Consider the following 54,069-nt stretch of genomic DNA (forward strand, 5'->3'; position numbering starts at 1 on the left):
TGAAGAAGTCGAAATCGTCGGCATTCGTCCGACGTCGAAGACGACGGTTACCGGCGTTGAAATGTTCCGCAAGCTGCTCGACCAGGGCCAGGCTGGCGATAACATCGGTGCTCTGGTTCGCGGCGTTACCCGTGACGGCGTTGAGCGTGGCCAGATCCTGTGCAAGCCGGGTTCGGTCAAGCCGCACAAGAAGTTCATGGCAGAAGCCTACATCCTGACGAAGGAAGAAGGCGGCCGTCATACGCCGTTCTTCACGAACTACCGTCCGCAGTTCTACTTCCGTACGACTGACGTTACCGGTATCGTTTCGCTTCCAGAAGGCACGGAAATGGTTATGCCTGGCGACAACGTGACTGTTGAAGTCGAGCTGATCGTTCCGATCGCGATGGAAGAAAAGCTGCGCTTCGCTATCCGCGAAGGCGGCCGTACCGTCGGCGCCGGCATCGTCGCTTCTATCGTCGAGTAATTTCACGACGTTGAAATTCAGACCGGCGGCGGTGTTACCCACACCGCCGCCGGGCTTTTAGTAAAAAAGCCTGGCGGCGTTGCATTTTTAGTGCTTGAAAAATTCGGTGAAAGCGCGTAAACGCGCATTCACACTCACCCGCTGGATTCGCAAGCAATTGCGGAGCGCGGTGTTTTAGCAATACAGACTACTGAAATGATTGGGGTGCGACGCGCATCCCTCTCGATTTTTGAAAATCTGCGGCGCCACGATCAATAGAAGTTCATGTGTTTCCGCGTGCGGAAACGAATAACAAAGAACAAGGACAAGACGAATGAACGGCCAGAATATCCGTATCCGCCTCAAGGCGTTCGATCACCGGATCCTCGATGCCTCTACCCGTGAAATCGTGTCGACCGCAAAGCGCACCGGCGCCAGCGTTCGCGGCCCGGTTCCGCTCCCCACCCGCATCGAAAAGTTTACCGTCAACCGCTCTCCTCACGTTGATAAGAAGAGCCGTGAACAGTTCGAAATGCGGACGCACAAGCGTCTTCTCGATATCGTTGACCCCACCCCGCAGACCGTCGATGCTCTGATGAAGCTTGACCTGGCTGCCGGCGTTGACGTTGAAATCAAGCTCTAAGACTGGCCTGACCTCATCCAAGTGAGGGCCATATAACAAGGAAGGTACGTGGAGAAATCCAACGGCTTCCAATCCGGAGACCGGAAACATCGTGAGATGTCGAAGGGCACTCCTTAACAAAGGCCAAAAAGGGTTTTCCCTTCAAGGCTCGCAAGAGGATGAACCAATGCGTTCAGGTGTGATTGCACAGAAAGTGGGTATGACCCGCGTCTACAACGACGCTGGTGAACATATTCCAGTAACAGTATTGCGGATGGATAACGTACAAGTCGTTTCCCAGCGCACGGAAGACAAGAATGGCTACACCGCAGTTCAGCTCGGTGCCGGCCAGTCCAAGGTCAAAAACACGACGAAGGCGCTTCGCGGTCATTTTGCCGCTGCCAATGTCGAACCGAAAGCAAAGCTCGTCGAGTTCCGGGTTTCCCCCGAGAACCTGATCGATATCGGTGCAACACTGACCGCAACTCATTTTCAGGCCGGCCAGCTGGTCGACGTAACGGGAACCACGATCGGTAAGGGTTTTGCCGGTGCTATGAAGCGTCACAACTTCGGTGGTGGTCGCGCTTCGCACGGTAACTCCGTATCGCACCGTGCGCACGGTTCGACTGGTAACAACCAGGATCCGGGCCGCGTGTGGAAGGGCAAGCGCATGGCTGGTCATATGGGCCAGACGCGCGTTACGACCCAGAACCTCGAAGTCGTTTCGACCGATGAAGACCGTGGCCTGATCCTCGTTAAGGGTGCAGTTCCCGGTTCCAAGGGCGCCTGGATCATCGTCCGCGACGCCGTCAAGTCGGCCGCGAAGTAAGGGAGCCTTATCATGGAATTGAACGTCAAGACCCTCGAGGGAAAAGACGCCGGCAAGGTTTCTCTGTCGGACGAGATTTTCGGCCTCGATCCCCGTCAGGATATCCTGGCCCGTATGGTTCGCTGGCAGCTTGCAAAGAAGCAGCAGGGAACGCACAAGACCAAGACCCGTGCGGAAGTTTCCCGTACTGGTGCGAAGATGTACAAGCAGAAGGGTACGGGCCGCGCTCGTCACCATTCGGCTCGCGCACCGCAGTTCCGCGGCGGCGGCAAGGCCCACGGCCCGGTCGTTCGCAGCCACGCACACGACCTTCCCAAGAAGGTTCGCGCGCTTGCTCTGCGTCACGCCCTGTCTGCAAAGCTGAAGGCTGAAGATCTGATCATCGTCGATCAGCTCGTCGCGTCCGAAGCAAAGACCAAGGCTCTGCTGGGCAGCTTCGCTTCGCTTGGCCTGACCAACGCTCTCGTTATCGGTGGCGCAGAACTTGATGGCAACTTCAAGCTCGCAGCTCAGAACATCCCGAATGTGGACGTTCTGCCGGTTCAGGGCATCAATGTTTACGACATCCTGCGTCGTGGTAAGCTCGTGCTTTCCAAGGCTGCTGTAGAGGCTCTGGAGGAGCGGTTCAAATGACGGATCTTCGCCACTACGATGTGATCGTATCTCCTTCGATCACGGAAAAGTCGACGCTGGTATCCGAACAGAACCAGGTCGTATTCAACGTCGCCAAAAGCGCTTCCAAGCCTGAAATCAAGGCCGCCGTGGAAGCTCTCTTCGGCGTCAAAGTCACGGCTGTGAACACGCTTATCCGCAAGGGTAAGACCCGTCGTTTCCGTGGGTTCGCCGGTAAGCTGAAAGACGTCAAGAAAGCCGTCGTTACGCTCGCCGAAGGTCAATCCATCGACGTGTCCACCGGACTCTAAAGGTTAGGCCCAAGCGGGCAAAGACCCAAAAGGGAACAAGAATATGGCATTGAAAAGTTTCAATCCGACCACGCCAAGCCAGCGTCAGCTGGTTATCGTGGACCGCGCTTCGCTCTACAAGGGCAAGCCGGTAAAGGCTCTCACCCAGGGCCTCAGCTCCAAGGGTGGCCGCAACAACCAGGGCCGGATCACCGTCCGGTTCCAGGGTGGTGGTCACAAGCGGACCTACCGTCTGGTGGACTTCAAGCGTCGCAAGTTCGACGTTGAAGGCACCGTTGAACGTTTGGAATACGACCCCAACCGCACCGCGTTCATCGCGCTGGTTACGTATACCGACGGCGAACAGGCTTACATTCTCGCGCCACAGCGTCTCGCTGCCGGTGACAAGGTGATCGCCTCCGACAAGGCAGTGGACGTGAAGCCCGGCAACACCATGCCGCTTCAGTACATTCCGGTCGGTTCGATCATCCACAACGTCGAGATGAAGCCAGGTAAAGGCGGTCAGATTGCCCGCTCCGCCGGTACGTACGTCCAGCTCGTCGGCCGCGATGCCGGTATGGCTATCCTGCGTCTCAACTCGGGCGAACAGCGTCTGGTGCACGGCTCCTGCCTCGCATCGATCGGCGCAGTTTCGAACTCCGATCACGGCAACACTAACGACGGCAAGGCCGGTCGTTCGCGTTGGCGTGGCAAGCGTCCGCACGTTCGCGGCGTCGTCATGAACCCGGTCGACCACCCGCACGGTGGTGGTGAAGGTCGCACGTCGGGTGGTCGTCACCCGGTTACTCCGTGGGGTAAACCCACGAAGGGCAAGCGCACCCGTTCGAACAAGTCGACCGACAAGTTCATCATGCGTTCGCGCCATCAGCGCAAGAAGTAAGAGGAGAAGTCTCAAGTGGCTCGTTCAGTTTGGAAAGGTCCGTTTGTTGACGGCTATCTTCTCACTAAGGCTGAGAAGGTGCGCGAAAGCGGACGCAATGAAGTAATCAAGATCTGGAGCCGTCGCTCCACGATCCTGCCGCAGTTCGTCGGATTGACGTTTGGCGTCTACAACGGCAGCAAGCATGTGCCCGTCTCTGTCAATGAAGACATGGTCGGACACAAGTTCGGTGAATTCTCTCCGACCCGTACCTATTACGGTCACGGCGCGGACAAGAAGGCAAAGAGGAAGTAATCATGGCGAAGGCTAAGACCGAACGCCGGCTGAAGGACAATGAGGCTCAGGCCATTGCCCGTACGCTCCGCGTCAGCCCCCAGAAACTGAACCTGGTTGCCGCTCTTATCCGTGGCAAGAAGGTTGATCGCGCTCTCGCCGAGCTCGAATTCTCCCGCAAGCGCATCGCAGGGACCGTCAAGAAGACGCTCGAATCTGCGATTGCCAATGCGGAAAACAACCATGACCTCGACGTCGACGCTCTCGTCGTCGCCGAGGCCTATGTTGGCAAGTCCATCACCATGAAGCGTTTCCACGCTCGTGGCCGTGGTCGTGCATCCCGCATTGAAAAGCCGTTCTCTCACCTCACGATCGTTGTTCGTGAAGTTGAGGAAAAAGGGGAGGCCGCATAATGGGTCAGAAAATCAATCCGATCGGCTTCCGCCTCGGCATCAACCGTACCTGGGATAGCCGCTGGTACGCTGACACCGCTGAATACGGCAAGCTGCTGCATGAAGACCTGAAGATCCGGGCTTACCTGATCAAGGAACTCAAGCAGGCCGGTATCGCCAAGGTGGTCATCGAGCGTCCGCACAAGAAGTGCCGCGTTACGATCCATTCGGCTCGTCCGGGTCTCATCATCGGCAAGAAGGGCGCGGACATCGAGAAGCTTCGCAAGAAGCTTTCCGAGATGACCAACTCCGAAACGCACCTCAACATCGTTGAAGTGCGCAAGCCGGAAATCGACGCGACTCTCGTCGCTCAGTCGATCGCCCAGCAGCTCGAGCGCCGCGTGGCTTTCCGCCGTGCGATGAAGCGTTCGGTTCAGTCCGCAATGCGTCTTGGCGCCGAAGGCATCAAGATCACCTGCGGTGGCCGTCTCGGTGGCGCCGAAATCGCTCGTACCGAATGGTACCGCGAAGGACGCGTTCCGCTGCACACGCTGCGTGCGGACATCGACTACGGCACAGCTGAAGCGGAAACCGCGTTCGGCATCTGCGGCATCAAGGTCTGGATCTTCAAGGGCGAAATCCTTGAGCACGATCCGATGGCTTCTGAGCGTCGTGGTCTCGAAGGCGATGCTCAGGGCCCTGCAAGCCGTGAGCGTGGCGATCGTCCCGATCGTCGTCGCGAAAACGCTTGATTGACGCTGGCGAAAGATAAGCTCGGAGAAGTAAGAAAATGTTGCAGCCAAAGCGTACTAAGTACCGCAAGCAGTTCAAGGGACGCATCAAGGGCGTCGCCAAGGGCGGCTTTGACCTGGCATTCGGTGAATTCGGCTTGAAGTCGCAGGAACCGAACCGCGTGAACGCACGCGAGATCGAAGCGGCCCGCCGCGCGATCACGCGTTACATGAAGCGCGCAGGTCGTGTGTGGATCCGCGTATTCCCTGACGTTCCGGTAACGGCAAAGCCGACCGAAGTTCGTATGGGTAAGGGCAAGGGTTCGGTCGAATACTGGGCATGCAAGGTCAAGCCCGGTCGTATGATGTTCGAGATCGACGGTGTGTCCGAGGAGATCGCCCGCGAGGCGCTTCGTCTCGGCGCTGCCAAGCTCTCGGTCAAGACGCGCTTCGTACAGCGCATCGCAGAGTAAGGAGCAAGGCACATGAAAGCCGATGAAGTTCGCGGCCTCAGCGCCGACCAGCTCAAGGACAAGCTCGCCGATCTGAAGAAGGAGCAGTTCAACCTGCGCTTCCAGAAGGCGACTGGCCAGCTGGAGAAGTCCTCGCGCATCAACGAAGTCCGCAAGGACATCGCCCGCGTTAAAACCATTGCCCGCCAGAAGGCGGCAGAAGCCAAGGCCTAAGGAAAAATAATATGCCGAAACGCATTCTGCAGGGCGTCGTAGTGTCCGACAAGAACGAGAAGACTGTTGTAGTCCGGGTTGAGCGCCGATTCGCTCACCCGCTGCTCCAGAAGACCGTTCGCCGTTCGAAGAAGTACAAGGCACACGACGAAAACAATCAGTATAAGGTCGGCGATGTCGTTTCCATCGAGGAATGCGCACCGATCTCCAAGGACAAGCGCTGGACGGTCGTTTCCGCCCAGGCTTAATTTCATCAGAATCGCGCCAGGTCTCTTGTACTTGGCGCGAAATACTGTATGAAGCACCGCAAGGACGCTCGTGAATCGAGCGTCTTTTGCTTTGATGCGCACGGAAGGTCCTTCGGGAAACCACCCTGTCACGACATTTCCGCGCAAAAAAAGAGACATTCATAAGCTGGGGCAGGGGGCTCACTCGGGAGAGTTTGCCCAACCGTTCCGGTAACAACAAGAAGGCGACCTGACATGATTCAGATGCAAACAAACCTCGACGTGGCGGATAATTCCGGCGCACGTCGTGTCATGTGCATCAAGGTGCTGGGCGGCTCGAAGCGCAAATATGCTTCTGTTGGCGACATTATTGTCGTTTCCATCAAGGAAGCTATTCCGCGCGGCCGCGTCAAGAAGGGCGATGTGATGAAGGCGGTTGTCGTTCGCACCGCCAAGGACATCCGTCGCGCTGACGGCAGCGTCATCCGTTTCGATAACAACGCAGCCGTTCTTATCGACAACAAGAAAGAGCCCATCGGCACCCGTATCTTCGGACCGGTTCCGCGCGAACTTCGCGCCAAGAACCACATGAAGATCATCTCGCTGGCTCCGGAAGTACTGTAAGGAGCGTATGCGATGCAGAAAATTCGTAAAGGCGACAACGTTGTCGTATTGACCGGTAAGGACAAGGGCCGTACCGGCGAAGTAATCCAGGTTTTGCCGAAGGAAGATCGGGCCGTTGTGCGTGGCGTTAACATGGTGAAGCGTCACCAGCGCCAGACCCAGGCTCAGGAAGCTGGCATCATCAACAAGGAAGCGTCCTTGCACATCTCCAACATTGCCATCGTCGATAAGGATGGCAAGCCGACCCGCGTTGGCTTTACTGTTGTAGATGGCAAGAAGGTCCGCGTGGCCAAGCGTTCGGGAGAAGTGATCGATGGCTGATAAGTACGAGCCGCGTCTCAAGACGGAGTACGTTTCCCGTATCCGTGGCGCCATGCAGGAGAAGTTCTCCTACGCCAACGTGATGATGATCCCGAAGCTTGAAAAGATCGTGATCAACATGGGTGTTGGCGAGGCAACTGCCGACTCCAAGAAGCCAACCATTGCTGCCGGTGACCTGGCTGCGATTGCCGGCCAGAAGCCGGTTGTTACCCGCGCTCGCAACTCGATCGCTGGTTTCAAGGTTCGCGAAGGCATGCCGATCGGTGCGAAGGTTACCCTTCGTGGCGCCCGCATGTATGAATTCCTTGATCGCCTGGTCAACATCGCGCTGCCGCGCGTTCGCGACTTCCGGGGTCTGAACCCGAAGAGCTTTGACGGCCGTGGCAACTTCGCCATGGGCATCAAGGAACACATTGTGTTCCCTGAGATCAACTACGATAAGGTTGATCAGATGTGGGGCATGGACATCATCGTTTGCACGACGGCGACGTCGGACGACGAAGCACGGGCTCTGCTTACAGAGTTCAACTTCCCGTTCCGTCACTAACCGTAACGACGAGCGTAGAAAAGGAACTCCGATATGGCGAAAACAAGCGCAGTTGAAAAGAACAAGCGCCGCCGCAAGTCGGTCGCCCAGCAGGCCACCAAGCGGGCTGCACTGAAGGCGATCGTGATGAACCAGTCCCTTCCGATCGAAGACCGGTTCAAGGCCACTCTGAAGCTCGCTTCGCTGCCGCGTGACGGCTCGAAGACGCGTATCCGCAACCGCTGCGAAGTAACGGGCCGTCCGCGCGCGTTCTATCGCAAACTCAAGATGTCGCGTATCGCGCTTCGTGAGCTGGGCAATTCCGGCAAGGTGCCGGGCATTGTCAAGTCGAGCTGGTAAGGAGACGGGCACATGACCATGACTGATCCTTTGGGTGATATGCTCACCCGCATCCGCAATGGTGCTGCTCGCCGTAAGTCTTCGGTAAGCACGCCTGCTTCCAGCCTCCGCGCACGCGTTCTCGACGTGCTGCAGGCTGAAGGCTACATTCGCGGTTATTCCAAGGTCGATTTCGAAAACGGCAAGGCCGAATTCACGATCGAACTGAAGTACTACGAAGGCGCGTCCGTGATCCGTGAGATCGGCCGCGTTTCCAAGCCGGGCCGCCGAGTTTATGTCTCGGTTAAGTCCATTCCGCAGGTCGCGAACGGCCTCGGCATCACCATCCTTTCGACCCCGAAGGGCGTGATGGCCGATCACCAAGCTCGCGAACAGAACGTTGGTGGCGAGGTTCTTTGCTCGGTCTTCTAAGACCCGAGCACGGATCTCCATAACGAACAGACAGGATTGAACAATGTCTCGTATCGGTAAAAAGCCCGTTCAGGTTCCAGCAGGTGTTACGGCCAATGTCGACGGCCAGAAGGTCACTGCTAAGGGCCCGAAGGGTGAACTGTTTTTCGTCGCTAATGACGACATCCAGCTGAAACTCGAAGATAATGGCGTTTCCGTAACGCCGGCCAACAACACCAAGGAAGCTCGTTCGAAGTGGGGCATGTCCCGCACGATGATCGAGAACATCTTCAAGGGTGTTAAGGACGGCTACGAACGCAAGCTCGAAATCAACGGCGTCGGTTACCGTGCCGCCCTGCAGGGCAAGAACCTGCAGCTGGCTCTCGGTTTCAGCCACGATGTAGTTTACGAGCCTCCGGTCGGCATCACCATTGCCGTTCCGAAGCCGACGGAAATCATCGTTTCCGGCATCAACAAGCAGCAGGTTGGCCAGGTTGCCGCGGAAATCCGCGAATACCGTGGTCCCGAGCCCTACAAGGGCAAGGGCGTGAAGTACGCTGAAGAGCGTATCGTCCGCAAAGAAGGCAAGAAGAAGTAAGGATCACGCGAAATGGCTAGCAGGAAAGAAGCACTTGCACGTCGCGCGAGCCGTGTGCGCCGCCAGATCAAGGCGGTTGCCAATGGCCGCCCGCGCCTGTCGGTTCATCGCTCGTCGAAGAACATCTACGCTCAGATCATCGATGACGTTGCTGGCAAGACGCTTGCGTCTGCCTCCACGCTCGAAGCGGATCTGCGCGGCTCGCTCAAGACCGGCGCCGACGTTGCAGCAGCAGCTGTCGTAGGCAAGCTGGTTGCAGAGCGTGGCGTCAAGGCTGGCGTCAAGGATGTTGTATTCGACCGTGGCGCATTCATCTATCACGGCCGTATCAAGGCTGTGGCAGAAGCTGCCCGCGAAGGCGGTCTGAACTTCTGAGTGCTTGACCCTTTCGATTGTTCGCAATCGAGAGAAAGGGTCACGCACCACTCAAGATCCTGCAGCGTCCTTTGCGTGTCGGTTTCGACACGCGGCGCTGCAGTTTCCGCCCTGACAACGATCCGGGCGGAATTTCACCGGACCATGCGGGTCTCTTCATCGAGGCCGGTGGTCTTTTCGTTTGCCGTTCCACCCGTAAAAGAAAAAGGACAAGGACAATGGCACAGGAAAAAAGAGGTTCTCGCGACGACCGCCAGAACCGTGAAGAACGCGATAGCGAATTCGTCGACAAGCTGGTCGCGATCAACCGCGTTGCAAAGGTTGTTAAGGGTGGCCGTCGCTTTGGCTTCGCCGCTCTCGTCGTCGTCGGCGACCAGAAGGGCCGCGTTGGCTTCGGTCACGGCAAGGCTCGCGAAGTTCCGGAAGCCATCCGTAAGGCAACCGAGAGCGCAAAGCGCGATCTGATCTTCGTTCCGCTGCGCGATGGCCGCACGCTGCATCACGACGTTAATGGCCGTCACGGCGCAGGCAAGGTTCTGCTGCGTTCGGCCAAGGCCGGTACCGGTATCATCGCCGGTGGTCCGATGCGCGCTGTTTTCGAAACGCTGGGCGTTCATGACGTTGTGGCCAAGTCGACCGGTTCTTCGAACCCGTACAACATGGTTCGCGCAACGTTCGACGCTCTGAAGCATCAGGTTCATCCTAAGGACATCGCTGCACAGCGTGGTCTCAAGTATGCGACCCTTCAGTCTCGTCGTGCCGCTTCCGGCAACGCTTCTGAAGAATAAGGAGCTGGATCATGGCCAAGAAGACTACTGAAGCCAAAAAGACTGTTACGGTCGAACAGATCGGCAGCCCTATCCGCCGCCCGGCAATCCAGCGTCAGACGCTGGTCGGTCTGGGTCTCAACAAGATGCACCGTCAGCGCACCCTGGAAGATACTCCTGCGGTTCGCGGCATGATCCGTGCGGTCCAGCATCTCGTTCGCGTCGTTGACGAGAAGTGAGACGGAGTAACCTATCATGAAACTCAATGAAATCAGAGACAACGAAGGCTCCACCAAGGACCGTATCCGCGTAGGTCGTGGTATCGGTTCCGGCAAGGGCAAAACCGGTGGTCGCGGTGTGAAGGGTCAGAAGGCTCGTTCGGGCGTCGCCATCAACGGTTTTGAAGGCGGTCAGATGCCAATCTACCGTCGTCTTCCTAAGCGCGGTTTCAACAACATTTTCGCTTCCGAATTTGCTGTTGTATCGCTTGGTCGCATTCAGACCGCCATCGACGCCAAGAAGCTCGACGCTTCCGCAACGATCGATGCTGCTGCTCTCAAGGCTGCTGGCGTTATCCGTCGCACCAAGGACGGCGTTCGCATTCTCGCTGACGGCGAACTGACGAGCAAGGTTGCTTTTGAAGTTGCCGGCGCTTCCAAGCCTGCACTCGAAAAGATTGAGAAGGCTGGCAGCTCTATCAAGCTTCTCGCAGTTGCAGCTGAAGCCTCCGAGTAATATATAGACTTCAGACGCCCGGGGCATAGTCGCTCCGGGCGTTTGCGCTCCCTGGCTTATGGTGCTCTCGATTTAAATCGATTTATTGTGGCATCATGGCAAACTCTTCGCGGTGCAGCTGTTATGCGCGCCACATGCGGCATAAAGTGCCGCAGGGAGAGCCTCACAGTTCTTGAACTTCCTTGAGGGAGGGGATAGGACATAAAAAAACAGGGTGAGGCATGATGGCGGCGCAACGCCGTGTTCGTCCGAAGCCCGTTTTTGAACCGGTATTTTTAGACCTTTCCGCATTGGCCGGTTTCGCTGGCCGGCAAGGGTCATTCGGAGAAATTTATGGCTTCAGCAGCGGAACAACTGGCTTCGAACCTGAATTTTTCGACCTTCGCTAAGGCGGAGGATCTGAAAAAGCGTCTCTGGTTTACTCTTGCCGCACTTCTCGTCTACCGTCTTGGTACCCACATTCCGCTTCCGGGTCTGAACCCAGAAGCCTATGCGCAGGCCTTCCGTGGCCAGGCCAACGGTATTCTCGGTCTTTTCAACATGTTTGCGGGTGGCGCAGTCGAGCGTATGGCGATCTTCGCCCTCGGCATCATGCCTTACATCTCCGCTTCGATCATCGTGCAGCTCATGACCTCGGTCGTGCCTTCGCTCGAAGCGTTGAAGAAGGAAGGCGAAGCCGGACGCAAGATCATCAACCAGTACACGCGCTACGGCACGGTACTGCTTGGCACCCTGCAGGCCTACGGCATCGCTGTTGGCCTTGAGAGCGGCAACGGCCTCGTGGTCGATCCTGGCCTGTTCTTCCGTATTTCCACCGTCATCACGCTGCTCGGCGGCACGATGTTCCTGATGTGGCTTGGCGAACAGATTACCTCGCGCGGCATCGGCAACGGTATTTCGCTCATCATCTTTGCCGGTATTGCCGCAGGTCTGCCCAAGGCGCTTGCCGGCACGCTGGAACTCGGCCGCACCGGTGCGCTGTCGACGACGCTCATCCTCATGGTCGTTATCGTGGCAATCGGCGTCATCGCGCTGATCGTTTTCGTGGAGCGCGCCCAGCGCCGTCTGCTGATACAATATCCGAAACGCCAGGTCGGCAACCGGATGTTCCAGGGCGATACCTCGCATCTGCCGCTGAAGCTCAACACGGCTGGCGTTATTCCCGCGATCTTCGCATCCTCGCTGCTGCTTCTGCCTGCGACGGCTGCCGGCTTTGCCGGAAACACCAATCTGCCGGGCTGGGCAACCTCGATCATCGCGTCGCTGCAGCATGGACAGCCGCTGTTCATGGCGCTCTACGGCCTGCTCATCGCGTTCTTTGCATTTTTCTACACGGCTATCGTCTTCAATCCGAAGGACACGGCCGATAACCTCAAGAAGCACGGCGGCTTCATTCCGGGCATTCGTCCGGGCGAGCGCACCGCGGAGTACATCGATTACGTTCTGACCCGTATCACGGTTGTCGGCGCTGTTTATCTTGTCTTCGTGTGTATCCTTCCTGAGACACTTATCGCACGTACGGGCATTCCATTAGCCCTTGGTGGTACTTCGCTTTTGATCGTTGTCAGTGTAACTCTGGACACGGTTGCGCAAATTCAGGGACACCTGATCGCGCAGCAGTATGAAGGACTGATCAAGAAGTCGAAGTTGCGTGGAGGAAAGAGGGGACGATGAGACTGATATTTTTAGGTCCGCCGGGTGCGGGCAAGGGAACCCAGGCCAAACGCCTGACTGACAAGTACGGGATCCCGCAGCTTTCCACCGGTGACATGCTTCGCGCTGCGGTTAGCGCGGGCACGGAAATAGGCAAGCGCGCCAAGGCCGTCATGGACGCCGGCGGGCTGGTTTCCGACGATATCGTCAATCAGATCGTTTCCGAACGCATCGAAGCTCCGGACTGTGCCAAGGGTTTCATTCTCGATGGCTATCCGCGCACCGTTCCGCAGGCCAAGGCGCTTGCCGAGAACATGCACAAGAAGAATGTCGCCCTCGATGCCGTCATCGAACTGAAGGTGGACGAGGAGGCGCTGATTCGCCGAATCGAAAATCGCGTTGCAGAGACCATCGCTGCCGGTGGCACGGTTCGTTCAGACGACAATCCGGAAGCCTTCCGCAAGCGGTTGACGGAGTATCGCGAGAAGACTGCGCCGCTGTCGCAATATTACAGCGAGCAGGGCGAACTTGTGACACTGGATGGCATGGCTGATGTCGATGCCGTCACTGCGGCCATCGAACGGGTTCTGGAAAAGGCCTCGGCCTGATGGTTGGAGCGGGATGGTGAAAACCGCAGGCGGTTTTCCCGGCAAATCCTGTGCTCCTGATACGGCGTATCCTTTGGATCGCAAAAGAATCTTGGCGGAGCCGGTTGCTTTTTAGCGCTGATTCCGTTAAACACCGCGCCAACTCGCGACATCCCAAGCGACTGGCGCGGATTTCCCTTAAGGGAGGGAAATCCGGGTTCGGTCGTTTTGACTTGTCACGGACATCAATTTTGAACTGGCGGTCGTGTCGGCCGCTCGAATGGAATCACCACTTGCCGGATGGCAACTGGAACCAAGGAGAAAAGACGTGGCACGTATCGCTGGCGTCAACATCCCGACTGCAAAGCGCGTTGTTATTGCGCTGACGTATATTCACGGGATTGGTCCGAAATTCGCGCAGGAAATCATGGACAAGGTCGGTCTTCCGGCTGACAAGCGCGTTCATCAGCTTACGGATGCTGAAGTTCTTCAGATCCGCGAAGCCATCGACCGCGACTATCAGGTCGAAGGCGATCTTCGTCGCGAGACCTCGATGAACATCAAGCGTCTGATGGACCTCGGCTGCTACCGCGGCCTGCGTCACCGTCGTGGCCTTCCGGTCCGCGGTCAGCGCACGCACACCAACGCCCGCACCCGTAAGGGTCCGGCGAAGGCTATCGCTGGTAAGAAGAAGTAATTTTCCGGTTCTCCGGAAAGGAGAGGCTGGTGCGGTCTGCGCCAGCCTTTCTGAGTTTGGCGTGAAGCTCGGAAACGGGTCGAGCGCCGGTGTAGCCGCTGGTGTTACGGCGGTGAAGAGATCAATGAAAGGTATAAAATGGCCAAGGAAGCCGCACGCGTTCGCCGTCGCGAACGTAAAAATATCACGTCGGGCGTCGCGCATGTCAACTCGACCTTCAACAACACGATGATCACCATCACCGACGCACAGGGCAATGCTATTGCCTGGTCGTCCGCTGGTGCCAAGGGCTTCAAGGGTTCGCGCAAGTCGACCCCGTTTGCTGCCCAGATCGCTGCTGAAGATTGCGCGAAGAAGGCTCAGGAACACGGCATGAAGTCGCTTGAAGTTGAAGTTTGCGGTCCGGGTTCCGGCCGTGAATCGGCACTTCGCGCTCTGCAGGCTGCCGGTTTCATGATCACTTCCATTCGCGACGTGACGCCGATCCCGCACAACGGTTGCCGTCCGCGCAAGAAGCGCCGCGTCTGACGCGACCGTGGTTCGGAAATTCCGCCTTTCCTTCGGTCTGGCGGAATTTTCGTGTATCTGGCGTGTGCGCGTCGATTTCGATCGACGGACTTGCGCTCAAGAACCCACTGATGAACCGCGGAATTAGGTTCCTCTCAGTGTTTTCATGCTCGGTCCGTCACGATTGGATGGTGGCGGCGAACGGAAGGTTTAAAGATGATTCAGAAGAACTGGCAGGAACTTATCAAGCCGAACAAGGTCGAGTTCACCTCGTCCAGCCGCACCAAGGCAACGCTCGTTGCCGAGCCGCTGGAGCGTGGTTTCGGTCTTACTCTCGGCAACGCGCTGCGTCGCGTTCTGTTGTCTTCTCTGCGTGGTGCCGCTGTTACGGCCGTGCAGATCGACGGTGTCCTGCACGAATTCTCCTCCATCCCCGGCGTTCGGGAAGATGTGACGGATATCGTGCTCAACATCAAGGAAATCGCCATCAAGATGGATGGTGACGATTCCAAGCGCATGGTCGTGCGCAAGCAGGGTCCGGGTTCGGTAACCGCTGGTGACATCCAGACGGTTGGCGACATCGAGATCCTGAACCCCGACCACGTGATCTGCACGCTGGACGAAGGCGCTGAAATCCGCATGGAATTCACCGTCAACAACGGCAAGGGTTACGTACCGGCTGAGCGCAACCGCGCGGAAGATGCCCCGATTGGCCTCATTCCGGTGGACAGCCTGTATTCTCCGGTCAAGAAAGTGTCCTACAAGGTGGAAAACACCCGTGAAGGTCAGGTTCTCGACTATGACAAGCTGATCATGACGATCGAGACCAACGGTTCGGTTTCCGGCGAAGACGCCGTTGCCTTCGCCGCTCGCATTCTTCAGGACCAGCTCGGCGTCTTCGTCAACTTCGACGAGCCGCAGAAGGAAGCAGAAGAAGAATCGGTTACCGAACTCGCGTTCAACCCGGCGCTTCTCAAGAAGGTCGACGAGCTGGAACTGTCCGTTCGTTCGGCAAACTGCCTGAAGAACGACAACATCGTCTATATCGGCGACCTGATCCAGAAGACCGAAGCCGAAATGCTTCGCACGCCGAACTTTGGTCGCAAGTCGCTGAACGAAATCAAGGAAGTTCTCGCTTCCATGGGTCTGCACCTCGGTATGGAAGTACCGGCATGGCCGCCTGAGAACATCGAAGATCTCGCAAAGCGTTACGAAGACCAATACTAACAAACAAGAAGGCAGACCTTAAAGACTGCCTTTCCCCGTCAAACAGCAGGTAAGTCACCTGCATGTGCCAGGAAACGGCAGGCCTTAGAGAAGGCACCTGCGTAGAAGGAGAATAGCAATGCGCCACGGTAATTCAGGCCGCAAGCTCAATAGAACCGCCAGCCACCGCAAGGCAATGTTTGCCAACATGGCTGCTTCGCTCATCACCCATGAGCAGATCGTCACCACCCTTCCTAAGGCGAAGGAAATCCGTCCGATCGTCGAGCGTCTCGTGACGCTTGGCAAGCGCGGCGACCTGCACGCTCGTCGTCAGGCGATCTCGCAGATCAAGGATCAGGACGCTGTTCGCAAGCTGTTCGACGCAATCGCTTCGCGTTACGCAACCCGCAACGGCGGCTACCTGCGCATCATGAAGGCTGGCTTCCGCCAGGGCGACAACGCGGCTCTGGCCGTTGTTGAATTCGTCGAGCGTGACGTTGACGCCAAGGGCGCAGCCGACAAGGCTCGCGTTGCTGCGGAAGCTGCTGCTGCCGAAGCTGCGTAAGGTCTGACGCCGTTCAGGCGTCGTGAATTAAAAAGCCGGGTGAGAAATCACCCGGCTTTTTTATTTTCCAAAAGAATAGTCATGAACGACGCAGATAGTAACCGTCAGTGCCGTCGTCACCTTCGATCAACTCGACGGTCCGGTTGAGAAGCCATCTAATTCCCTTACCTTCGGCACCAAATTCAGCATTGGATGTGTTCCAAAGATTTCCAATCAAGCTATCTGAAACATCAGAGCGCAACAGGGATGCAAGGAATGTATTGAGCTCATTCCGCTCCTTTTTAGTTAAGTGATACAAACCTAAGAGTAAGACGCCATCCAAGCTTTCGAACATTTCGAAGTCTTGGATCATATAGCCTGTAAATTTCAGGAATACGGGTGCGGGTGTAATGGTCTTTTTCACAATATCGGCGTTCTGAGGGTAAGCTGTATCAACATAGAAGCCATTAGGACGGCTGGCGTCGTGAAAAATAAATACGCCAATTTCGTAATTTTCGCTTGTCTTGTATATCGCTCGATAGATTTTTGGCAGGATTTACTTAATGATATCTAAGTTATTACTCTCTATCGGCTCGATGTCCTGCAATCGTCGTTTTTAACGATGCTTGGAAAGCGCTCGCTTCACTCCGGAACGTGGATGCGGGCCTTGATGTGCTTGAGTTGCGCGACAATCGTAAACGTCATGATGACCAGCAGCGACCACGAACTCCACTTGCCGATATGCACCACGGACCAGGCGCCGATCTGATCGGGATATTTCCAGATACCGAAGAATGTGGAGATGTTTTCCGCGAGCCAGACGAAAAACCCTATCAGGACGAAGGAGAGAAGCAGCGGCATCTTTCGATCCCGATCATAGGGGCGGTAGACCACCGTTGCGCGGGAATAGAGGCCGATGGCGCAGGCGGCGATGTACCAGCGGTAGTCACCGATAAAGTGGTGGGTGAAGAAGTTGGCGTAGATGGCGATGCCGATCAGCGTTGCCATCCAATAGGTGGGATAATTGCGAATGCGCACATCCAGCAGGCGCCACGCCTGGATGATGTAGCTGCCGACGGCGGCGTACATGAAGCCGGAAAAGAGCGGCACGCCGAGGACCTTGCTATAGGCGAAGTCGGGGTAGGACCAGGACTGGATAGCGCTTGACGTCTTGAACACCTCAAGCGCGAAGCCGACGATATGGAACAGCAGGATGGCCTTGGCCTCGTCAAGCGTTTCCAGCCTGCTCCAGATCATGAAGAACTGGATGCCGAGCGCGACGATCAGCAGCACGTCATAACGCGGAATGCCAAATACCCCACCATGCGGCACCACGAAGATGGAAATGAAGAACAATCCCGCAAACATGCAGGCACGAGCTTCCTTGATGCCGAAATAGAGAAATTCGATGACAAAGCGCCTGATGCCCTTGAGTTCGCCCCAAGGATAGGTATCGCACAGAAGATTGTCCAAAACCGAGAGGCGGGTTGCGGCTCGGCCTGTTGCTGTGCTCATGTTCGCGCCTCGATTTGTATCCGTTAAATTTTCATACGAAAACCGGAAGGAACTCGCATGGGTCCGTCACGCCTTTCCCCGCCTTATTTTGCCCGCATCCGGCTTTTGGCGGCGGCCATGATGGTGATCATTGGCGGTCTTTGCTTGCGGGCGTTCGGCTACGAGGTGGGATTGCCGTTCGTGGCGGTAAAATATGGCGGATCCGTGCTCTGGGGGGCGATGGTCTATCTGCTGCTGGCGGCCATCCTTCCTTCCCGCTGGTACGGTTACAAGGTTCACATCGCCGTCATCGCCGTCGTCGTCGTGGAATTGATCCGGCTCGTTCATTTCCCGGCGCTGGACGCGTTTCGCGCAACGGCGGCCGGAGCTTTGCTGCTTGGCCGCGTTTTCTCGGTGTGGAATATCGTTTGCTATATCGGCGGGATCGCGGTGGCGTCCTTTACGTCCGGACGGGGCTTGCGCGCCTTGCCCTCTTCGCCGCCATGATCGATGGCCGCACCAGCCGATACCCGAGCAACACCACCATCGTACTGATATAAAACACCGGCTCGAGCGTGATCGATTTTCGCGCCAGCACGAAATGCAGTACGCCGACGATGAGCACGAGATAGACGAGCTTGTGCAGCGTGTTCCAGCGGCTGCCGAGCTTGCGGATCGACCAGCGGTTGGAGGTGAGCGCGAGCGGCAGCAGCATGACGAGCCCCGCCATGCCGAACATGATATAGGGCCGCTTGAGAATATCAGCGGCGATGGAGCTGAAGACCAGCCCGCGATCCAGAACCAGATAGACGCTGAAATGTGCCAGCACGTAATAGAAGGCGATCAGTCCCAGCGCCCGGCGATAGGCGATGAGGTTGACGTTGAAGAGATCGCGCAGCGGCGTCACCAGCAAGCCGAGGCAGAGAAAGCGCAGGGCCCAGATGCCGAGCAGGTGCTCGAAATCCTTGACTGGGTTGAAGCCGAGGCCGCCCGTCGCGGCGAGGTAAAAATACCACAGGCCGGGACAGAGGCCGATGACATAAAGCGACCAGATGGCTGCCGGCTGGTAACGCTTCGGCAGTGAGGGAAGCGAAAAGGCGAGGGCCATGATCAGTAATTCGCCTTTAGATCGAGGCCGGTATAGAGACTTGCCACCTCGTCATAGCCGTTGAACATCAGGGTAGGGCGGTTCTGGGTGCCGAAAAAGCCGCCTTCGCCGATTCGCTGTTCCGTCGCCTGGCTCCAGCGCGGATGGTCCACATGCGGATTGACGTTGGAATAGAAACCGTATTCGCGGGCGTTGGAGTTTTTCCACGTCGTTTCCGGCTGTTTCTCGACAAGCGAAATACGGACGATGGATTTGATGCCCTTGAAGCCGTATTTCCAGGGAACGACGAGGCGAATGGGCGCGCCATTCTGGTTCGGCAGGGTTTCGCCGTATAGTCCGACGGCAAGAATGGTCAGAGGATGGCGGGCCTCATCTAGGCGCAGACCCTCGACATAGGGCCAGGACAGAGGCTGGAACAGGCCGCTCTGGCCCGGCATTTCCTCCGGCCGCACCACGGTTTCGAAGGACACGTATTTCGCGCTGCCGAGTGGCTCCACCTTGTCGAGAAGTGCGGCGAGAGGGAAACCGATCCACGGAATGACCATCGACCAGCCCTCGACGCAGCGCATGCGATAGGTGCGCTCCTCTAGCTGATATTTCATCAGCTCTTCGATACCGAATTCCTGCGGTTTGGAGACAAGGCCATCCACTTTTACCGTCCAGGGGGTGGGCTTGAACTTGCGGGAATTTTCCTTCGGGTCGGATTTGCCCACTCCGAACTCATAGAAATTATTGTAGCTGGTGACGGCATCGAGCGGGGTGAGCTTCTCATCCAGCTTGTAGGCGCCTGCTTTGGCAGCAAGCGGAGTGGCGACAGCCTCGCGGCCGGAAAGCCCGATTGCCGCAAGCCCCGCCGCCGTGCCCAGGAAGCCACGTCTCGAGAGGTAGATATTCTTCGGCGTGATTTCTCGTGCCGGGATGAGGGGCGGACGATATGCGGGCATTTCAACCTCCACAAAAGCCGGGTGCATCGGCGATAAATCGATTATGATAGGCTATACGGCCGCTGCACAGATATGTTTCAGCACTCTGCGCAAAAACAGCGGCCGGGCGGCAAAAATCGCGCATTTGTGATGACAAGCCGCGCGAATTGCAACATTCAAACCGGGCGTACCGTACCGAACCGTACTGTTTTGCTCGAAGGTGACAGTGACAGGGCTTACGGTTTGCGCTAGAAAAACCGCAAAATAGGGCGAGGGCATTTTGACCGCGGTGCGGGAATGCGCTCTTCTGCCCAAGAGATCGAGGAAAACACCATGCCAGTCTATCGCTCCAGAACGACAACCCACGGCCGCAACATGGCGGGCGCGCGCGGCCTATGGCGCGCCACCGGCATGAAGGACAGCGATTTCGGCAAGCCCATCATCGCGGTGGTCAATTCCTTCACGCAGTTTGTGCCGGGCCATGTGCATCTGAAGGATCTCGGCCAGCTCGTTGCGCGTGAAATCGAAGCGGCCGGTGGCGTTGCCAAGGAATTCAACACCATCGCTGTCGATGACGGCATCGCCATGGGACATGACGGCATGCTTTATTCGCTGCCGTCGCGCGAAATCATCGCTGACTCGGTCGAATACATGGTCAATGCCCATTGCGCCGACGCGATGGTTTGCATCTCCAACTGCGACAAGATCACCCCCGGCATGCTGAATGCGGCGATGCGCCTCAACATTCCCGCCGTATTCGTTTCCGGTGGTCCGATGGAAGCGGGCAAGGTCGTTCTGCATGGCAAGACGGTCGCGCTCGATCTGGTTGACGCCATGGTCGCAGCTGCCGATGACAAGATTTCCGATGAGGACGTCAAGATCATCGAGCGTTCCGCTTGCCCGACCTGCGGTTCCTGTTCCGGCATGTTCACTGCCAATTCCATGAACTGTCTGACCGAGGCGCTCGGCCTGTCATTGCCCGGCAATGGCTCGACGCTTGCCACCCATTCGGACCGCAAACGCCTGTTCGTCGAGGCCGGTCACCTGATCGTCGATCTGGCGCGCCGTTATTACGAGCAGGACGACGAGACCGTTCTGCCGCGCACCATTGCCAACAAGGCTGCGTTTGAAAACGCCATGTCGCTGGATATCGCCATGGGCGGTTCCACCAACACGGTGCTGCATATTCTGGCGGCAGCGCATGAGGGCGGTGTCGATTTCGGCATGGAAGACATCGACCGTCTTTCCCGCAAGGTTCCCTGCCTTTCCAAGGTCGCGCCTGCCAAGCAGGACGTGCACATGGAAGACGTTCACCGCGCCGGCGGCATCATGCGCATTCTCGGCGAGCTGGATCGCGGCGGTCTCCTCAATCGCGATACCTACACGGTGCACGAGGCGACGCTGGGCGACGCCATCGACCGTTGGGACATCACCCGCACCAACAGCGAAACCGTGCGGCAGTTCTTCAAGGCTGCCCCCGGCGGCGTGCCGACGCAGGTGGCCTTCAGCCAGTCGTCGCGCTGGGACGATCTGGATACGGACGGTGAGAACGGCGTTATCCGCTCGGTTGAAAAGCCTTTCTCCAAGGATGGCGGTCTGGCCGTGCTTTATGGCAACATCGCTCTTGATGGCTGCATCGTGAAGACGGCGGGTGTCGACGAATCCATCCTGAAATTCAGCGGTCCGGCGGTTGTTTACGAAAGCCAGGACGCGGCGGTGAAGGGCATTCTTTCCAACGAGGTCAAGGCAGGTGATGTCGTCGTCATTCGTTACGAAGGACCGAAGGGCGGCCCCGGAATGCAGGAAATGCTCTATCCTACCAGCTACCTCAAGTCCAAGGGCCTCGGCAAAGCCTGCGCGCTGATCACCGACGGACGTTTTTCGGGCGGCACATCCGGCCTGTCCATCGGCCATGCCTCGCCGGAAGCGGCGCAGGGCGGCGCTATCGGCCTCGTGCGTCAAGGCGACTTGATTGAGATCGATATTCCCAACCGCACGATCAACCTCAAAGTTACGGATGCGGAACTGGCAGCCCGCCGCGCCGAGCAGGATCAGCTCGGCTGGAAGCCTGCGGAGTTCCGCAAGCGCAACGTCACGACAGCGCTGAAGGCCTATGCGGCTTTTGCGTCCAGTGCCGACAAGGGTGCTGTTCGGATTTTGCCGGAGTAATCTGGCGGGCAGGGTCCTACATTGGCAGGCAGCCTGAGCCGCTCTTCTGAGCGGCTTTTTCTTGTTCGGACCCAGATTACGTGCGTCGTTAACAAACAGATTCAATTGCCTCAGAGCTTGATTCTCCAAGCTCGCGCAACACGCTGTTTCTGCACCGCAAATTCTAAACCATCCGGCCGTCCACCCTCCGTGCCGGCAGTCACATTGGAGTGATGTTCCGTCACTTGCCCTTTTCCAACGCGCCGCGATGCCTAACTTCAGCACCATGAAAAGACGAACCGCACTCGGCCTTATCGCATCCCTGCCTTTCGCCCGCCTTGCCCACGGGCAAACGGCAGGCAATGGCGCCCGCTTCAGTCCATTGCTCAACGAGGCGGATGGGCTTTCAAGCCTGAAAGTTGTCATCGTCAGTATTGACGGCGAGGAGGTGGCCGGCCATGCCTATCACGGCGCCAGCCTTATGGGTTCCACCAACATCAAGTCGGCCTCGAAATCTGTGATTTCCGCGCTGGTCGGCATGGCGATCGATCGCAAGATATTGGCCGGGGCGGATCAGCCGATTGCCACGATCCTGCGCAGCGATTTTCCGCCGAACCCCGATGCGCGTCTGGAAAGGGTAACCATCGGCAACCTGCTTTCCATGCAATCCGGTCTGGAACGAATGTCCGGCCCGAACTACGGCCGCTGGGTCGCCAGCCGCAACTGGGTGCGAATGGCGCTGGGGTCGGGTTTTGCCGGAGAGCCGGGCGGTGGCATGCTTTACTCCACCGGTTCCACGCATCTGCTTTCGGCGATTTTGACCAAGGCATCCGGCCGTTCGACGCTGTCGCTGGCGCGCGACTGGTTCCGGCCGCTGGAGGGCTTCTCAATCGGCGGCTGGGAGCGCGATCCGCAGGGCATCTATCTCGGCGGCAACCAGATGGCGATGACGGCGCGGTCGCTGCTGGCTTTCGGCGAGCTTTATCGGCTGGGCGGGGTAACGCCAGGCGGCGAGCGTTTGATTTCGCAGAGCTGGATCGATCAATCCTGGCAGCAACGCACCAATTCCGTCTTCAACGGCGATGGTTACGGCTATTGCTGGTTCATCAAGGAGATGGCGGGCGAGACGGTTTATTATGCCTGGGGCTACGGCGGGCAGATGCTCTATATCGTCCCCGCCAAACGGCTTTCGGTGGTTATGACGTCCCGCGAGGATGCGCCTTCGGCGAGAACCGGTTATCGCGACCAATTGCATGGGCTGATGGAGAATATCATTCGCGTTGCGTGAAAATCAGAGCGGTCTGTTTATGCTCTGAAAAGCTTCCCCGAGCCGCTTCATGCGCTCCTCATAGGCACTTGTGATGCAGGCGACATCCGCGTTGCATTCCTGGCGCTTTTTCAACCATTGGCTCTGTTCTTCGCGCAAGGTGTCGCGTGCGCCCATCGCCATCAGTTGTGTCAGGATGTCGAAGGTGGTGACCATCTTCACGTCCTGGTCGTTGAGGGCGCGGTTGTCGCAGATCGCCTTTTCATCCGCGGCCAGATCCGGCTTCGTGCAATCGAAGCTGGCGGCGTTGGCGGGCGAACCCAGTGAAGCGCAGGCGAGGAGGATGCCGGAGGCAAGGATTGTCTGTTTCATGTGCATGGGTCGTCTCATTTTGAGGACAGGCTCGTGTGGGTGAAACCGAAATGGGGTGCTGTTGGTTCCACCTGCACAAGCCGGTCATTGCATGAAAAAGATCGGCCATCATCTTGCCGCGCTTTGCTTTATAGGCTTTCGCGTTATAACTCCATCATACTGATGAGGATGAGGAATCACATGCAGAGCGTGCTGAAGTATCTGTCCACCGGCTTTCTTGCGGCGCTGCTTCTCGTTCCGGTCGGAGCGCAGGCGCAGGACAACAAGACCGTGCCCGCAAGCCACACGGAAATGCAGCTTTCCTTCGCGCCGCTGGTCAAGCGTACCGCAGGCGCTGTGGTGAATGTCTATGCCGAACGCATCGTGCAGCGGCGCTCGTCGCCCTTTGCCGGCGACCCGTTCTTCGAGCAGTTCTTCGGCCAGCAGATGCCGAACCGCACGGAGAAACAGTCCTCGCTCGGATCGGGTGTAATCGTGACCGCCGGCGGCCTCGTGGTGACCAATAATCACGTCATCGATGGCGCCGACGACATCAAGGTGGCGCTGGCGGATGGGCGTGAATTCTCCTCCAAGGTGCTGCTGAAGGACGACCGGGTCGATCTTGCCATTCTGCAGATCGACGCGAAGGAACAGTTTCCGGTGCTTTCGCTTGGCAATTCGGATGCCATTGAAGTCGGCGATCTCGTGCTTGCCATCGGCAACCCCTTCGGTGTCGGCCAGACGGTAACGAGCGGCATCGTCTCGGGCCTGGCGCGCAACCAGGTGACGCAGGGCGATTTCGGCTTCTTCATCCAGACCGACGCCTCCATCAACCCCGGCAATTCCGGCGGCGCGCTGATGAACATGGCGGGTGAGTTGATCGGCATCAATACTGCCATCTTCTCCAAGGGCGGCGGGTCGAACGGCATCGGTTTTGCCATTCCCGCCAATCTGGTCCGCGTTTTCGTTGCCGCCGCCGAGCGTGGCGACGCGAACTTCCAGCGGCCCTATATCGGCGCAACCTTCGATCCCGTCACCTCCGATGTCGCCGAGGCGCTTGGCCTGCACCGCGCGCGCGGTGCGCTCGTCGTCAGCGTCGTCAAGGGCGGCCCGGCGGAGAAAGCTGGCATCGAGCCGGGGCAGGTCGTAACGGCGGTCAACGGTTTGGAGGTGGAGCATCCCGATGCACTCGGTTATCGCCTCACGACTGCTGGCATCGGCAAGTCTGCCGAATTGACGCTGGTGGAGAAGGGCAAAGAGAAGAAGGTGACCATTGCGCTCGACACGGCGCCGGAAACCGCGCCGCGTGATGAACGGCTGCTGGAGGGACGCAATCCCCTGGCGGGCGCGACTGTCGCCAATCTCTCGCCGAAGCTTGCGGATGAACTGCGCATGCCTTCGCAGGTGACCGGCGTCGTCGTCACCGATGTGAAGCGCGGTTCGCCGGCCTATCGGGTCGGTTTCCAGCCGAAGGATGTCATCCTGTCGCTGAACGGCTCGGATATCGGCTCCACGGCTGCGGTTGAAAAGGCGCTGGATGACAATCCCGGCTTCTGGCGGGTGGAAATCCTGCGTGACGGTCAACGCATCCGGCAGTTCCTGCGATGAGCGATGACCTCTTTGCCCCACAGGTGCCTGTCGAGGTCGCCAACCGGCGACCTCTTGCCGACCGCCTGCGTCCGAAGACGCTGGCGGAGGTGACCGGGCAGCCTCATCTGACGGGTGAAGAGGGCGTGCTGCGCCGTATGATCGATAGCGGCTCACTCGGATCGATGATCTTCTGGGGACCGCCCGGCACCGGCAAGACAACGGTCGCCCGTCTGCTTTCGGGCGAGGCCGGGCTGGCTTTCGAACAGATCTCGGCGATCTTTTCCGGTGTCGCCGATCTCAAGAAGGTTTTCGAGGCAGCACGCACACGCCGGATGAACGGCCGGCAGACGCTGCTTTTTGTTGATGAGATCCATCGTTTCAACCGTGCCCAGCAGGACAGCTTCCTGCCGGTCATGGAAGACGGCACCATCATTCTTGTGGGTGCAACCACCGAAAACCCGTCCTTTGAACTGAATGCCGCTCTTTTGTCGCGGGCGCGTGTCCTCACGTTCGGTTCGCATGACGAGGAGAGCCTGGGCGAGCTTTTGAAGCGCGCCGAAGAGGCGGAGGGCAAGCCTCTGCCGCTGACCGAGGAGGCGCGTGCCAGCCTGATCCGGATGGCCGATGGCGATGGCCGCGCCGTGCTGACGCTTGCCGAAGAGGTCTGGCGTGCGGCGCGCAAGGACGAGACTTTCGATACCGAAGGGCTGACGCGCATCGTGCAGCGGCGCGCGCCGGTTTACGACAAGGGACAGGACGGCCACTACAATCTGATTTCCGCGCTGCATAAATCGGTGCGCGGTTCGGACCCGGATGCGGCGCTTTATTATCTCTGCCGCATGTTTGACGCCGGCGAAGACCCGCTCTTTATCGGGAGGCGGCTGGTGCGCATGGCGGTGGAGGATATCGGCCTTGCCGATCCGCAGGCGCTTGCCGTCTGCAATGCCGCCAAGGACGCCTATGATTATCTGGGGTCACCGGAAGGCGAACTGGCGCTGGCGCAGGCCTGCGTCTATCTCGCCACCGCGCCGAAATCGAATGCCGTTTATACAGCCTTCAAATCGGCGATGCGGGCGGCCAAGGAAAACGGCTCGCTGGTGCCGCCAAAACATATTCTGAACGCGCCCACAAAGCTGATGAAGGGCGAGGGTTACGGTGACGGTTACCGTTACGACCATGACGAGCCGGATGCCTTTTCGGGACAGGACTATTTTCCGGAAAAAATGGGTCGCAAGACGTTTTACGATCCGCCCGACAGGGGGTTCGAGCGGGACATCCGCAAGCGTCTCGACTGGTGGGCGAAGCTGCGCCGCGAGCGCGGTTCGCGTTAAAAAGCTTTCTTCACAAAAAGAATCAGGCGCTTGCCAAAGTGAGTCGTAAAACCGCGCCATCCAACTGTTTCCAAAGGGAAATCAGGATGCCTTCCGGTGTTGTATGACCTGCGACGGCGCAGGCAGCATCTTGACCGAGGATTCCGCCAGACCGCTATGCCCTTCCGCATCGATCACCAGATGCCAGTGCAAGGTCTCGGGAATGCTGATGCGGATCGGCGATTTTTTCGCGACGCCGCCGAGATATTTGAAATCGAGCAATTCTGTGAAACGCTGGAAATTTGCGCCTGTCATCAGCCGTACATTGTTGACGGCCGACAGGGACACCTCAATGGTCGTCCCAGCCCGCAATTCCTTCAGGTCATAGTGTGTAAAGCGGAAATTCGGCCGTGACATTGCGCGTCTCCCTGTACCTGTATTTTGGCAAAAGAGAATAGGACGTCAGGGTTAACGAGCTCTTTAAAACGGCAGCACCCTGTAGAATTTCGGGTCGCTGCGCCGGCTTTTAAGGGCCGTGGAGAGTATTGGCGGGTTGGGAGGAGGAGGTCTGGAATAATACTAACGTATAATAAGCGTATTCAGTTATAATAAATTTTTTAACTCTAACATACGCTGGTCGAAGTGCCGTCAGCGGCGTTGGGGGGAATATGAAAAACGTCACGATATCTATGCGCCTTTATGCGCTCGTTGCATTGTTTCTGGCAATATTGACTGCGGCACTTACATTCAGCCTGTTCGAGACCTTTCATGAGATGGAACGCGAGCGTAAAGCGGGGCTCGCATCCATGAACGAAACGGCTGTCGCCATTCTTGAGCAATATTACCGGCTGGAGCAGGGTGGCACCCTGACGCGTGAGGCTGCGCAGCAACAAGCCAAGACCACGATTGCGGCGATGCGCTATGGCAACGGCAGCGGCTATTTTTGGATCAACGACATGCATCCCAAGATGGTGATGCATCCGATCAAGCCCGAGATGAACGGCAGCGATCTCACTGCCAACAAGGATCCGAACGGCAAGGCGCTGTTCGTCGAATTCGTCAATACGGTGAAGGCGGGCGGCCAGGGCTTTGTCGATTATTATTGGCCCAAGCCCGGCGCGCCGGACCCAGTCGAGAAATTTTCCCATGTCGCCGGTTTCGCGCCCTGGGGATGGATTGTCGGCACTGGCGTTTATGTCGACGATCTTGAGGCGGTTTTCTGGAGCAACGCCTATTTCAACATCGCAGTGTGTGTTCTGTCCGGCCTTCTGGTGATCGGCGTGGCTGCAGCCGTCGTGCGCAGCGTGACACGGCCTATCGATCGCATCCGGCAGAGTATGAAGCGGATCGCTGATGGTGACGGCGAGGCTGAAATTGAATTCGCCGACCGTCGCAACGAAATCGGCGCCATTGCCAAGACGTTGCTGGTGCTGCGTGACAGCGTCAATGAGCGCAGCGCCTTGCAGGCCCGCGAGGCGGGGCAGCAGCGGGCGCTGGAGGAGGCGCGGCATGGCAACGAGATGGCGTTGCGCTCCGCATCCGAGCGTCAGGCTCATGCCATGAACGAGCTCGGCAGTTCGCTGGAAGCACTCGCCAATGGCGATCTGACCGTCGAGCTTGCCGATATCGGCGGCGAATATGAAAAGCTGCGCATGGATTTCAACCGCGCCGTCGGCGCGCTGCATGGGGCGATCGAGGCGATCGCCAGAACCGGCCATGTCGTCAACGATAGCGCATCTGATATCAGCGGTGCGACCGGCAATCTTTCGCGCCGGACAGAGCAGCAGGCAGCGGCGCTGGAGGAGACGGCGGCGGCTCTTGACGAAATCACCGCGACGGTGCGCACCGCTTCCGAACGGGCGAACGAGGCCCGACAAATGGTGCAGGATACGAAAACGAGCGCAGGCCGCTCGGGCGAGATCGTGCGCAATGCCGTCGATGCGATGGGCCGTATTGAGGAATCTTCGCGGCGCATCGGGCAGATCATTTCCGTCATCGACGAAATCGCGTTCCAGACCAACCTTCTGGCGCTGAATGCCGGTGTCGAGGCCGCAAGGGCAGGCGAAGCGGGACGCGGTTTTGCCGTGGTGGCGCAGGAGGTTCGCGAACTCGCGCAACGCTCTGCCAATGCCGCCAAGGAGATCAAGACCCTTATCAATCGTTCGGCGGAAGAGGTCGGCGGCGGTGTCGCACTCGTTCGCTCCACAGGTGACGCGCTGGATGAGATCGTGACGCTGGTCAACCGGGTCGACGGCCACGTCAATTCCATCGCCACGGCGGCGCGGGAACAGGCCACCGGCTTGCAGGAGATCAACACCTCCGTCAACCACATGGACCAGATGACCCAGCAGAACGCCGCCATGGTGGAAGAGACGACGGCGGCCAGCCAGACGCTGGCCGAAGAAAGCCGGCAGCTCCGCGCGCTGCTGTCCCGTTTCGAACTCGGGCATGGGGCAGGGCGCGAGGTTTCGCGGGCGGCTTGATTTTTATCCGCTTGAGATAGTTTACAGGGCGCGGCTTTGGCTGCGCCCTTTCTGTTTCGAGGAAGTGAGACAACATTTCCTCCGTCGTGCCGGACCCGTGTGGTGTGTCTGCGTCGTGAGAGGCGTTAGTTTGCGGAGCTTTGCTGACACCTTTGGTATGATTTCGGTCGAGGCTCCCGTATTTCCCGCTTCACGGAACAGCCCGGTTCGTTATTTCTCCCAACCAATAAGGATTCGTTTACCCCGTTTCTTTAAAATTTACCTGTATTGCCGCGGGTAGCGGCCGCTGAAGGTACAGGTTCTCGTATGGCGTATGTTTCCCTTCCGCGTCGTCTTGTGACGTTGTTGATGATTTCCACGGTCATGGTGTCGTGTTCGGCGGAGGGGCTTGTGCCGCCGGCCGAGGTTGACGGCACGACACGTGTCGGCGCCATCCGGTCGTCGCGGCAGCAAGGCTACAGCGCGCCGCCGGGTGCGGTCTATCAGGCCGAGCGGACCGGGCAGGCCACCAATTATCCCGCAGCCGTGTCGCAACCGATGCCGGAGCCTTATGCCTCGCAGGATCCCCTGCTGCAATCGCCACAGGGCGGCCAGGGCTATTCCACGCTGGATGGCCAGCATCAGGCGCGGATGGCCGCGAACGGCCAAAGCATGGCCTCCCCAGCCATGCCCAACCAGCAGGGCGCCGCAAATCAGATCGCCGAAGGCGAGGGCGGGGTGAACATGGATTCCATGCTGGGCGTGGAGCCGGTTCGCGGACTTGCGGAAGAGCAGGACGCCGATATTGCCGAAGGCGCTTCCGCCCAGCCGGTGGTGGACGGCATCGGCACCGACAATCCGGTTGCCGTTTCTCCCGCTCGCCGGCAACAAAGTGCGGGTCAGTCGCGGTTGATACCGCCACCGCCGCCGGGGTCTTCTTCCCGCCGCCAGCCGGTGGAGGAGGTCGCCATGCTGATGCCCAATGATCCGATGGCCCGCGACGGATTGCAAAGCAACCGCTCGGCTATGCCGCCCGGCGTCATGCCATCCTCGGAAGTGGCCTGTCGCTCCGAGCTGCGCCGTCTCGGCGTCGCCTTCCGCGATGTTGCGCGCATTGCAGATGGTCCGACCTGCGGTATCGACTATCCGATCGAACTCAGCGGGCTTGCCAGCGGCGTTGCCATCCGCCCGGCAGTGAAGCTCAATTGCCAGGTCACGCTTGCCTTCGCCAAATGGGTAAAGTTCGAACTCGTGCCGTCCTCCCGCTTCCGTTACCTCTCAGGCGTCGGGCGCATCACGCCCATGGGCGGTTATTCCTGCCGCAAGATGAATTCGCGCTCCAGCAATCCATGGTCCGAACATGCGCGCGGCAACGCCATCGATATCGGCACCATAACGCTGAACAACGGGAAGGAGATTGACGTTCGCAGCAAGAACTTCTTCGCCTTCCGGGAAAAGGCGCTGCTGAAGGCAGTGAGGTCCGATAGCTGCAAATATTTCTCAACGGTTCTCGGGCCGGGCAGCGATCCCAACCACTGGAACCATTTCCATTTCGACCTGCGCACCCGCAAGTCCGGTTACAGGCATTGCGACTAGGGGCGGCTAGACGACACGGTGGTGCATGACGATAGGCGTGAGGCATTAGTTGTGGTGCGTTACGTCGACCAGTAACTTCCCGTCCGTCCCGGAGCTACCCGGAATGACGGAGTGGGGGATGTGGCCACATTACAATTTGGGCCTGTTGGGTTTGGTGCTAGCCGCCCAAAAAAAGACCGGCCCTAAGGCCGGTTGAAGAAGACTGCCTAAATCGGGGGATATCGGCGTCTTTGCAAGGGCATGCAATGGGAAGAAATCCCATAAAACGGTCCATCCGGTGCGGATATCCGGCAAAAAACATCGCGCCGTACTGACCTGCGGCCAACATGGCTTGCCGCCCTTTTCTGATACGCTATGAGCGTCACATGTTTGTGACAACGGCCCCCGGGAGCCTGCTTTCATGCCCCCTGTTTCAGAGATACTGATCTTTGCTTCGGCGCTTGCGGCCGCGGGCGTGGTCGCTGGACTTCTGGCGGGGCTGTTCGGCATTGGCGGCGGTGCTGTGCTGGTGCCGGTGTTCTACCATGTGTTCGGGCTTCTGGATGTGCCGGAGGCGGTGCGCATGCATCTGTCGCTTGGCACTTCGCTTGCCATCATCGTGCCGACCTCCATTCGTTCCTTCCTGACGCATCGCCAGAAAGGTGCCGTTGATATCGATCTCCTGAAGGGCTGGATCGTCGCCGTGCCGCTCGGCACCATCCTCGCATCTGTGGTGGCTGCGCATGCCTCGAGCGTCGCCCTGCGGCTGATCTTCGCTTTCATTGCGCTTGCGCTCGCTTTCCGGATGATCTTCAACCGGGCGAGCTGGCATCTCGGTTCAGACCTGCCGAAAAACCCGGTCCGCTTTCTGGTCGGCACCGGCATCGGCCTTCTGTCTGGCCTGATGGGTGTGGGCGGCGGGGTGATGAACAATACTTTCATGACGCTTTACGGACGCACCATCCATCAGGCGGTTGCCACATCCTCCGGTGTCGGAGTGCTTATTTCGCTGCCGGGTCTCCTCGGCTATATCTGGGCCGGCTGGGGTGATGCAGGTCTGCCGCCTTTTTCCACCGGCTTCATCAACTGGATCGCCGTCGCGCTGCTGATCCCCATCACGCTTGTCGTCGCGCCCTATGGCGCGCGGCTGGCGCATGCACTCAGCAAGAAGCAGCTGGAGCGGGCCTTCGGGGTGTTTCTGGTCTTCGTCGCGGCCCAGTTTTTCTACAGCGTCTACAGCTGATTTTCCCTCCCCGCCGAATGCAGTGTTCAGGCCGTTGGGCTGGCAATTGCGGGTTGTACGGCCTATATGGCGTGCATCTTACTCGTTTTTTCGAAAGATTCGCGATGAATGCCATTGTTTCGATACGGAATCTGACCAAATCCTACTCAAATGGCTTTCAGGCGCTCAAAGGTGTCAGCCTCGATATCAGAGAGGGGGAAATCCTTGCTCTTCTCGGGCCTAACGGAGCCGGCAAGACGACGCTGATCTCTATCATCTGCGGGCTTGTCAATCCGGGTGAAGGCTCGGTTCTTGTTGGCGGATATGATGTGGTGAAGGATTTTCGCCAGACGCGTGCCCTGATCGGCCTTGTGCCACAGGAACTGACGACAGATCAGTTCGAGACCGTATGGAACACCGTGAGCTTCTCGCGCGGTCTGCATGGGCAGAAGAAGAACCCGGAACTGATCGAGCGCGTCCTGAAATCGCTGTCGCTCTGGGACAAGAAGGACAATATGCTGCGGGAGCTTTCCGGCGGCATGAAGCGACGCGTGCTGATCGCCAAGGCGCTTGCGCACGAACCGAAGGTCCTATTCCTCGACGAGCCGACGGCGGGTGTGGATGTTACCTTGCGCCGCGACATGTGGAATGTCGTTTCCGAGCTGCGCTCCAAGGGCGTCACAATCATTTTGACCACGCATTACATCGAGGAGGCGGAAGAGATCGCCGATCGGGTGGGCGTTATCAATGGCGGCCAATTGTTGCTGGTGGAAGAAAAGACCGCGCTGATGAAGAAGCTCGGCCGCAAGCAGCTTTTCCTTGAACTTTCGCAGCCGGTGGAGGCGTTGCCGGACAGTCTCTCATCCTTCGGCCTTTCGCTCTCGGATGACCGCAACACCATCACCTACGAGATCGAGGACAACGGCGAGCAGGGGCGCATTGCCGATCTGCTGACTGCGCTTTCCGGTGCCAACATCCATTTCAAGGATATTTCGACACGTCAAAGCTCTCTTGAGGATATTTTCGTCTCGCTGGTAGGAGACCAGAAATGAATTTCGAAGCCGTCAAGTCCATCTACCTGTTCGAAATGGCGCGCACCCGCCGCACCCTGTTGCAGAGTGTCGTGTCGCCGGTCATTTCCACCTCTCTATATTTCATCGTTTTCGGAACGGCGATCGGTTCAAGAATTCAGGAGGTTGGCGGGGTTTCCTATGGCGCGTTCATAACGCCCGGCCTGATCATGCTGACGCTTTTGACGCAATGCATCAGCAATGGCTCTTTCGGCATCTATTTTCCGAAATTCACCGGCACGGTCTACGAGATATTGTCCGCTCCGGTGGCGATGACTGAAATTGTTGCCGGTTATGTCGGGGCGGCGGCGACCAAGGGGCTGATGATCGGCACGATCATCCTGATAACGGCCTCCTTCTTCGTGGATATCACCATCGCCCATCCGTTCATGATGATCCTGTTCTTTGTGCTGACGGCGGTGAGCTTCAGCCTGTTCGGCTTCATCATCGGCATCTGGGCCACGAATTTCGAGCAGCTGAACCTCATCCCGATGCTGGTGGTGCCGCCTCTGACATTCCTTGGCGGCAGCTTCTACTCCATCGACATGCTGCCGCCCTTCTGGCAGACGGTCAGTCATTTCAACCCGGTGCTCTACCTCATCAGCGGTTTCCGCTGGAGCTTCTACGAGATCGCCGACGTCAATCCCGTCATCAGCCTGGCGATGATCACGCTGTTCCTCGCACTCTGCCTCGGTGTCGTCGGCTGGATGTTCAAGACCGGTTACCGGCTGCGCAACTGACCGGAAAGAGGTTTGCCGTGAATGTGATACGCCCGGTTTGCACCGGGCGTTTTCGTATTCGGATAGCGAGACGTTATTTTTGATCGCGAGCAGGAACTGTCTGCCCGGCAGGTTTTACCTGTCTCGCAATCTCAACTCATCGGTCTGCATCTGCATCGAACCAAGCGTCGACAGGAAGCTCATGCCGAGCAGGCTCTGGCCCAGTTGGCCATCCTGTGCAACGAGGGCGGGGATGTTGCTCCGCGCGATCGGGCCGATGCCGATCTCGGACAGGGTGACGGGCGCTGCCGCCGTGCGGCCGTTCGCGGTCATCACCGGCACGGTGTAGCGCAGTTTCGTGGTGTCGATGCCGATGGCGGCGGCATCGGCATTGGCCAGCACCACGGAGCTCGCGCCGGTATCGACCAGCATGTGGATCGTTTTGCCTTCAATACTGACATTCGCCTCGAAGTGGCCGCTCATCGATTTGTGCAGTATGATCTCCTGTTCGCCGCCAGCGGTCGTCACCACCACCGCGCGGCCGGGCATCAGGCCACCCAGCAGCCGGTCGGCGAAGGATTGCAGGTCGTAGCGATAGAGATAGACGGATACGAGGCCGAGGATAATCACGAGCCAGATGGCGAGTTGCCGGACAACGCTTGCGAAGCTGCCGCGGCTTCCCGCCAGAATGCCGACGGATAGCAATCCCGCAATCGGCAGGAGATAGACGATCTGCCCGAATTTCTCGTTGTCGATGCCGAAGGTGCGGCCGCTGTCGTGATTGACGAGAAGCAGGCCGAGACCCACGGCCAGCAAGAGGAGAACGAAAGTCAGCCTGTTCATGCGGTGTGCGTCTCCCTGGAGGTGTCCTTGCCTGTTTTTGCCAGTCTTTCGGGAAGCGCCTGCATGATCATGCGGCGCTTTTCGTCGCTATAGGTCGCCCAGCCGCCGATCTCGTCCAGCGTGCGTCCGCAACCGATACAGAGGCTGTTCGTGGCGTCGAGGGAGCAGATATGAATGCAGGGTGTTTCCATGGGGATCTATATCAGTCTGTCACGTCGCAAGGGCAAGAGCGACGAGAGTAACGATCTCCGTGATCTGCTGGCTGGCGCCGATTGTGTCGCCGGTGTGGCCGCCGATCTTGCTGACACAGAGCCTGCCGAACAGCACCGTCGCGAGGCAGGCAGCCGCCAGAACGACTACGATCGACACAAAGGGCAGGGCATGCAGCGTGAAAAGCACGAGCAGCAGCAACCCTGTTGCGAGCGCGATGTTGCGCTCGCTTTCCCCGGGTTGGCCGGCGCCGGCGGCGATGCCGGAGGTTTTGGCGGCGGGCAGTGACTGCCAGTGCCATACCATCAGGGCGCGGCTTACCACCAGCGCGGCAATCAGGCAGGCGGCGGCGGTCTTGGCAGGCAGGGTTTCTATAAGCGTTGCGAGTGCCGTGGCGCGCAGTGCGAAGGACAGGACCATGGCGATCGTGCCATAGCTGCCGATGCGACTGTCCTTCATGATCTCAAGCGTTCTCGGCTTGTCCTTGCCGCTGCCGAAGCCATCGGCCATATCCGCCAAGCCGTCTTCGTGCAACGCACCTGTTATGAGCGCGGTGACGGCGATGGCAAGCCAGCCGGTGAGCTGCGGTGAGGCGTCGAACTTCGCTAATGCCACCACGAGGACAGCAGCGGGCAGGGCGATCAGGAGGCCTGCGGCGGGAAAAGCGCGTGCTGTCCGGCGCATCGATGGACCGTCACCTTCACCGAAGAAGCGCGATGGGACCGGCAGGCGGCTGAGAAAGGCAACGGAATGCATGACATCTGTTATAAAATCCCCGGCCTTCATGCTCTCTCCGCTGCTGTGCTTGCATTTCCGGTTGTTCCGCGGCGCGTCCGCGATTATGAGAGGCGCAACAAAGACCGATTTGCCGGAAAACACAAGTTTCCGCCAACCCGACGACGAGAAAGACAGATACCATGAGCATGAGCGGATTGCCCTTCGACGATTTCCGCGCGCTGCTGCGCGAGCTTCCCGGCCCGGATACGCATGCGCTGGTCGCGGCCAAGGAGCGCAATGCGCAACTGACGAAACCGGCCGGTTCGCTCGGTCGGCTGGAAGAAATCGCCATGTGGCTTGCCGCATGGTCGGGCCGCTCGCCCGCCGTCACCCGTCCGCTGGTGGCGATTTTCGCCGGTAATCATGGCGTCACCCGGCACGCCATCACGCCCTATCCGACATCCGTGACGCAGCAGATGGTGGAGAATTTTGCGGCAGGCGGTGCGGCGATCAACCAGATTTGCGTCACCAACGATCTCGGTCTGAAGATTTTCGATCTGGCACTTGACTACCCGACCGGCGACATCACCTGCGAGCCTGCCCTTTCCGAGCGCGATTGCGCCGCCACCATGGCCTTCGGCATGGAGGCGATTGCTGGCGGTACCGACCTTCTCTGCGTTGGCGAAATGGGCATCGGCAACACCACCATCGCAGCCGCGATCAACCTGGCGCTCTATGGCGGCACGGCGGAAGAGTGGACCGGTCCCGGTACCGGCTCTGAAGGCGAGGTCATGGCCCGCAAGATCGCGGCGGTGAAGGCTGCCGTCGAGTTCCACAAGGACCATCTGTCCGATCCGCTCGAAATCATGCGCCGTCTCGGTGGCCGTGAGATTGCGGCGATTGCCGGCGCGATCCTTGCCGCGCGCGTGCAGCGCATTCCTGTGCTGATCGACGGTTATGTGGCGACTGCCGCTGCCGCGCTGTTGAAGGCTGCCAATCCTTCGGCGCTCGACCATTGCCTGATCGGCCATGTCTCCGGTGAACCGGGCCACCTGGCTGCCGTCGAGAAACTTGGCAAGACGCCGCTTCTGGCGCTGGGCATGCGGCTTGGCGAGGGCACGGGTGCCGCTTTGGCCGCCGGCATCGTCAAGGCTGCCGCCGCCTGCCATTCCGGCATGGCGACTTTCGAAGCTGCCGGTGTCGATACTGGTACCCATTCCCACACTGAGCATTGAGGCCGAAGATGGACGCAACGCCGCAGAAGAAGCAACCGGAACCTGCCTTTCGCAAGGAAAAGGGATGGCGGCATCTTTTTGCTGCTGCCCGCTATTCCTTGCAGGGGCTTGGACGGCTGTGGCAGGAAGCGGCGTTCCGGCACGAGGTTCTCGCCTTCGGCGTCGGCCTTGCCCTGCTTCTGGTCGCCCGCGCGCCGTTTGCGCATCTTCTCGTCTTTACGGTGCTGATGCTGCTTTTGTTCGCGGTCGAGGCGCTCAATACCGCGATTGAGGAGTTGGTGGATCGCATCTCGCCGGAAATTTCTTCCGTCGGGCGGCACGCCAAGGATCTCGGTTCCTTCGCCGTCTTCTGCCTTTTGACGGCAAACGGATTTTTCGTGCTTTATTCGCTGGTGACGACGCTGTTCTTCTGAACGGCAGATTTGACGCTTAGGCGAAGGACCGGCGGCGTGGCTGGATGGCGTGGGTTTCCTCCACGGCTGGCAGGCTTTGCAGCACGCGTTTTGCCGGCAGAATGGCGATGCCTTCGGTGCCTTCGCGCAATTTCGATTTCAGGATGAACTGGCCGTCATGCTTGGCAAGGATGGCCTGAACGATGGGCAGGCCGAGCCCGGTTCCCTGTTCGGCGCTCTTGATCGCGATCGATCCCTGACCGAAGGCCGACAGCACCACGGGGATCTCTTCCTCTGGAATGCCGGGGCCGTTGTCCTTGATCGACACATATTGCCCGCCACCCGCCGTCCAGCCTGCCTTCACGAGGATTTCACCGCCCTGCGGGGTGAATTTGACGGCGTTGGAGAGCAGGTTGAGGATGACCTGGCGGATCGATTTTTCATCCGCCCAGACCTGCGGCAGGCTGCTCTCGAACTGCTGCGAAATCCTGATGGTCTTGGCGCGGGCGCGAAGCTGGATCATGCCGATGCAATCTTCGGCGATCTCAAGCATCGAGACCGCTTCTTCGTTGAGGTCGTAGCGGCCGGCCTCGATACGCGACAGGTCGAGGATTTCGTTGATGAGGTCGAGCAGATGCTGGCCGGAACGGTGGATGTCGCCGGAATATTCCTTATAGAGCGGATTGTTGAGCGGACCGAGTACCTCTGCGGACATGACTTCGGAGAAGCCGAGAATGGCGTTGAGCGGGGTTCGCAGCTCGTGCGACATGGAGGCGAGAAAGCGCGATTTCGCCAGGTTGGCCTCTTCCGCACGCCGCCGCGCCTCATCCGACATCGAGTTGGCGACTTCGAGTTCGGCGATCAGATCATCTTTTTCAGTCTGCGACGACAGCAGCTTGATGCTGGTCTGGTAAAGCCTGCTGGTGATGCGATGACAGAAAAGAATCGCCATGCCGAACATCAGGGCGAGGCCAACATCGAAGGGATCGCGGGAGACGACGGAGGTGACGCACAGCGCCGCCAGCACCGGCAGGAAGGTCATGAAGGTGGCCCGCCGCAGCATGAAATTGGCCATGGCGGTAAGCGAAAGCGCGATCAGCAGCGTCGCGCCCTTGAAGAAAAGAACGAGTGTCGGGTTGTTGCGCACCGGTTCGGCCAAGGCGAACATTGCCCAGGCGCAACCGATGAGTATCTGCATGGCAAGGAAGAGATTGCGCCACTTCGGCAGATTTTCGGCCGTGATCCCCTGTTTGGCGGCTCTTTTGGCCAGCACCAGAGACATGGCATGGAAACTCAGCGCAATGAGCGACCAGATGATCAGCCCTATGTCACCCGTGATATACAAACCGATGATAGAGGCGAATACGATGAAAAGCGGCATGACCATCGCGCCCTGAAGGGCTTCTGCGATGTGCATCGTCAGCATTTCACGTTCATAGGCTTCGCTGCCGCCAGCGCCTTGCTGCAAGCGTTCACGCGTCGTCTTCACCGTGTCGAAAACAGCCTTGTTACGGTGCTTTCGTGAACGGTCGACGATGATCTTATCGGTGGACGTGCTGACGCTTTTACTCATTGTTACAACGCAGGTGACATGAACCCTTTGCAGGCTACGCACAAAATCTTAAGAAGATGCTGCCGTGAAAGGATTTGTTTGCCATTTCTGACAAGGGTTTGTTGTGACATGAGACGAAATGGAGGCAGGCGCGGCTTTTTCTCGATTTTTCGCGACGGCGGGCTTTTCCTTGCCACCGTTTTTCTCGGCATTCTGATTGCCGCCAAGCTCGATCAGATCAATAGCGAGACCCATACCGGCCGTTTCTTTGTGATCGATGGCGATACGCTTTCAAAGGGCGAGGACCGGTTCCGGCTGCTCGGCATCGATGCGCCGGAGCTTTCGCAGACGTGCCGGCGCGGCAGCGAAACCTGGCCATGCGGCGCGGAGGCGCGCCGCGTTCTGCAACAGATGATCGAAGGCACGACCTTTTCCTGTTCCGGCAGTTCCAAGGACCGTTACGGACGGCTGCTGGTCTATTGCTCGGCGGGAGACCGGGATGTGTCCTCGGAAATGGTGGCGTCGGGTTTTGCCATCGCTTCAGGTTATTTCCAGTTCTCCGGCGAACAGGCGCTGGCGCGCAAGGAAGCTCGCGGCATATGGGCCGGAGAATTCGAAAAACCGGCGGAGTGGCGGCGCGAACATCGCGCAGCGGATTTGCAAACGCCCGCAGCGGGTTTCCTCACCATCATCCGTCATCTTCTGGGATGGAATCATGGCTGAGGCGGATCGAGCGCTGCCGATGAATGACGACGGGTTGGACGGGCTGAGGGGCGCGATTGCCCTCTGTCGCATCTGTCGCGACACCCCAACCTACGGACGCCTGCCGCACGAACCCCGACCGGTCGTGGTGATGTCGACCAAGGCGCGTATCCTGATTGCAGGGCAGGCGCCCGGGCTTCGCGTGCATGAAACGGGTGTGCCTTTCAACGATGCCTCCGGCGACAGGCTGCGCCAGTGGCTGAATGTTGATCGTGAGACATTCTACGATCCGGACCGCTTCGCTATTGTGCCCATGGGGTTCTGTTTCCCCGGCTATGACGACAAGGGCAGTGACCTGCCGCCTCGACGCGAATGTGCGCTGCAGTGGCGGGAGAAGGTGCTGGCGGCGATGCCGCAGGTAGAGTTGGTCCTTGCCATCGGTCAATATGCCCAGGCCTTTCATCTCGGCGAAAGACGGCGGAAAACCATGACCTCGACCGTGTACGACTGGCGCAGCTATTTTCATTCAAATTCGGGACCGGCCATTTTGCCGCTGCCGCATCCAAGCTGGCGCAACACCGGCTGGCTGAAGAAGAATCCGTGGTTTACCGAGGAGCTGCTTCCTGTTCTGCGAGAACATGTGGAAATGCGACTTTAGTGAAACAATTTTCTGTTTTTCTCTAAAAATTAGTGTATTGAAAGGAAATTAATTCAGGAGGGTAGACGCATTGGATCGCCTAGACCGTAAGATTTTGCGCATTCTGCAAGAGGATTCCACGCTGGCTGTCGCTGATCTGGCGAAAAAGGTCGGCCTTTCCACGACGCCCTGTTGGCGGCGTATCCAGAAGATGGAAGAGGACGGTGTCATCCGCCGGCGCGTTGCGCTGCTGGATCCGGTCAAGGTCAACACCAAGGTCACCGTTTTCGTCTCCATCCGCACTGCCTCCCATTCCATCGAATGGCTGAAGCGGTTTTCCGAGGTGGTGTCCGAGTTCCCCGAAGTCGTCGAGTTTTACCGCATGAGCGGCGATGTCGATTATCTGCTGCGCGTTGTCGTGCCTGACATCGCGGCTTATGACGCCTTCTACAAGCGGATGATCGCCAAGATCGAAATTCGTGACGTGTCGTCTGCCTTTGCGATGGAACAGATCAAATATACGACGGAACTGCCGCTCGATTACATGTTGCTGGATAATCCCAAATCCGGCGAGGAATGATCCCGGCTGATCAGGCTTTTTGAACAATGCCCTTTCCGGCTGCCGGGGAGGGCATTTTTCGTTGCGCAGTTTGCTTTTCCGCAAGCACTCAAGTCGGCCATCCGGCGGTTGTCCGGGGAATGCACACTCCTGGCGTGCCGAGGCGGCCAGGCAATCTTATTCCGCCTGCGACGGCAAATTAGCACATTCAATTCTCTTTGCACTCGCGCCGCGCAAAGTGGGATTTTGATAAAATCACTCGAATATCTACGCTTTGTATATCTGATGATGGCAAAAGCGAAGGATATCCACATGCTCACACGACGCGGAACATTGGGACTGATTGCGGGTGCAACGGGGGCGGCGTTCCTGCCGCATATCCGGCGGGCTGGAGCCGCGACCACCACGTTACGGATCGGCTGGCAGAAGAATGGCGTGATCGCGTTGGCAAAGAGCCAGGGCGCGCTTGAAGCGCTGTTGAAGGATCGTGGCATTGAGGTCAAATGGTCGGAGTTCTCCTCCGGGCCGCCGCTTCTTGAAGCGTTGGGCGCAGGTGCGCTGGATATCGGACCGACGGGCGATGTGCCGCCACTTTTCGCGCAGGCTGCCGGTGGCAATCTGCGCTATGTGGGAACTTACAAGGGCGCTGCCGGCGGATCGGCAATCCTTGTGCAGAAGGATTCGCCGCTGAAGACGCTGGCCGACCTCAAGGGCAAGAAGGTGGCGTTCAAGCGCGGCTCCAGCGCCCATAACGTCACTGTCAAAGCATTGCGAAAGGCCGGTCTGACGCTGAACGACATAACATCCATCGACCTTGCCCCGCCGGATGCGGCGGCCGCTTTCCGAAGCGGCAGCATCGATGCCTGGTCGATCTGGGATCCTTATTTTGCCGTGGCGGAAAAGGAGCCGACGACACGGGTTCTCACGACTGCCGAAGGTATTGTCGATCCCTGGAGCTATTTCCTTGCCAATGGCGACTTCGTGGAAGGCAATCCCGACCTCGTGCCGCTGATCCTTAAGGAACTCGCAAGCGTCGGCGCAAAGGCTCAGGCCAATATCGATGAGACTGCAAAATTGCTGGCGGCGATAACCGGCGTCCCGCAGGATGTCACCAAGGTGTCGCTGACGCGTCCGGGAGCGGATCTGGGGCGTGTCTCGCTGGTTTCGGATGAGGCCATCAGCTATCAGCAGGCGCTGGCCGACGAGTTCTACGATCTGAAAATCGTGCCGAAGAAACTCAAGGTTACCGATATCGTCTGGCGTCCGAAAGCGAGTTGAGCCGGACGAAAGCTGAGTCTCTTCAATCGTCTGGCTGTTGTTGCTGAGAGATTGATTCAGGCAAGCGCTCCATTTCAGGAGCGCTTGCCTCTGCCTCAGCCCTTGAGCCTGGCAATCACCAGATGGCCGGGTGTGGGGTTGCCGTCCTGCATGCGCACGTTAATATCGGTGACTTCGACTATGTCGAAACCGGTCGCTGCCAGTCTTTCCCGAACATAGGTTTCCGCGTGGGCGAAACGCTGGTGCGGGCCGACCATATAGGGGCGTCCGGCCATGGTTGCCTCGGGCAGCGTTTCCGACGAGAAGATCAGCAGGCCACCAGGGACGAGGTTTTCAGCGGCGCCGAAAAACAGCGGTTCCAGCGCGCCGAGATAGGGCAGCACATCGGTTGCGGTGATGATGTCGAAGGGCTCGTCGTCATTGTCTTCGAGAAAGTCCTCGGCTTCGGCGACATAGAGCGTCTCGTAGAGGTCCTTCTCGTGGGCGATCTCGACCATGTTTTCGGAAATGTCGATGCCGGTGATGTCATCAGCCATGTCGCGCAGCGCTTCGCCGGTGAGGCCGGTGCCGCAGCCGAGATCGAGCAGGCGCTTGAAGGGGCCGAGATCGAGCGTTTGCAGGCGCTGGCGCACCATCATCGGCACTGCATAACCGAGCTGTTCGACAAGAATATCCTCGAAGGCTTCGGCGTGCTGGTCGAACAGGGTTTCGACATAGGCGTCGGGCGCTTTGGAAGGCGGTTCGCCGCGGCCCATGGCGGCGATGCGAACGGCTGCGCCGCCGTGATCGTCCGGGTCGATGGCCAGAACCTCTTCATAGGCCTTCACCGCCGCGTCAACATCGCCGGCTTTTTCAAGCGCGAGCGCGCGGTTATAGGCTTCGGCAAGCGCCTCTTCGTCAATTTTCTGGTTCTTCGTCATCGTGCGGTATCCGTCAGCATCTTCAGTTGAAGTCTGCTGTAAGCCGCAAGACGGACGGGCGCAATGCTTATGTGGCGATGGGCCTCAGTGGAGAATGAACTCTCCTTTCAGTGCGCGCCATTCCTGCGCCGAGATCACCTGCCGGTGCACATAGCGGACCGAGTGCAACGGACCGTCTAGCTTTTCCTGCCAGAATTTGAGGAAACCGTGCATTTCGGGGAAATCCGGGGCGAGATCATAGTCCTGCCAGACATAGGTCTGGAGAACCAGCGGATGGTCCGGCATGCGATAAAAAATCTGGGCGGTGGTGAGGCCGTAGCCCCTCAGCATCATTTCCATTTCCTTGTTCATGTCGGCTGTTCCCGTTCTCATGATTGCCGATCACAGCGTTGTCGCTGTATCTGATATGGGAACACGACAGGGTTAACCCAACCTTGCCAAAGATCTGGGTTGTCACAAAATAGTTATATTTTTCAGAATGTTGGCAGTCTTCTCTGTTGAGTGCTGCCAACCGTGCCCCTAGCGCTTGAGATGGCGCGTCAGGCGGGCTTCGAGCCATGCCCAGACATGCCGGAGCGTCTCGACGATCGTCAGGTAGAAGATCGCCGCCCAGAGATAGGCCTGATAATCGAATGTGCGGGAGAAGGCGTAGCGCGTCTGTCCCATCAGGTCGAAGACCGTGACGATGGAGACCACTGCCGAACCTTTGATCATCAGGATGATCTCGTTGCCGTAGGGGCGCAGAGCCACGATGAGGGCCTGCGGCAGAATGACCTTGCGGAAGGTGATGAATTTCGACAGGCCGAGCGAGGCGGCACCTTCAATCTGGCCGCGTGGCACGCTTCGGATCGCGCCCCTCAGAATTTCGGCCTGATAGGCGGCGGTGTTGAGGGTGAGCGACAAGAGGCCGCAATACCAGGCCTCGCGGAAGAACCACCACAGGCCAACGGTTTCCAGCCCCTGACGGAAACTGCCGAGGCCGTAATAGATCAGGAAAAGCTGCGCCAGCAGCGGGGTGCTGCGAAAGACGTAGACATAGGCATAGGCCAGCGCGCTGATGACGCGATTTTCCGACATGCGGGCGAAGGCGATCGGCACCGAGAGAAGTGCGCCGAGGATGATCGAACTGCCAACCAGCGTAACGGTGGTGATGAGGCCATCGATATAACGCGGCCCGTAACGTTCGAATTTCGCCCAGTCCCAGCCTTCGATCATCGCAAAAATCAGCCCGGCGGCCAGCAGCAGCCAGAGCGTTATGACGCCGATGCCGACGACGCGCGATATGTTGAGGGGCTTGTCTGTGGCGACCGGCGCGGGGCGCGGCGGGATGAGTTCCTGAACATGGCTCATCGGCTTGCCTCCGACTTGCGCGACCAGCGATCGATGAAGCCGATGCCGATGGAGGAGAGCAGAGCGAGGATGAGGTAGAGCAGGCAGGCGATGCCGTAGAAGAAGAAGGCTTCCTTGCTGACGCGGGCAGCGATGCCGGTCTGGCGCACGATATCGGCAAGGCCGATGATCGAGACGTAAGAGGTATCCTTGAGCAGGATGACCCAAAGGTTGGTCATGCCGGGCAGGGCGATCCTGACCAGCTGCGGGATGATGACAAGCACCATGGTGTGGCCGCGCGAGAGGCCGAGTGCATGTCCAGCCTCATATTGGCCCTTTGGGATGGCCTTGAAGGCGGATAGCAACACTTCCGAGGAATAGGACGAAAACACCACTGACAGCGCGACCATGCCCGCCACGAAGGCGTTGATCTCTACCGGGCCGGTTATCCCGACATAACCGGCGGCCGATTGCAGCAGCATCTGTATGCCGTAATAGACGATGAACAGGGTTAGGAGTTCCGGCAGGCCGCGGAAGATGGTGGTATAGACACCGGCCGCCAGTCGCAGCGATTTTTCCTCCGATTGCGCGGCGAGCGCAATGAGGAAACCGATCACAAGCCCGACGGGCAGGGTGGCGAGCGCCAGCGAGATCGTGACCTTGACGCCGAAGGCGATTTCGTCGCCCCAGCCGGCATCGCCACAGGTGACGAGGGTGCCGTTTCCGAAAAGCGTGAAGAGACCGACCGGCCCACAGAAAGGGTCGAGAAGTGTCGAGACATAGGTCCAGAACGCACCTATGGCGGAAAATGCTCCGCTCATGCCAGTTTTCCCCCGCGGTCTTAAGCCGCCGTGATTGTTATGGTTACGTTTTCAAACAAAAATGGCGGAAGGGCAAGCCTTCCGCCACCAGATTTCAACAGGCGACGCGCCGCTTACTGGCCGTAAACGTCGAAATCGAAGTATTTCTTGTTGATTTCCTGGTACTTGCCGTTTGCGCGGATACCGGCGATGGCAGCCGTGAACTTGTCGGCGAGCGCCGTATCGCCCTTGCGAACGGCTACGCCTGCACCATTGCCGTTGATCTCGACATCCACCGGAAGCGGCGTCAGGATCTTGCAGCACTTGCCTGCATCCGACTTCAGCCACTCCGACAGGACGACGATATCGTCGATGACGGCGTCGATGCGGCCGTTGGCGATGTCGAGCTTATATTCGTCGGCGGTCGGGTACATTTTCAGGTCGGAACCCGGGAAGTGCTTTTCGGCATAGTTGGAGTGGGTCGTGGAACCCTGCGCGCCGAGCGACTTGCCCTTCAGGTCGTCGACGGACTTGATCGGCGAATCCTTCGGTACGGCGATTGCCGGCGGGGTGTTGTAATATTTCTTGGAGAAATCGACCTTCTGGAGACGCTCCGGCGTGATCGACATGGACGCGATGATGGCGTCGAACTTCTTTGCCTGCAGGGCGGGGATGATGCCGTCCCAGTCATTGGTGACGAAGGTGCATTCAGCCTTCATTTCGACGCACAGCGCCTTGGCGATGTCGATGTCGAAGCCGGTCAACGTACCGTCGGCTTCCAGATTGTTGAAGGGCGGGTAGGCGCCTTCCGTGCCGATGACGATCTTGTCCTGCGCGAGGGCCGCGCCGGAAAACAGGGAGATGGCGGCAATCGATACGGCTGCGAGCAGACGGGTGGAAATAGGCATTTCGATCCTCTCTTTTGGTCGTTCATCCGCAGTCTGTTGTTGTTTTCAGTGCGGACGTCGTGAGCGCAGGCGCAACAGAACGGGTTGCCATTCGTGGCCTTCAGCGCGCGGCAATTATTCGTCCGGTTGGTCAAAAAATGCAACTGCAATATTAGCGCCCTCTTTTTCGTCGCGGAGCTTTCACGAAATGGCCTTGATCTGTTCATTTCCGGTACAGAACGCTTTGGTCATCATGGGAACCGAAGCGTATGCAAGGCGTTGACCAGCGCCTGCACGCGCGGCCGGATTCACAATGTCGCGGCATAAGCGGCGTACAACGATTGGCAGATGAGGAAGCACCGATGCTGAAGAAGAACACATTGCTGACGGGGGTGGTTTTCCCCCTCATGTCGCTGGCGATCGCGGTGGAGCCGGCCGCCGCCGGTTATGCCGGCGCCGCACGGACGCAAACGCAAATGCCCCAGGCACAGGCCCCGGTGATATTGGCGCAGGCGCAGCCGCAAGCGGAGGAGCAGAACCCGGAAGAGTTGCTGCGCAAGCAACGCCAGCAAGCAGAAGAGGCGCAGCCGAAGCCAGAGCCAGAGCCGAAAAAGCAGGAGCAGGCTCCGGAACCGCAGCGCGAACAGCCGAAGGCTGAAGCCGCACCGGCCGAACCGCGTCCTGAACCCAAGCGTGAAGCTCAGCCCGAGCCGCAACGCGAGCCTCAGCCAGAACCGAAACGGCAGCAGCAGCAGCGCGAAGCCCAACCGGAACCGGCGCCAGCTGAACAACCACCCGCCCGCAAGCAGCGCCCGCAGCCTGAGCCCGAAGCCGCACCTGCACCCGCGGAGCAGCAGCCGCAGGAACGGCCGCGCAAACCGGCTCGGGCCGAGCAGCCGGCAGGCGAGGGCGAGCAACGCCCCGCACGTCCGCGCAAGCCGGAGCCGGCGGCCGAACAGCCAGCCGCACGCCCTGAAAATACCGAGCAGCCGGCGAAACAGCGCGAGCCCGCCGCCGAGAAAAAGCCGGTAGAGGAAAAGGCTCCAGCACCGGAACCGAAATCGGAACCCGCCGAAAAGGCCGTTCCGGAGAAAAAGCCAGCGGCTCCTGAGCCAGCTGTAAAGGAGGCTCCTGTTCCAACGGAAGCGCCGACACCGGCACGGCCACCGGCTCCGGAAGCTCAGCCCAATCCTGCGCCCGGCCAGCAGCCTTCTGAAAAGCAGCCGGTAGAAGGCCAGGGCAAGACGGAGCCTGCAGCGCCGCTGCCGGGTGCTCCGACACCTCCGCCGCCAAGCGGTGCCACGACAGGACAGGCGCCTGCCGGCGAAGCCGTCCCCAATCAGGTCGCCATTCCGCAGACGGAAGCGCCTCCGACGACGAAGCAGGAACTGGACAAGGCCAAGGCTATAGCCAAGGACCCGTCCAAGACTGCCGACACCGTCATTCTGCCCGTCGACAAGGGTGCCGCCGTTCTCGACAGCGACAAGGAAGTGGAGCGCTCAGGTAACAACCAGGCACGCGAGCAACGCCGCCGCGAGCGTGAGCAGGCCGGTGACGTGAAGGTGCCGACTTCCGACGCCGAAGCGCAGCGCGCCGGTGCTGCCGGAGGCAAGGCTCCGCCGCCCGTGAAGATGGAGGCGATTACCTCTCAGCAGGGCGAGCGTGTCGACCGCCGTCCGCAATATGACCGGCCGGAAGGTGCGCGGGAATGGCAGCCGCGCGAAGGCGGCCGGCGCGATCAGGATCGCGATGCGCCGATCATCCTGCAGTTTGGCGACCGCGTGGTTGTGCGCGGCGACGACAATCAGCGCTTCATCCGCGATGGCGGCGAGCCCTATTACGAGCGCCTACCCGGCGGACGTGTCCGCGAGACCGTCGAGCGTCGCGACGGCACGCAGGTGGTGACGATCCGCAACCGCTATGGTGACGTCATCCAGCGTTCGCGCATCGATGACCGTGGCCGGGAATATGTGCTGTTCTATGCACCGGAACTGATGGACGAACCGGACCGTGAATATGTCTATCGCGATCCCGGCCTCGACCTGCCGCCGATGCGTCTGCGCATTCCGGTTCGTGACTACATCATCGACACGTCGAGCGATCCGGACCGCGATTATTACCGCTTCCTGGAGCAGCCGCCGGTCGAGCCGGTGGAGCGTGTCTACTCGCTGGATGAAGTGCGTTATTCGGCCCGTATCCGCGACAAGGTGCGCCGTATCGACCTCGATACGATCACATTTGCCACTGGAAGCGCTGACATTCCGATGGCGCAGGCCCGTTCGCTGCGGAAGGTAGCGGATGCGATCAACAAGGCGCTGGCAAAGAACCCGGCGGAAACCTTCCTGATCGAAGGCCACACCGATGCCGTTGGTTCGGATGAAAGCAACCTCGTTCTTTCCGACGAGCGTGCCGCTTCCGTCGCCAATGTCCTGACCGATGTTTACGGCATTCCGCCGGAAAACCTGGCGACGCAAGGCTACGGCGAGCGTTACCTGAAGGTTCAGACACTCGGCCCGGAACAGCAGAACCGCCGCGTCACCATCCGCCGCGTGACACCGCTGGTAAGACCGGTCGCCCAGAACTGATAAGGTTCAGGAACTGAAAAATGAAAGCCCGGAAAGCGCAAAGCTTTCCGGGCTTTTTTATTGGTAGCAAAGTTCCCAGTCCGACACATTATCCGTAACGCCGGACCAGATCCGGGGGGCAGCGTGATCAAATCCGGCATGACTGGGATGCTTCTCACCCTGCCATAATCCTCAAATTTGAGGATAATCCAGCCTCTAACGCTTAGTTAAGCGCCACAGCAATCTCTGCTGCGAGCTGGGCATTGTTGCGTACGAGCGCGATATTGGTCGCGAGGCTGCGGCCGTCGGTCAGGCGGAAGATATCGCCGAGCAGGAAGGGCGTGACGGCCTTGCCGGTGATGTCCTCGCGCTCGGCGTGGGAAATGGCGCGATTGATGTAGATTTCCATCTCCTCGCGCGGAATTTCGTCCTCTTCCGGCACGGGATTGGCAATCAGCATACCGCCATCGATGCCAAGCTGTTCGCGGGTCGTCTGGAAATTGGCGATGGCTGCAGGGCTGTTGAGCGACAGCGGGCTGGGAAGGCCCGACGAACGCGACCAGAAAGCCGGGAACTCTTCCGAACCGAAAGTCACGACAGGCACGCCGTTGGTTTCGAGAACTTCCAGCGTCTTCGGGATGTCAAGAATGGCCTTGGCGCCGGCGCAGACGACGATCACGCCGGTTTTGGCAAGCTCGGTCAGATCGGCGGAAATATCGAAGGTTTCCTCCGCGCCCTTGTGCACACCGCCGATGCCGCCGGTGGCGAAAACGCGGATGCCGGCGCGGGCAGCGGCAATCATGGTGGCTGCCACTGTCGTGGCACCGGTGCGGCGCTCGGCAATCGCAAAGGCAATATCGGCGCGCGAGACCTTCATGGCGTCGGTGGTCTGGGCAAGCGCTTCGAGCTGCTCCTTCTCGAGGCCGATATGCAGCGTGCCGTGAATGACGGCGATGGTTGCCGGAACGGCTCCCTGATCGCGGATGATCTGTTCGACGCCTTCGGCCATCTCGATATTGCCGGGATAGGGCATGCCGTGGGTGATGATGGTCGATTCCAGCGCGACGATCGGCGCGCCGCGCTGTTTGGCAGCGGCAACCTCTTGCGAATAGACGATGGGCAGGAGCGGGGAGATGGGGCGGGTCATTCTGTTTGTTCCAGACTATAAAAAAACGGGTTCATGCCAGCATTTCGGCCTTGGGGACAAGCCCCAACATGGTCTCGACACTGTCTTTTGACAGGTCTTGGGCGGTGGCGAAAGGCGATTGCACGGTGATGGCGGCCGCCGCGGCACCCAGTCGCAGGGCCTCAGTGATGGCTTTGCCCTCCGTAATCGCCGCGAGATAACCGGACGCCATGGCGTCTCCGGCGCCGGTTACGTCTTTCACCTCGCGGATGATTGGTGGGTGGAGGCTTGCGGTTTGCGTCGCGTTGAAGGCTACCACTTCGCTTGCGCCACGGGTGATGACGCCGCCGGCAAGGCCTGCGCTGCGGAGAATACCCGGCCAGTCGCGAACATTGTCTGCCGTCTGTCCCGTCAGCGCGCGCGCCTCTGCCTCGTTCATGAAGAGAATGTCTATATCGGCGAGCATGTCCTTCAGCTTCACCGCCTTGGCGGGCGAAATGGCGATGGCCGCGAGCGGCTTTTGGCAGGCGCGGGCAATGAGACCGAGCGCCTTCAACGTATCCTCCGGCAGATTGGCATCGCAAAGCAGAAGGTCGCTCGCGGTAATCGCGTCACGCACCGCGCGAACTTTGAGTCGGCGCGGCGAAAACAGCTTGTAAAGGTCCATATCCGCAAGTGCGATGACAAGATTGCCGTCGCGCTCCAGAATGGCGGTGTAGCTTGGCGTGCGGCGATCGAGGAAAACGAAGGGCGTATCTTCCACGCCCGCCTGCCTTGCTGCCTCCGCCACCGCTTCGCCGGTCACGTCGCCGCCGCGCGGTGCGATGATACGGACGGCAAACCCGAGCCGGGAAAGATTGCGCGCCGCGTTGAAACCGCCGCCGCCAGCCTCTTCCATCCATGAGCCAGGATTGCTGGCGCCGGGCGCCGTTTCAGTCTCGATCATGCCGCGCCTGTCTATATGCGCGCCGCCCAGAACGAGTATTTTCTTCACGCTTGTGTTTCCCTCTTTCGCGAATGGAAAAGGTGGACGATTCGTCCCAATCTTCTGTTTGTTCCCCTTCACATCCGGCCCGCAGCGATAGGCCGGACACGGAAAAACGAAAGCAGAACAAACCACTTATCGCTATTTGTTTTCAATATGCTGGCTGCGCCTTGCGATATGAGAACAAATAGAGTACATCCTATTTCCATACTGCTTCATTGCCTGTGCGGCTTCAATAACCTAAAGGTGGATCGGATGGCACAAAATTCTTTGCGTCTCGTAGAGGATAAATCGGTGGATAAAAGCAAGGCACTGGAAGCGGCGCTCTCCCAGATCGAACGGTCGTTCGGCAAGGGATCGATCATGAAGCTCGGTTCCAATGAAAACGTGGTTGAAGTAGAGACCATTTCGACGGGTTCTCTCAGCCTGGATATAGCGCTCGGTATCGGCGGTTTGCCGAAGGGGCGTATCGTTGAGATTTACGGCCCGGAAAGCTCCGGTAAGACGACGCTTGCGTTGCAGACGATCGCGGAAGCCCAGAAGAAGGGCGGCATCTGCGCCTTCGTGGATGCCGAACACGCGCTCGATCCGGTCTATGCCCGCAAGCTCGGTGTGGATTTGCAGAACCTTCTGATCTCGCAGCCGGATACGGGCGAGCAGGCGCTTGAAATCACCGATACGCTGGTGCGCTCCGGTGCCGTCGACATTCTGGTGGTGGACTCGGTTGCGGCGCTGACGCCGCGTGCCGAAATCGAAGGCGAGATGGGCGACAGCCTGCCGGGCCTTCAGGCACGTCTGATGAGCCAGGCGCTGCGCAAGCTGACCGCCTCGATCTCCAAGTCGAAGTGCATGGTGATCTTCATCAACCAGATCCGCATGAAGATCGGCGTCATGTTCGGTTCGCCGGAAACGACGACGGGCGGTAATGCGCTTAAATTCTACGCCTCGGTGCGTCTCGACATTCGCCGTATCGGCGCCGTCAAGGAGCGTGAAGAGGTTGTCGGCAACCAGACCCGCGTCAAGGTCGTCAAGAACAAGATGGCACCGCCTTTCAAGCAGGTGGAATTCGACATCATGTATGGCGAAGGTGTTTCCAAGACCGGCGAGCTTGTCGATCTCGGCGTGAAAGCCGGTATCGTCGAGAAATCCGGTGCATGGTTCTCCTATAACAGCCAGCGTTTGGGGCAGGGGCGTGAAAATGCCAAGACCTTCCTGCGCGACAATCCGGAAATGGCAAGCGAGATCGAACTGGCGCTGCGCCAGAACGCCGGTCTGATCGCCGATCGGTTCCTGCAAAATGGCGGCCCGGAAGCTGGCGAAAGCGACGACGGTCCCGACGAGGGCTGATGCATTCGAAGGTCCGGGCGTTCGCGTCCGGTGGCTTTGCCGGCATGAGCCGGTATGGATCAAAAGGGTCGTGCGATTTTCCTCGCGTGGCCCTTTTTCTTTGCCTAGACGCCTTGGTGCGCCTCCATGGCTGGACAGGGCAGGATGCGGACGATAAAAGCCTTTGATTTTGCAAGATAGCCATCATTCGGGATGGCGGTGATGGACTCCAGCTGTGAGCGGTGTGTGGGCATGAGCGGTGTGAATGAAATTCGGTCGACCTTTCTCGACTACTTCAAGAAGAACGGACACGAGATTGTGCCCTCCAGCCCGCTGGTGCCGCGCAACGATCCGACGCTGATGTTCACCAATGCCGGCATGGTGCAGTTCAAGAACGTCTTCACCGGTCTCGAAAGCCGTCCTTATTCCACGGCCGCTTCCGCGCAGAAATGTGTGCGCGCCGGTGGCAAGCATAACGACCTCGACAATGTCGGTTATACGGCCCGTCACCACACGTTCTTCGAAATGCTCGGCAATTTCTCCTTTGGCGACTATTTCAAGGAAGAGGCGATTACCCATGCCTGGAACCTGATCACCAAGGAATTCGGCATCGATCGCAACCGTCTGCTGGTCACGGTCTACCACACCGACGACGAGGCTTTTAATCTCTGGAAGAAGATCGCCGGTTTCTCTGACGATCGCATCATCCGTATTCCGACCAGCGATAATTTCTGGGCCATGGGCGATACCGGTCCGTGCGGTCCCTGCTCGGAAATCTTCTATGACCACGGCGATCATATCTGGGGCGGACCGCCCGGTTCGCCGGAAGAGGATGGCGACCGTTTCATCGAAATCTGGAACCTCGTCTTCATGCAATATGAGCAACTGACGAAGGAAGAGCGCATCGATCTGCCGCGCCCTTCTATCGACACCGGCATGGGTCTCGAGCGCATTTCGGCGTTGTTGCAGGGCAAACACGACAATTACGACACCGATCTGTTCCGGGCGCTGATTTCGGCCTCCGTCGAAGCGACCGGCGTTCCGGCAGAGGGCGAGAAGCGTGCCAGCCACCGCGTCATTGCCGACCATCTGCGCTCCTCCGCTTTCCTGATCGCCGATGGCGTCCTGCCGTCGAATGAGGGCCGTGGTTACGTTCTGCGCCGCATCATGCGCCGTGCCATGCGCCATGCCGAGCTTCTCGGTTCGCGCGAGCCGCTGATCTACAAGCTGCTGCCGGCGCTGATACAGCAGATGGGCCGCGCCTATCCGGAACTGGTTCGCGCCGAGGCGCTGATCTCCGAGACGCTGAAGCTTGAGGAAACCCGTTTCCGCAAGACGCTGGAACGCGGCCTGTCGCTGCTTTCCGACGCGACCTCGACCCTGCACAAGGGCGATATGCTGGACGGCGAAACCGCTTTCAAGCTTTACGATACCTATGGCTTCCCGCTCGATCTGACGCAGGATGCGCTGCGCGCCCGTGAGATCGGCGTCGATATTTCCGGCTTCACCGATGCCATGCAGCGCCAGAAGGCGGAAGCACGCTCGCACTGGGCTGGTTCCGGCGACAAGGCGACCGAAACGGTGTGGTTCGAACTGAAGGAAAAGCTCGGCGCGACCGAATTCCTCGGTTACGACACTGAAACAGCCGAAGGCGTTATTCAGGCGATCGTCAAGGACGGCAAGTCGGTGGACAGTGCTGCCGAGGGCGAGACGGTGCAGATCGTCGTCAACCAGACGCCATTTTATGGCGAGTCCGGCGGTCAGATGGGCGATACGGGCGTAATCTCTGGCGATAACGGCACCTTTACCGTTTCAGAAACCCAGAAGAAGGGCGAGGGCCTTTTCGTGCATTCCGGCACGGTGTCCAAGGGTGGATTGAAGCTCGATGACGCCGTGCAGCTGACGGTCGATCACGACCGCCGCTCGCGTCTGCGCGCCAACCACTCCGCCACCCACCTGCTGCATGAGGCGCTGCGCGAGGTGCTTGGTACGCACGTCGCACAGAAGGGTTCGCTGGTCGCACCCGAGCGTCTGCGCTTTGACGTTTCGCATCCGAAGCCGATGTCGGCAGAGGAGCTGAAGGTCGTAGAGGAAATGGCAAACGAGATCGTCTTGCAGAACTCGCCTGTCGTGACGCGTCTGATGAGCGTTGACGACGCCATCGCCGAGGGTGCTATGGCACTGTTTGGCGAAAAATACGGCGATGAAGTCCGCGTTGTCTCCATGGGCACCGGTGTTCACGGTGCGAAGGCCAACCGTCCGTACTCGGTCGAGCTTTGCGGCGGCACCCATGTTGCCGCAACCGGCCAGATCGGCCTTATCCGCATTCTCGGCGAAAGTGCCGTCGGTGCGGGCGTGCGCCGTCTTGAGGCCGTAACGGGTCAGGGCGCGCTTGCCTATCTCTCCGAGCAGGATGAGCGCGTAAAGGCACTGGCCTCGTCGCTGAAGGTTCAGCCGGGCGATGTACTGTCGCGTGTCGAGGGACTTCTCGACGAGCGCAAGAAGCTGGAGCGCGAGCTTGCGGATGCCCGCAAGAAACTCGCCATGGGCGGCGGCTCGTCGGATGCCGGCGCAAACGACGTACAGCAGGTTGCGGGCGTCAATTTCCTCGCAAAATCCCTGTCCGGCATCGATGCCAAGGACCTGAAGGGTCTTGCAGATGAAGCCAAGGCCAATATCGGCTCCGGCGTCGTGCTGCTGATCGCCGTGTCCGAAGACGGCAAGGCAAGTGCTGTTGCTGCCGTGACCGAGGATCTGACTGGCCGTTTCAGCGCCGTCGATATCGTCCGCACGGCCTCTGCGGCCCTCGGCGGCAAGGGCGGCGGTGGACGCCCGGATATGGCGCAGGCCGGCGGCCCCGATGGCGCCAA

At 59.0% G+C, this 54,069-nt stretch carries 64 protein-coding genes (1 of these 64 only partly in view); 47 read left to right on the forward strand and 17 right to left on the reverse strand.

The annotated features are described in order from the left end of the window. From ACQZ63_RS17200 to rplQ, 28 genes are all read left to right on the forward strand, one after another. Positions 1 to 466 (forward strand): EF-Tu C-terminal domain-related protein (locus tag ACQZ63_RS17200; RefSeq protein ID WP_448799334.1); only part of this gene is annotated, 466 nt, incomplete at its 5' end. Between the two features lie 313 nt (positions 467 to 779). Continuing rightward, a complete protein-coding gene (rpsJ, locus tag ACQZ63_RS17205) occupies positions 780 to 1,088 on the forward strand; it encodes a 30S ribosomal protein S10 (RefSeq protein ID WP_003507767.1) in 309 nt (102 codons plus the stop codon). Positions 1,089 to 1,254: 166 nt separating this feature from the next. Then, entirely contained in the window at positions 1,255 to 1,896 is a 642-nt protein-coding gene (gene rplC, locus ACQZ63_RS17210; protein ID WP_003516149.1) for a 50S ribosomal protein L3, read from the forward strand. 12 nt (positions 1,897 to 1,908) lie between these two features. After that, entirely contained in the window at positions 1,909 to 2,529 is a 621-nt protein-coding gene (gene rplD / locus ACQZ63_RS17215; protein WP_003516147.1) for a 50S ribosomal protein L4, read from the forward strand. After that, complete coding sequence (locus ACQZ63_RS17220; protein WP_003495178.1) at positions 2,526 to 2,819, forward strand: 50S ribosomal protein L23; 294 nt, start codon at positions 2,526 to 2,528, stop codon at positions 2,817 to 2,819. The genes rplD and ACQZ63_RS17220 overlap by 4 nt, the downstream gene beginning before the upstream one ends. Positions 2,820 to 2,862: 43 nt before the next feature. After that, positions 2,863 to 3,699, forward strand: coding sequence for a 50S ribosomal protein L2 (rplB, locus tag ACQZ63_RS17225; protein ID WP_003516146.1), 837 nt, complete (start codon positions 2,863 to 2,865; stop codon positions 3,697 to 3,699). Positions 3,700 to 3,714: 15 nt separating this feature from the next. Beyond that, complete coding sequence (rpsS, locus tag ACQZ63_RS17230) at positions 3,715 to 3,993, forward strand: 30S ribosomal protein S19 (protein WP_003507772.1); 279 nt, start codon at positions 3,715 to 3,717, stop codon at positions 3,991 to 3,993. 2 nt (positions 3,994 to 3,995) lie between these two features. Continuing rightward, the gene (gene rplV, locus ACQZ63_RS17235) at positions 3,996 to 4,385 is read left to right on the forward strand and encodes a 50S ribosomal protein L22 (RefSeq protein ID WP_003495184.1); all 390 of its coding nucleotides are present in this window, start codon (positions 3,996 to 3,998) and stop codon (positions 4,383 to 4,385) included. Then, complete coding sequence (rpsC, locus tag ACQZ63_RS17240) at positions 4,385 to 5,116, forward strand: 30S ribosomal protein S3 (protein WP_003516138.1); 732 nt, start codon at positions 4,385 to 4,387, stop codon at positions 5,114 to 5,116. Before rplV ends, rpsC begins: the two co-directional genes overlap by 1 nt. Before the next feature lie 38 nt (positions 5,117 to 5,154). Continuing rightward, the gene (gene rplP, locus ACQZ63_RS17245; RefSeq protein WP_003516136.1) at positions 5,155 to 5,568 is read left to right on the forward strand and encodes a 50S ribosomal protein L16; all 414 of its coding nucleotides are present in this window, start codon (positions 5,155 to 5,157) and stop codon (positions 5,566 to 5,568) included. Between the two features lie 12 nt (positions 5,569 to 5,580). Continuing rightward, positions 5,581 to 5,781, forward strand: coding sequence for a 50S ribosomal protein L29 (rpmC, locus tag ACQZ63_RS17250; protein ID WP_003495193.1), 201 nt, complete (start codon positions 5,581 to 5,583; stop codon positions 5,779 to 5,781). Between the two features lie 11 nt (positions 5,782 to 5,792). Further along, on the forward strand, positions 5,793 to 6,029 hold the full coding sequence (gene rpsQ / locus ACQZ63_RS17255) for a 30S ribosomal protein S17 (protein ID WP_003495195.1): 237 nt from the start codon (positions 5,793 to 5,795) through the stop codon (positions 6,027 to 6,029). 234 nt (positions 6,030 to 6,263) lie between these two features. Next, positions 6,264 to 6,632 carry a 50S ribosomal protein L14 gene (rplN, locus tag ACQZ63_RS17260; protein ID WP_003495199.1) on the forward strand — a complete coding sequence of 123 codons (369 nt, stop codon included), beginning with the start codon at positions 6,264 to 6,266 and terminating at the stop codon, positions 6,630 to 6,632. 12 nt (positions 6,633 to 6,644) lie between these two features. Further along, entirely contained in the window at positions 6,645 to 6,953 is a 309-nt protein-coding gene (gene rplX, locus ACQZ63_RS17265) for a 50S ribosomal protein L24 (RefSeq protein WP_003516133.1), read from the forward strand. Next, positions 6,946 to 7,500, forward strand: a complete 555-nt coding sequence (gene rplE / locus ACQZ63_RS17270) for a 50S ribosomal protein L5 (protein ID WP_003495201.1) — start codon at positions 6,946 to 6,948, stop codon at positions 7,498 to 7,500. The genes rplX and rplE overlap by 8 nt, the downstream gene beginning before the upstream one ends. Positions 7,501 to 7,533: 33 nt before the next feature. Next, positions 7,534 to 7,839, forward strand: coding sequence for a 30S ribosomal protein S14 (gene rpsN / locus ACQZ63_RS17275; protein ID WP_003495202.1), 306 nt, complete (start codon positions 7,534 to 7,536; stop codon positions 7,837 to 7,839). A 12-nt stretch (positions 7,840 to 7,851) separates the two neighbouring features. After that, positions 7,852 to 8,250 carry a 30S ribosomal protein S8 gene (gene rpsH, locus ACQZ63_RS17280; RefSeq protein WP_003516131.1) on the forward strand — a complete coding sequence of 133 codons (399 nt, stop codon included), beginning with the start codon at positions 7,852 to 7,854 and terminating at the stop codon, positions 8,248 to 8,250. Between the two features lie 43 nt (positions 8,251 to 8,293). Further along, positions 8,294 to 8,827: a 50S ribosomal protein L6 gene (rplF, locus tag ACQZ63_RS17285; protein WP_003516129.1), complete on the forward strand. Its 534-nt coding sequence runs from the start codon at positions 8,294 to 8,296 to the stop codon at positions 8,825 to 8,827. A gap of 12 nt (positions 8,828 to 8,839) precedes the next feature. Beyond that, complete coding sequence (gene rplR / locus ACQZ63_RS17290) at positions 8,840 to 9,202, forward strand: 50S ribosomal protein L18 (protein ID WP_003516127.1); 363 nt, start codon at positions 8,840 to 8,842, stop codon at positions 9,200 to 9,202. A gap of 218 nt (positions 9,203 to 9,420) precedes the next feature. After that, positions 9,421 to 9,990, forward strand: a complete 570-nt coding sequence (gene rpsE, locus ACQZ63_RS17295) for a 30S ribosomal protein S5 (protein WP_003516126.1) — start codon at positions 9,421 to 9,423, stop codon at positions 9,988 to 9,990. An 11-nt stretch (positions 9,991 to 10,001) separates the two neighbouring features. After that, positions 10,002 to 10,208 carry a 50S ribosomal protein L30 gene (rpmD, locus tag ACQZ63_RS17300; protein ID WP_003495212.1) on the forward strand — a complete coding sequence of 69 codons (207 nt, stop codon included), beginning with the start codon at positions 10,002 to 10,004 and terminating at the stop codon, positions 10,206 to 10,208. 16 nt (positions 10,209 to 10,224) lie between these two features. Next, complete coding sequence (gene rplO / locus ACQZ63_RS17305) at positions 10,225 to 10,704, forward strand: 50S ribosomal protein L15 (RefSeq protein WP_003516125.1); 480 nt, start codon at positions 10,225 to 10,227, stop codon at positions 10,702 to 10,704. Positions 10,705 to 11,037: 333 nt separating this feature from the next. Then, positions 11,038 to 12,378, forward strand: a complete 1,341-nt coding sequence (secY, locus tag ACQZ63_RS17310) for a preprotein translocase subunit SecY (protein WP_003516124.1) — start codon at positions 11,038 to 11,040, stop codon at positions 12,376 to 12,378. Then, positions 12,375 to 12,965, forward strand: a complete 591-nt coding sequence (locus ACQZ63_RS17315; protein ID WP_003516123.1) for an adenylate kinase — start codon at positions 12,375 to 12,377, stop codon at positions 12,963 to 12,965. Before secY ends, ACQZ63_RS17315 begins: the two co-directional genes overlap by 4 nt. A 307-nt stretch (positions 12,966 to 13,272) precedes the next feature. Further along, a complete protein-coding gene (rpsM, locus tag ACQZ63_RS17320) occupies positions 13,273 to 13,641 on the forward strand; it encodes a 30S ribosomal protein S13 (protein WP_003516122.1) in 369 nt (122 codons plus the stop codon). A 138-nt stretch (positions 13,642 to 13,779) separates the two neighbouring features. After that, on the forward strand, positions 13,780 to 14,169 hold the full coding sequence (gene rpsK / locus ACQZ63_RS17325; RefSeq protein WP_003495225.1) for a 30S ribosomal protein S11: 390 nt from the start codon (positions 13,780 to 13,782) through the stop codon (positions 14,167 to 14,169). A gap of 195 nt (positions 14,170 to 14,364) precedes the next feature. Next, entirely contained in the window at positions 14,365 to 15,375 is a 1,011-nt protein-coding gene (locus ACQZ63_RS17330; RefSeq protein ID WP_003516121.1) for a DNA-directed RNA polymerase subunit alpha, read from the forward strand. A 118-nt stretch (positions 15,376 to 15,493) separates the two neighbouring features. Continuing rightward, the gene (gene rplQ, locus ACQZ63_RS17335; RefSeq protein ID WP_003495230.1) at positions 15,494 to 15,919 is read left to right on the forward strand and encodes a 50S ribosomal protein L17; all 426 of its coding nucleotides are present in this window, start codon (positions 15,494 to 15,496) and stop codon (positions 15,917 to 15,919) included. Between the two features lie 79 nt (positions 15,920 to 15,998). Here rplQ and ACQZ63_RS17340 read toward each other — a convergent pair whose 3' ends face one another. Together ACQZ63_RS17340 and ACQZ63_RS17345 are read right to left on the reverse strand one after the other, a co-directional pair. Continuing rightward, positions 15,999 to 16,322 carry a hypothetical protein gene (locus tag ACQZ63_RS17340; RefSeq protein WP_065660780.1) on the reverse strand — a complete coding sequence of 108 codons (324 nt, stop codon included), beginning with the start codon at positions 16,320 to 16,322 and terminating at the stop codon, positions 15,999 to 16,001. Between the two features lie 218 nt (positions 16,323 to 16,540). After that, positions 16,541 to 17,413, reverse strand: a complete 873-nt coding sequence (locus ACQZ63_RS17345) for a DUF817 domain-containing protein (protein ID WP_111782408.1) — start codon at positions 17,411 to 17,413, stop codon at positions 16,541 to 16,543. Positions 17,414 to 17,470: 57 nt separating this feature from the next. Between ACQZ63_RS17345 and ACQZ63_RS17350 the strand changes: the two genes are divergently transcribed. After that, complete coding sequence (locus ACQZ63_RS17350; protein ID WP_111782409.1) at positions 17,471 to 17,899, forward strand: ribosomal maturation YjgA family protein; 429 nt, start codon at positions 17,471 to 17,473, stop codon at positions 17,897 to 17,899. Here ACQZ63_RS17350 and msrQ read toward each other — a convergent pair. Together msrQ and msrP are read right to left on the reverse strand one after the other, a co-directional pair. Then, entirely contained in the window at positions 17,853 to 18,500 is a 648-nt protein-coding gene (gene msrQ / locus ACQZ63_RS17355) for a protein-methionine-sulfoxide reductase heme-binding subunit MsrQ (protein WP_080798280.1), read from the reverse strand. The two genes, ACQZ63_RS17350 and msrQ, sit on opposite strands and share 47 nt — an antisense overlap. A gap of 2 nt (positions 18,501 to 18,502) precedes the next feature. Continuing rightward, entirely contained in the window at positions 18,503 to 19,444 is a 942-nt protein-coding gene (msrP, locus tag ACQZ63_RS17360; protein ID WP_111782410.1) for a protein-methionine-sulfoxide reductase catalytic subunit MsrP, read from the reverse strand. Between the two features lie 312 nt (positions 19,445 to 19,756). Between msrP and ilvD the strand changes: the two genes are divergently transcribed. Further along, positions 19,757 to 21,592 carry a dihydroxy-acid dehydratase gene (gene ilvD / locus ACQZ63_RS17365; protein WP_013636431.1) on the forward strand — a complete coding sequence of 612 codons (1,836 nt, stop codon included), beginning with the start codon at positions 19,757 to 19,759 and terminating at the stop codon, positions 21,590 to 21,592. 265 nt (positions 21,593 to 21,857) lie between these two features. Then, on the forward strand, positions 21,858 to 22,859 hold the full coding sequence (locus ACQZ63_RS17370) for a serine hydrolase domain-containing protein (RefSeq protein ID WP_113555730.1): 1,002 nt from the start codon (positions 21,858 to 21,860) through the stop codon (positions 22,857 to 22,859). A gap of 3 nt (positions 22,860 to 22,862) precedes the next feature. Here the strand turns inward: ACQZ63_RS17370 and ACQZ63_RS17375 are convergent, their stop codons facing one another. Further along, entirely contained in the window at positions 22,863 to 23,216 is a 354-nt protein-coding gene (locus tag ACQZ63_RS17375; protein WP_019567060.1) for a lysozyme inhibitor LprI family protein, read from the reverse strand. Between the two features lie 174 nt (positions 23,217 to 23,390). On the opposite strand from ACQZ63_RS17375, the gene ACQZ63_RS17380 reads away from it, so the two are divergent. Next, entirely contained in the window at positions 23,391 to 24,797 is a 1,407-nt protein-coding gene (locus ACQZ63_RS17380) for a DegQ family serine endoprotease (protein ID WP_003516104.1), read from the forward strand. Then, complete coding sequence (locus tag ACQZ63_RS17385; RefSeq protein ID WP_013636427.1) at positions 24,794 to 26,110, forward strand: replication-associated recombination protein A; 1,317 nt, start codon at positions 24,794 to 24,796, stop codon at positions 26,108 to 26,110. The genes ACQZ63_RS17380 and ACQZ63_RS17385 overlap by 4 nt, the downstream gene beginning before the upstream one ends. Before the next feature lie 81 nt (positions 26,111 to 26,191). Here the strand turns inward: ACQZ63_RS17385 and ACQZ63_RS17390 are convergent, their stop codons facing one another. Continuing rightward, positions 26,192 to 26,506 carry a DUF1883 domain-containing protein gene (locus tag ACQZ63_RS17390; RefSeq protein ID WP_013636426.1) on the reverse strand — a complete coding sequence of 105 codons (315 nt, stop codon included), beginning with the start codon at positions 26,504 to 26,506 and terminating at the stop codon, positions 26,192 to 26,194. A 251-nt stretch (positions 26,507 to 26,757) separates the two neighbouring features. On the opposite strand from ACQZ63_RS17390, the gene ACQZ63_RS17395 reads away from it, so the two are divergent. The 5 genes from ACQZ63_RS17395 to ACQZ63_RS17415 all read left to right on the forward strand — a co-directional run bounded on the left by ACQZ63_RS17395 (position 26,758) and on the right by ACQZ63_RS17415 (position 33,158). Next, the gene (locus tag ACQZ63_RS17395; protein WP_013636425.1) at positions 26,758 to 28,572 is read left to right on the forward strand and encodes a methyl-accepting chemotaxis protein; all 1,815 of its coding nucleotides are present in this window, start codon (positions 26,758 to 26,760) and stop codon (positions 28,570 to 28,572) included. A gap of 306 nt (positions 28,573 to 28,878) precedes the next feature. After that, positions 28,879 to 30,147 (forward strand): extensin-like domain-containing protein, encoded by a 1,269-nt coding sequence (locus tag ACQZ63_RS17400; protein WP_025593934.1) that lies wholly within the window; start codon positions 28,879 to 28,881, stop codon positions 30,145 to 30,147. A 400-nt stretch (positions 30,148 to 30,547) separates the two neighbouring features. After that, complete coding sequence (locus ACQZ63_RS17405) at positions 30,548 to 31,369, forward strand: sulfite exporter TauE/SafE family protein (RefSeq protein WP_013636424.1); 822 nt, start codon at positions 30,548 to 30,550, stop codon at positions 31,367 to 31,369. A gap of 104 nt (positions 31,370 to 31,473) precedes the next feature. After that, positions 31,474 to 32,400, forward strand: a complete 927-nt coding sequence (locus ACQZ63_RS17410; RefSeq protein WP_019567066.1) for an ABC transporter ATP-binding protein — start codon at positions 31,474 to 31,476, stop codon at positions 32,398 to 32,400. Next, on the forward strand, positions 32,397 to 33,158 hold the full coding sequence (locus ACQZ63_RS17415; protein ID WP_003516094.1) for an ABC transporter permease: 762 nt from the start codon (positions 32,397 to 32,399) through the stop codon (positions 33,156 to 33,158). Before ACQZ63_RS17410 ends, ACQZ63_RS17415 begins: the two co-directional genes overlap by 4 nt. 114 nt (positions 33,159 to 33,272) lie before the next feature. Here ACQZ63_RS17415 and ACQZ63_RS17420 read toward each other — a convergent pair whose 3' ends face one another. The 3 genes from ACQZ63_RS17420 to ACQZ63_RS17430 are packed head-to-tail and all read right to left on the reverse strand — an operon-like array spanning position 33,273 to position 34,976. After that, on the reverse strand, positions 33,273 to 33,980 hold the full coding sequence (locus tag ACQZ63_RS17420) for a TIGR02281 family clan AA aspartic protease (protein ID WP_003516092.1): 708 nt from the start codon (positions 33,978 to 33,980) through the stop codon (positions 33,273 to 33,275). Beyond that, the gene (locus tag ACQZ63_RS17425) at positions 33,977 to 34,171 is read right to left on the reverse strand and encodes a DUF1289 domain-containing protein (RefSeq protein ID WP_038491422.1); all 195 of its coding nucleotides are present in this window, start codon (positions 34,169 to 34,171) and stop codon (positions 33,977 to 33,979) included. Before ACQZ63_RS17425 ends, ACQZ63_RS17420 begins: the two co-directional genes overlap by 4 nt. Positions 34,172 to 34,190: 19 nt before the next feature. Then, complete coding sequence (locus ACQZ63_RS17430) at positions 34,191 to 34,976, reverse strand: adenosylcobinamide-GDP ribazoletransferase (RefSeq protein WP_113555987.1); 786 nt, start codon at positions 34,974 to 34,976, stop codon at positions 34,191 to 34,193. Between the two features lie 131 nt (positions 34,977 to 35,107). On the opposite strand from ACQZ63_RS17430, the gene cobT reads away from it, so the two are divergent. Together cobT and ACQZ63_RS17440 are read left to right on the forward strand one after the other, a co-directional pair. After that, entirely contained in the window at positions 35,108 to 36,142 is a 1,035-nt protein-coding gene (gene cobT, locus ACQZ63_RS17435; protein WP_113555731.1) for a nicotinate-nucleotide--dimethylbenzimidazole phosphoribosyltransferase, read from the forward strand. Between the two features lie 8 nt (positions 36,143 to 36,150). Further along, positions 36,151 to 36,555 carry a diacylglycerol kinase gene (locus ACQZ63_RS17440; protein WP_003516084.1) on the forward strand — a complete coding sequence of 135 codons (405 nt, stop codon included), beginning with the start codon at positions 36,151 to 36,153 and terminating at the stop codon, positions 36,553 to 36,555. A gap of 16 nt (positions 36,556 to 36,571) precedes the next feature. Here the strand turns inward: ACQZ63_RS17440 and pdhS2 are convergent, their stop codons facing one another. After that, positions 36,572 to 38,107: a two-component system sensor histidine kinase PdhS2 gene (gene pdhS2, locus ACQZ63_RS17445; RefSeq protein ID WP_065687226.1), complete on the reverse strand. Its 1,536-nt coding sequence runs from the start codon at positions 38,105 to 38,107 to the stop codon at positions 36,572 to 36,574. Between the two features lie 108 nt (positions 38,108 to 38,215). Here pdhS2 and ACQZ63_RS17450 point away from each other — a divergent pair, with 108 nt between their 5' ends. The 4 genes from ACQZ63_RS17450 (at position 38,216) to ACQZ63_RS17465 (ending at position 41,262) form a co-directional block, all read left to right on the forward strand. Then, positions 38,216 to 38,809 carry a thermonuclease family protein gene (locus ACQZ63_RS17450; RefSeq protein ID WP_111782415.1) on the forward strand — a complete coding sequence of 198 codons (594 nt, stop codon included), beginning with the start codon at positions 38,216 to 38,218 and terminating at the stop codon, positions 38,807 to 38,809. Beyond that, the gene (locus ACQZ63_RS17455) at positions 38,802 to 39,446 is read left to right on the forward strand and encodes a uracil-DNA glycosylase family protein (RefSeq protein ID WP_162686649.1); all 645 of its coding nucleotides are present in this window, start codon (positions 38,802 to 38,804) and stop codon (positions 39,444 to 39,446) included. The genes ACQZ63_RS17450 and ACQZ63_RS17455 overlap by 8 nt, the downstream gene beginning before the upstream one ends. A 70-nt stretch (positions 39,447 to 39,516) precedes the next feature. Next, positions 39,517 to 40,005 (forward strand): Lrp/AsnC family transcriptional regulator, encoded by a 489-nt coding sequence (locus ACQZ63_RS17460; RefSeq protein ID WP_003507846.1) that lies wholly within the window; start codon positions 39,517 to 39,519, stop codon positions 40,003 to 40,005. A gap of 291 nt (positions 40,006 to 40,296) precedes the next feature. Continuing rightward, entirely contained in the window at positions 40,297 to 41,262 is a 966-nt protein-coding gene (locus tag ACQZ63_RS17465) for an aliphatic sulfonate ABC transporter substrate-binding protein (protein ID WP_111782481.1), read from the forward strand. A gap of 95 nt (positions 41,263 to 41,357) precedes the next feature. On the opposite strand, the gene ACQZ63_RS17470 is transcribed toward ACQZ63_RS17465, so the two are convergent. The 5 genes from ACQZ63_RS17470 to ACQZ63_RS17490 form a co-directional block, all read right to left on the reverse strand. Next, the gene (locus ACQZ63_RS17470; RefSeq protein WP_025593927.1) at positions 41,358 to 42,182 is read right to left on the reverse strand and encodes a class I SAM-dependent DNA methyltransferase; all 825 of its coding nucleotides are present in this window, start codon (positions 42,180 to 42,182) and stop codon (positions 41,358 to 41,360) included. A gap of 84 nt (positions 42,183 to 42,266) precedes the next feature. Further along, positions 42,267 to 42,533 carry an usg protein gene (locus ACQZ63_RS17475; protein WP_003516070.1) on the reverse strand — a complete coding sequence of 89 codons (267 nt, stop codon included), beginning with the start codon at positions 42,531 to 42,533 and terminating at the stop codon, positions 42,267 to 42,269. Between the two features lie 168 nt (positions 42,534 to 42,701). Next, positions 42,702 to 43,532, reverse strand: coding sequence for an ABC transporter permease (locus ACQZ63_RS17480; protein ID WP_111782416.1), 831 nt, complete (start codon positions 43,530 to 43,532; stop codon positions 42,702 to 42,704). Further along, a complete protein-coding gene (locus ACQZ63_RS17485) occupies positions 43,529 to 44,332 on the reverse strand; it encodes an ABC transporter permease (RefSeq protein ID WP_003516067.1) in 804 nt (267 codons plus the stop codon). Before ACQZ63_RS17485 ends, ACQZ63_RS17480 begins: the two co-directional genes overlap by 4 nt. A 113-nt stretch (positions 44,333 to 44,445) precedes the next feature. After that, the gene (locus tag ACQZ63_RS17490; protein WP_003516066.1) at positions 44,446 to 45,219 is read right to left on the reverse strand and encodes an ABC transporter substrate-binding protein; all 774 of its coding nucleotides are present in this window, start codon (positions 45,217 to 45,219) and stop codon (positions 44,446 to 44,448) included. Positions 45,220 to 45,560: 341 nt separating this feature from the next. Between ACQZ63_RS17490 and ACQZ63_RS17495 the strand changes: the two genes are divergently transcribed. Then, positions 45,561 to 47,783: an OmpA family protein gene (locus ACQZ63_RS17495; RefSeq protein WP_113555734.1), complete on the forward strand. Its 2,223-nt coding sequence runs from the start codon at positions 45,561 to 45,563 to the stop codon at positions 47,781 to 47,783. A gap of 202 nt (positions 47,784 to 47,985) precedes the next feature. On the opposite strand, the gene ACQZ63_RS17500 is transcribed toward ACQZ63_RS17495, so the two are convergent. Together ACQZ63_RS17500 and ACQZ63_RS17505 are read right to left on the reverse strand one after the other, a co-directional pair. Next, positions 47,986 to 48,909 (reverse strand): pseudouridine-5'-phosphate glycosidase, encoded by a 924-nt coding sequence (locus ACQZ63_RS17500; RefSeq protein WP_003516064.1) that lies wholly within the window; start codon positions 48,907 to 48,909, stop codon positions 47,986 to 47,988. Between the two features lie 31 nt (positions 48,910 to 48,940). Beyond that, positions 48,941 to 49,882, reverse strand: a complete 942-nt coding sequence (locus ACQZ63_RS17505; RefSeq protein WP_113555735.1) for a carbohydrate kinase family protein — start codon at positions 49,880 to 49,882, stop codon at positions 48,941 to 48,943. Between the two features lie 246 nt (positions 49,883 to 50,128). Here ACQZ63_RS17505 and recA point away from each other — a divergent pair, with 246 nt between their 5' ends. Beyond that, entirely contained in the window at positions 50,129 to 51,220 is a 1,092-nt protein-coding gene (gene recA, locus ACQZ63_RS17510; protein ID WP_003516062.1) for a recombinase RecA, read from the forward strand. A gap of 231 nt (positions 51,221 to 51,451) precedes the next feature. Beyond that, a protein-coding gene (gene alaS / locus ACQZ63_RS17515; protein ID WP_025593920.1) for an alanine--tRNA ligase crosses the window boundary here: on the forward strand, positions 51,452 to 54,069 show its 5' portion. It continues 46 nt past the right edge of the window; only the first 2,618 of its 2,664 coding nucleotides appear in the window; its start codon is at positions 51,452 to 51,454; the stop codon falls past the right edge of the window.

The sequence above is a fragment of the Agrobacterium sp. CG160-95 genome (assembly GCF_053521725.1).

Bases quoted from the DNA above. Each gene is read 5' to 3' on its own strand.
- rpsJ (WP_003507767.1), top strand. From the start codon at position 780: ATGAACGGCCAGAATATCCGTATCCGCCTCAAGGCGTTCGATCACCGG.
- rplC (WP_003516149.1), top strand. From the start codon at position 1,255: ATGCGTTCAGGTGTGATTGCACAGAAAGTGGGTATGACCCGCGTCTAC.
- rplD (WP_003516147.1), top strand. From the start codon at position 1,909: ATGGAATTGAACGTCAAGACCCTCGAGGGAAAAGACGCCGGCAAGGTT.
- ACQZ63_RS17220 (WP_003495178.1), top strand. From the start codon at position 2,526: ATGACGGATCTTCGCCACTACGATGTGATCGTATCTCCTTCGATCACG.
- rplB (WP_003516146.1), top strand. From the start codon at position 2,863: ATGGCATTGAAAAGTTTCAATCCGACCACGCCAAGCCAGCGTCAGCTG.
- rplV (WP_003495184.1), top strand. From the start codon at position 3,996: ATGGCGAAGGCTAAGACCGAACGCCGGCTGAAGGACAATGAGGCTCAG.
- rpsC (WP_003516138.1), top strand. From the start codon at position 4,385: ATGGGTCAGAAAATCAATCCGATCGGCTTCCGCCTCGGCATCAACCGT.
- rplP (WP_003516136.1), top strand. From the start codon at position 5,155: ATGTTGCAGCCAAAGCGTACTAAGTACCGCAAGCAGTTCAAGGGACGC.
- rpmC (WP_003495193.1), top strand. From the start codon at position 5,581: ATGAAAGCCGATGAAGTTCGCGGCCTCAGCGCCGACCAGCTCAAGGAC.
- rpsQ (WP_003495195.1), top strand. From the start codon at position 5,793: ATGCCGAAACGCATTCTGCAGGGCGTCGTAGTGTCCGACAAGAACGAG.
- rplN (WP_003495199.1), top strand. From the start codon at position 6,264: ATGATTCAGATGCAAACAAACCTCGACGTGGCGGATAATTCCGGCGCA.
- rplX (WP_003516133.1), top strand. From the start codon at position 6,645: ATGCAGAAAATTCGTAAAGGCGACAACGTTGTCGTATTGACCGGTAAG.
- rplE (WP_003495201.1), top strand. From the start codon at position 6,946: ATGGCTGATAAGTACGAGCCGCGTCTCAAGACGGAGTACGTTTCCCGT.
- rpsN (WP_003495202.1), top strand. From the start codon at position 7,534: ATGGCGAAAACAAGCGCAGTTGAAAAGAACAAGCGCCGCCGCAAGTCG.
- rpsH (WP_003516131.1), top strand. From the start codon at position 7,852: ATGACCATGACTGATCCTTTGGGTGATATGCTCACCCGCATCCGCAAT.
- rplF (WP_003516129.1), top strand. From the start codon at position 8,294: ATGTCTCGTATCGGTAAAAAGCCCGTTCAGGTTCCAGCAGGTGTTACG.
- rplR (WP_003516127.1), top strand. From the start codon at position 8,840: ATGGCTAGCAGGAAAGAAGCACTTGCACGTCGCGCGAGCCGTGTGCGC.
- rpsE (WP_003516126.1), top strand. From the start codon at position 9,421: ATGGCACAGGAAAAAAGAGGTTCTCGCGACGACCGCCAGAACCGTGAA.
- rpmD (WP_003495212.1), top strand. From the start codon at position 10,002: ATGGCCAAGAAGACTACTGAAGCCAAAAAGACTGTTACGGTCGAACAG.
- rplO (WP_003516125.1), top strand. From the start codon at position 10,225: ATGAAACTCAATGAAATCAGAGACAACGAAGGCTCCACCAAGGACCGT.
- secY (WP_003516124.1), top strand. From the start codon at position 11,038: ATGGCTTCAGCAGCGGAACAACTGGCTTCGAACCTGAATTTTTCGACC.
- ACQZ63_RS17315 (WP_003516123.1), top strand. From the start codon at position 12,375: ATGAGACTGATATTTTTAGGTCCGCCGGGTGCGGGCAAGGGAACCCAG.
- rpsK (WP_003495225.1), top strand. From the start codon at position 13,780: ATGGCCAAGGAAGCCGCACGCGTTCGCCGTCGCGAACGTAAAAATATC.
- ACQZ63_RS17330 (WP_003516121.1), top strand. From the start codon at position 14,365: ATGATTCAGAAGAACTGGCAGGAACTTATCAAGCCGAACAAGGTCGAG.
- rplQ (WP_003495230.1), top strand. From the start codon at position 15,494: ATGCGCCACGGTAATTCAGGCCGCAAGCTCAATAGAACCGCCAGCCAC.
- ACQZ63_RS17345 (WP_111782408.1), bottom strand. From the start codon at position 17,413: ATGAGCACAGCAACAGGCCGAGCCGCAACCCGCCTCTCGGTTTTGGAC.
- ACQZ63_RS17350 (WP_111782409.1), top strand. From the start codon at position 17,471: ATGGGTCCGTCACGCCTTTCCCCGCCTTATTTTGCCCGCATCCGGCTT.
- msrQ (WP_080798280.1), bottom strand. From the start codon at position 18,500: ATGGCCCTCGCCTTTTCGCTTCCCTCACTGCCGAAGCGTTACCAGCCG.
- msrP (WP_111782410.1), bottom strand. From the start codon at position 19,444: ATGCCCGCATATCGTCCGCCCCTCATCCCGGCACGAGAAATCACGCCG.
- ilvD (WP_013636431.1), top strand. From the start codon at position 19,757: ATGCCAGTCTATCGCTCCAGAACGACAACCCACGGCCGCAACATGGCG.
- ACQZ63_RS17370 (WP_113555730.1), top strand. From the start codon at position 21,858: ATGAAAAGACGAACCGCACTCGGCCTTATCGCATCCCTGCCTTTCGCC.
- ACQZ63_RS17375 (WP_019567060.1), bottom strand. From the start codon at position 23,216: ATGCACATGAAACAGACAATCCTTGCCTCCGGCATCCTCCTCGCCTGC.
- ACQZ63_RS17380 (WP_003516104.1), top strand. From the start codon at position 23,391: ATGCAGAGCGTGCTGAAGTATCTGTCCACCGGCTTTCTTGCGGCGCTG.
- ACQZ63_RS17385 (WP_013636427.1), top strand. From the start codon at position 24,794: ATGAGCGATGACCTCTTTGCCCCACAGGTGCCTGTCGAGGTCGCCAAC.
- ACQZ63_RS17390 (WP_013636426.1), bottom strand. From the start codon at position 26,506: ATGTCACGGCCGAATTTCCGCTTTACACACTATGACCTGAAGGAATTG.
- ACQZ63_RS17395 (WP_013636425.1), top strand. From the start codon at position 26,758: ATGAAAAACGTCACGATATCTATGCGCCTTTATGCGCTCGTTGCATTG.
- ACQZ63_RS17400 (WP_025593934.1), top strand. From the start codon at position 28,879: ATGGCGTATGTTTCCCTTCCGCGTCGTCTTGTGACGTTGTTGATGATT.
- ACQZ63_RS17405 (WP_013636424.1), top strand. From the start codon at position 30,548: ATGCCCCCTGTTTCAGAGATACTGATCTTTGCTTCGGCGCTTGCGGCC.
- ACQZ63_RS17410 (WP_019567066.1), top strand. From the start codon at position 31,474: ATGAATGCCATTGTTTCGATACGGAATCTGACCAAATCCTACTCAAAT.
- ACQZ63_RS17415 (WP_003516094.1), top strand. From the start codon at position 32,397: ATGAATTTCGAAGCCGTCAAGTCCATCTACCTGTTCGAAATGGCGCGC.
- ACQZ63_RS17420 (WP_003516092.1), bottom strand. From the start codon at position 33,980: ATGAACAGGCTGACTTTCGTTCTCCTCTTGCTGGCCGTGGGTCTCGGC.
- ACQZ63_RS17425 (WP_038491422.1), bottom strand. From the start codon at position 34,171: ATGGAAACACCCTGCATTCATATCTGCTCCCTCGACGCCACGAACAGC.
- ACQZ63_RS17430 (WP_113555987.1), bottom strand. From the start codon at position 34,976: ATGAAGGCCGGGGATTTTATAACAGATGTCATGCATTCCGTTGCCTTT.
- cobT (WP_113555731.1), top strand. From the start codon at position 35,108: ATGAGCATGAGCGGATTGCCCTTCGACGATTTCCGCGCGCTGCTGCGC.
- ACQZ63_RS17440 (WP_003516084.1), top strand. From the start codon at position 36,151: ATGGACGCAACGCCGCAGAAGAAGCAACCGGAACCTGCCTTTCGCAAG.
- pdhS2 (WP_065687226.1), bottom strand. From the start codon at position 38,107: ATGAGTAAAAGCGTCAGCACGTCCACCGATAAGATCATCGTCGACCGT.
- ACQZ63_RS17450 (WP_111782415.1), top strand. From the start codon at position 38,216: ATGAGACGAAATGGAGGCAGGCGCGGCTTTTTCTCGATTTTTCGCGAC.
- ACQZ63_RS17455 (WP_162686649.1), top strand. From the start codon at position 38,802: ATGGCTGAGGCGGATCGAGCGCTGCCGATGAATGACGACGGGTTGGAC.
- ACQZ63_RS17465 (WP_111782481.1), top strand. From the start codon at position 40,297: ATGCTCACACGACGCGGAACATTGGGACTGATTGCGGGTGCAACGGGG.
- ACQZ63_RS17470 (WP_025593927.1), bottom strand. From the start codon at position 42,182: ATGACGAAGAACCAGAAAATTGACGAAGAGGCGCTTGCCGAAGCCTAT.
- ACQZ63_RS17475 (WP_003516070.1), bottom strand. From the start codon at position 42,533: ATGAACAAGGAAATGGAAATGATGCTGAGGGGCTACGGCCTCACCACC.
- ACQZ63_RS17480 (WP_111782416.1), bottom strand. From the start codon at position 43,532: ATGAGCCATGTTCAGGAACTCATCCCGCCGCGCCCCGCGCCGGTCGCC.
- ACQZ63_RS17485 (WP_003516067.1), bottom strand. From the start codon at position 44,332: ATGAGCGGAGCATTTTCCGCCATAGGTGCGTTCTGGACCTATGTCTCG.
- ACQZ63_RS17490 (WP_003516066.1), bottom strand. From the start codon at position 45,219: ATGCCTATTTCCACCCGTCTGCTCGCAGCCGTATCGATTGCCGCCATC.
- ACQZ63_RS17495 (WP_113555734.1), top strand. From the start codon at position 45,561: ATGCTGAAGAAGAACACATTGCTGACGGGGGTGGTTTTCCCCCTCATG.
- ACQZ63_RS17500 (WP_003516064.1), bottom strand. From the start codon at position 48,909: ATGACCCGCCCCATCTCCCCGCTCCTGCCCATCGTCTATTCGCAAGAG.
- recA (WP_003516062.1), top strand. From the start codon at position 50,129: ATGGCACAAAATTCTTTGCGTCTCGTAGAGGATAAATCGGTGGATAAA.